50 protein-coding genes (1 of these 50 running past the window's edge) are annotated in these 57,671 nt (G+C 61.5%); 26 read left to right on the forward strand and 24 right to left on the reverse strand.

The annotated features are described in order from the left end of the window. Nucleotides 1–94 precede the first annotated feature (94 nt). Nucleotides 95–310: a hypothetical protein gene (locus CFE428DRAFT_RS05030; RefSeq protein WP_006978368.1), complete on the forward strand. Its 216-nt coding sequence runs from the start codon at nucleotides 95–97 to the stop codon at nucleotides 308–310. Here CFE428DRAFT_RS05030 and dinB read toward each other — a convergent pair. The 3 genes from dinB to CFE428DRAFT_RS36970 form a co-directional block, all read right to left on the reverse strand. After that, nucleotides 307–1,386: a DNA polymerase IV gene (dinB, locus tag CFE428DRAFT_RS05035; RefSeq protein ID WP_006978369.1), complete on the reverse strand. Its 1,080-nt coding sequence runs from the start codon at nucleotides 1,384–1,386 to the stop codon at nucleotides 307–309. The genes CFE428DRAFT_RS05030 and dinB overlap by 4 nt on opposite strands. Before the next feature lie 133 nt (nucleotides 1,387–1,519). Beyond that, nucleotides 1,520–1,762, reverse strand: a complete 243-nt coding sequence (locus tag CFE428DRAFT_RS05040; protein ID WP_006978370.1) for a hypothetical protein — start codon at nucleotides 1,760–1,762, stop codon at nucleotides 1,520–1,522. Then, nucleotides 1,759–1,998, reverse strand: coding sequence for a hypothetical protein (locus tag CFE428DRAFT_RS36970; RefSeq protein WP_006978371.1), 240 nt, complete (start codon nucleotides 1,996–1,998; stop codon nucleotides 1,759–1,761). Before CFE428DRAFT_RS36970 ends, CFE428DRAFT_RS05040 begins: the two co-directional genes overlap by 4 nt. Before the next feature lie 319 nt (nucleotides 1,999–2,317). Here CFE428DRAFT_RS36970 and CFE428DRAFT_RS05050 point away from each other — a divergent pair, with 319 nt between their 5' ends. Together CFE428DRAFT_RS05050 and CFE428DRAFT_RS05055 are read left to right on the forward strand one after the other, a co-directional pair. Next, nucleotides 2,318–3,025, forward strand: a complete 708-nt coding sequence (locus CFE428DRAFT_RS05050) for a hypothetical protein (protein ID WP_006978372.1) — start codon at nucleotides 2,318–2,320, stop codon at nucleotides 3,023–3,025. 135 nt (nucleotides 3,026–3,160) lie between these two features. Then, the gene (locus CFE428DRAFT_RS05055) at nucleotides 3,161–4,015 is read left to right on the forward strand and encodes an alpha/beta hydrolase (protein ID WP_006978373.1); all 855 of its coding nucleotides are present in this window, start codon (nucleotides 3,161–3,163) and stop codon (nucleotides 4,013–4,015) included. Between the two features lie 6 nt (nucleotides 4,016–4,021). Here CFE428DRAFT_RS05055 and CFE428DRAFT_RS05060 read toward each other — a convergent pair whose 3' ends face one another. Further along, entirely contained in the window at nucleotides 4,022–4,807 is a 786-nt protein-coding gene (locus CFE428DRAFT_RS05060; RefSeq protein ID WP_006978374.1) for a glycoside hydrolase family 25 protein, read from the reverse strand. A 93-nt stretch (nucleotides 4,808–4,900) separates the two neighbouring features. Beyond that, entirely contained in the window at nucleotides 4,901–5,419 is a 519-nt protein-coding gene (locus CFE428DRAFT_RS05065; RefSeq protein WP_202797353.1) for a cupin domain-containing protein, read from the reverse strand. A gap of 153 nt (nucleotides 5,420–5,572) precedes the next feature. Between CFE428DRAFT_RS05065 and CFE428DRAFT_RS05070 the strand changes: the two genes are divergently transcribed. The 5 genes from CFE428DRAFT_RS05070 to CFE428DRAFT_RS33000 all read left to right on the forward strand — a co-directional run bounded on the left by CFE428DRAFT_RS05070 (nucleotide 5,573) and on the right by CFE428DRAFT_RS33000 (nucleotide 16,917). Beyond that, entirely contained in the window at nucleotides 5,573–8,281 is a 2,709-nt protein-coding gene (locus tag CFE428DRAFT_RS05070) for a PSD1 and planctomycete cytochrome C domain-containing protein (RefSeq protein ID WP_006978376.1), read from the forward strand. 100 nt (nucleotides 8,282–8,381) lie between these two features. Beyond that, nucleotides 8,382–9,830, forward strand: coding sequence for a DUF1501 domain-containing protein (locus tag CFE428DRAFT_RS05075; RefSeq protein ID WP_006978377.1), 1,449 nt, complete (start codon nucleotides 8,382–8,384; stop codon nucleotides 9,828–9,830). A gap of 351 nt (nucleotides 9,831–10,181) precedes the next feature. Further along, nucleotides 10,182–11,276, forward strand: coding sequence for a sialidase family protein (locus tag CFE428DRAFT_RS05080; protein ID WP_202797354.1), 1,095 nt, complete (start codon nucleotides 10,182–10,184; stop codon nucleotides 11,274–11,276). Between the two features lie 176 nt (nucleotides 11,277–11,452). Next, the gene (locus CFE428DRAFT_RS05085) at nucleotides 11,453–13,237 is read left to right on the forward strand and encodes an amidohydrolase (protein WP_006978379.1); all 1,785 of its coding nucleotides are present in this window, start codon (nucleotides 11,453–11,455) and stop codon (nucleotides 13,235–13,237) included. A 185-nt stretch (nucleotides 13,238–13,422) separates the two neighbouring features. Further along, nucleotides 13,423–16,917 (forward strand): DUF1553 domain-containing protein, encoded by a 3,495-nt coding sequence (locus tag CFE428DRAFT_RS33000; RefSeq protein ID WP_049975546.1) that lies wholly within the window; start codon nucleotides 13,423–13,425, stop codon nucleotides 16,915–16,917. 165 nt (nucleotides 16,918–17,082) lie between these two features. On the opposite strand, the gene CFE428DRAFT_RS05095 is transcribed toward CFE428DRAFT_RS33000, so the two are convergent. The 5 genes from CFE428DRAFT_RS05095 to CFE428DRAFT_RS38735 all read right to left on the reverse strand — a co-directional run bounded on the left by CFE428DRAFT_RS05095 (nucleotide 17,083) and on the right by CFE428DRAFT_RS38735 (nucleotide 22,414). Next, complete coding sequence (locus CFE428DRAFT_RS05095; RefSeq protein WP_202797356.1) at nucleotides 17,083–18,408, reverse strand: glucoamylase family protein; 1,326 nt, start codon at nucleotides 18,406–18,408, stop codon at nucleotides 17,083–17,085. Nucleotides 18,409–18,661: 253 nt separating this feature from the next. Continuing rightward, a complete protein-coding gene (locus CFE428DRAFT_RS05100) occupies nucleotides 18,662–19,951 on the reverse strand; it encodes a sulfatase-like hydrolase/transferase (RefSeq protein ID WP_157447422.1) in 1,290 nt (429 codons plus the stop codon). A gap of 63 nt (nucleotides 19,952–20,014) precedes the next feature. Beyond that, nucleotides 20,015–21,034, reverse strand: a complete 1,020-nt coding sequence (locus tag CFE428DRAFT_RS05105; RefSeq protein ID WP_006978383.1) for a sensor histidine kinase — start codon at nucleotides 21,032–21,034, stop codon at nucleotides 20,015–20,017. 172 nt (nucleotides 21,035–21,206) lie between these two features. Then, a complete protein-coding gene (locus CFE428DRAFT_RS05110) occupies nucleotides 21,207–22,079 on the reverse strand; it encodes a hypothetical protein (RefSeq protein ID WP_006978384.1) in 873 nt (290 codons plus the stop codon). Beyond that, the gene (locus CFE428DRAFT_RS38735; protein ID WP_006978385.1) at nucleotides 22,076–22,414 is read right to left on the reverse strand and encodes a hypothetical protein; all 339 of its coding nucleotides are present in this window, start codon (nucleotides 22,412–22,414) and stop codon (nucleotides 22,076–22,078) included. Before CFE428DRAFT_RS38735 ends, CFE428DRAFT_RS05110 begins: the two co-directional genes overlap by 4 nt. Before the next feature lie 121 nt (nucleotides 22,415–22,535). Here CFE428DRAFT_RS38735 and CFE428DRAFT_RS05115 point away from each other — a divergent pair, with 121 nt between their 5' ends. The 3 genes from CFE428DRAFT_RS05115 (at nucleotide 22,536) to CFE428DRAFT_RS05125 (ending at nucleotide 28,024) form a co-directional block, all read left to right on the forward strand. After that, a complete protein-coding gene (locus CFE428DRAFT_RS05115; protein WP_042724394.1) occupies nucleotides 22,536–23,474 on the forward strand; it encodes a bifunctional helix-turn-helix transcriptional regulator/GNAT family N-acetyltransferase in 939 nt (312 codons plus the stop codon). Between the two features lie 158 nt (nucleotides 23,475–23,632). Continuing rightward, complete coding sequence (locus tag CFE428DRAFT_RS05120) at nucleotides 23,633–26,767, forward strand: efflux RND transporter permease subunit (protein ID WP_006978387.1); 3,135 nt, start codon at nucleotides 23,633–23,635, stop codon at nucleotides 26,765–26,767. A gap of 36 nt (nucleotides 26,768–26,803) precedes the next feature. Continuing rightward, on the forward strand, nucleotides 26,804–28,024 hold the full coding sequence (locus CFE428DRAFT_RS05125) for an efflux RND transporter periplasmic adaptor subunit (RefSeq protein ID WP_157447423.1): 1,221 nt from the start codon (nucleotides 26,804–26,806) through the stop codon (nucleotides 28,022–28,024). 3 nt (nucleotides 28,025–28,027) lie between these two features. Here CFE428DRAFT_RS05125 and CFE428DRAFT_RS05130 read toward each other — a convergent pair whose 3' ends face one another. Both CFE428DRAFT_RS05130 and CFE428DRAFT_RS05135 read right to left on the reverse strand, forming a co-directional pair. Further along, entirely contained in the window at nucleotides 28,028–29,332 is a 1,305-nt protein-coding gene (locus tag CFE428DRAFT_RS05130; RefSeq protein ID WP_006978389.1) for an SGNH/GDSL hydrolase family protein, read from the reverse strand. A gap of 59 nt (nucleotides 29,333–29,391) precedes the next feature. Then, nucleotides 29,392–29,742, reverse strand: a complete 351-nt coding sequence (locus CFE428DRAFT_RS05135; protein ID WP_157447424.1) for a hypothetical protein — start codon at nucleotides 29,740–29,742, stop codon at nucleotides 29,392–29,394. Nucleotides 29,743–30,111: 369 nt separating this feature from the next. Between CFE428DRAFT_RS05135 and CFE428DRAFT_RS05140 the strand changes: the two genes are divergently transcribed. From CFE428DRAFT_RS05140 to CFE428DRAFT_RS05175, 8 genes are all read left to right on the forward strand, one after another. Continuing rightward, on the forward strand, nucleotides 30,112–31,266 hold the full coding sequence (locus CFE428DRAFT_RS05140) for a DUF1501 domain-containing protein (protein WP_202797357.1): 1,155 nt from the start codon (nucleotides 30,112–30,114) through the stop codon (nucleotides 31,264–31,266). Nucleotides 31,267–31,275: 9 nt separating this feature from the next. Then, nucleotides 31,276–32,829 carry a PPC domain-containing protein gene (locus CFE428DRAFT_RS05145; RefSeq protein WP_006978393.1) on the forward strand — a complete coding sequence of 518 codons (1,554 nt, stop codon included), beginning with the start codon at nucleotides 31,276–31,278 and terminating at the stop codon, nucleotides 32,827–32,829. Then, the gene (locus CFE428DRAFT_RS05150; RefSeq protein WP_006978394.1) at nucleotides 32,826–33,749 is read left to right on the forward strand and encodes an SMP-30/gluconolactonase/LRE family protein; all 924 of its coding nucleotides are present in this window, start codon (nucleotides 32,826–32,828) and stop codon (nucleotides 33,747–33,749) included. The genes CFE428DRAFT_RS05145 and CFE428DRAFT_RS05150 overlap by 4 nt, the downstream gene beginning before the upstream one ends. Before the next feature lie 107 nt (nucleotides 33,750–33,856). Next, a complete protein-coding gene (locus CFE428DRAFT_RS05155) occupies nucleotides 33,857–35,194 on the forward strand; it encodes an aspartate aminotransferase family protein (protein WP_006978395.1) in 1,338 nt (445 codons plus the stop codon). Next, a complete protein-coding gene (locus CFE428DRAFT_RS05160) occupies nucleotides 35,191–36,663 on the forward strand; it encodes a M81 family metallopeptidase (protein ID WP_006978396.1) in 1,473 nt (490 codons plus the stop codon). Before CFE428DRAFT_RS05155 ends, CFE428DRAFT_RS05160 begins: the two co-directional genes overlap by 4 nt. Further along, nucleotides 36,660–37,052 carry a RidA family protein gene (locus CFE428DRAFT_RS05165; RefSeq protein ID WP_006978397.1) on the forward strand — a complete coding sequence of 131 codons (393 nt, stop codon included), beginning with the start codon at nucleotides 36,660–36,662 and terminating at the stop codon, nucleotides 37,050–37,052. The genes CFE428DRAFT_RS05160 and CFE428DRAFT_RS05165 overlap by 4 nt, the downstream gene beginning before the upstream one ends. Nucleotides 37,053–37,194: 142 nt before the next feature. Then, nucleotides 37,195–38,298: a dipeptidase gene (locus CFE428DRAFT_RS05170; protein WP_006978398.1), complete on the forward strand. Its 1,104-nt coding sequence runs from the start codon at nucleotides 37,195–37,197 to the stop codon at nucleotides 38,296–38,298. Continuing rightward, entirely contained in the window at nucleotides 38,295–39,608 is a 1,314-nt protein-coding gene (locus CFE428DRAFT_RS05175; RefSeq protein WP_006978399.1) for an MFS transporter, read from the forward strand. Before CFE428DRAFT_RS05170 ends, CFE428DRAFT_RS05175 begins: the two co-directional genes overlap by 4 nt. A 188-nt stretch (nucleotides 39,609–39,796) precedes the next feature. On the opposite strand, the gene CFE428DRAFT_RS05180 is transcribed toward CFE428DRAFT_RS05175, so the two are convergent. Then, nucleotides 39,797–41,134, reverse strand: coding sequence for an SBBP repeat-containing protein (locus CFE428DRAFT_RS05180; RefSeq protein WP_042724395.1), 1,338 nt, complete (start codon nucleotides 41,132–41,134; stop codon nucleotides 39,797–39,799). 165 nt (nucleotides 41,135–41,299) lie between these two features. On the opposite strand from CFE428DRAFT_RS05180, the gene CFE428DRAFT_RS05185 reads away from it, so the two are divergent. Both CFE428DRAFT_RS05185 and CFE428DRAFT_RS05190 read left to right on the forward strand, forming a co-directional pair. Next, the gene (locus tag CFE428DRAFT_RS05185) at nucleotides 41,300–41,527 is read left to right on the forward strand and encodes a hypothetical protein (protein WP_006978401.1); all 228 of its coding nucleotides are present in this window, start codon (nucleotides 41,300–41,302) and stop codon (nucleotides 41,525–41,527) included. 108 nt (nucleotides 41,528–41,635) lie between these two features. After that, nucleotides 41,636–42,007: a hypothetical protein gene (locus CFE428DRAFT_RS05190; RefSeq protein ID WP_006978402.1), complete on the forward strand. Its 372-nt coding sequence runs from the start codon at nucleotides 41,636–41,638 to the stop codon at nucleotides 42,005–42,007. Between the two features lie 18 nt (nucleotides 42,008–42,025). Here the strand turns inward: CFE428DRAFT_RS05190 and CFE428DRAFT_RS05195 are convergent, their stop codons facing one another. The 4 genes from CFE428DRAFT_RS05195 to CFE428DRAFT_RS05210 all read right to left on the reverse strand — a co-directional run bounded on the left by CFE428DRAFT_RS05195 (nucleotide 42,026) and on the right by CFE428DRAFT_RS05210 (nucleotide 46,409). Continuing rightward, entirely contained in the window at nucleotides 42,026–42,523 is a 498-nt protein-coding gene (locus CFE428DRAFT_RS05195; protein ID WP_006978403.1) for a SufE family protein, read from the reverse strand. 4 nt (nucleotides 42,524–42,527) lie between these two features. Continuing rightward, nucleotides 42,528–43,394 (reverse strand): sulfurtransferase, encoded by an 867-nt coding sequence (locus CFE428DRAFT_RS05200; protein ID WP_006978404.1) that lies wholly within the window; start codon nucleotides 43,392–43,394, stop codon nucleotides 42,528–42,530. Between the two features lie 69 nt (nucleotides 43,395–43,463). After that, complete coding sequence (gene pyrF, locus CFE428DRAFT_RS05205) at nucleotides 43,464–44,195, reverse strand: orotidine-5'-phosphate decarboxylase (RefSeq protein WP_006978405.1); 732 nt, start codon at nucleotides 44,193–44,195, stop codon at nucleotides 43,464–43,466. Between the two features lie 36 nt (nucleotides 44,196–44,231). Further along, complete coding sequence (locus tag CFE428DRAFT_RS05210; protein WP_006978406.1) at nucleotides 44,232–46,409, reverse strand: tetratricopeptide repeat protein; 2,178 nt, start codon at nucleotides 46,407–46,409, stop codon at nucleotides 44,232–44,234. A 151-nt stretch (nucleotides 46,410–46,560) separates the two neighbouring features. On the opposite strand from CFE428DRAFT_RS05210, the gene CFE428DRAFT_RS05215 reads away from it, so the two are divergent. Continuing rightward, complete coding sequence (locus tag CFE428DRAFT_RS05215) at nucleotides 46,561–46,980, forward strand: DUF4442 domain-containing protein (RefSeq protein ID WP_006978407.1); 420 nt, start codon at nucleotides 46,561–46,563, stop codon at nucleotides 46,978–46,980. On the opposite strand, the gene CFE428DRAFT_RS05220 is transcribed toward CFE428DRAFT_RS05215, so the two are convergent. Continuing rightward, nucleotides 46,977–48,650 carry an AAA family ATPase gene (locus CFE428DRAFT_RS05220; protein ID WP_042724478.1) on the reverse strand — a complete coding sequence of 558 codons (1,674 nt, stop codon included), beginning with the start codon at nucleotides 48,648–48,650 and terminating at the stop codon, nucleotides 46,977–46,979. The two genes, CFE428DRAFT_RS05215 and CFE428DRAFT_RS05220, sit on opposite strands and share 4 nt — an antisense overlap. Before the next feature lie 306 nt (nucleotides 48,651–48,956). Further along, nucleotides 48,957–49,589: a hypothetical protein gene (locus tag CFE428DRAFT_RS38400; RefSeq protein WP_006978409.1), complete on the reverse strand. Its 633-nt coding sequence runs from the start codon at nucleotides 49,587–49,589 to the stop codon at nucleotides 48,957–48,959. A 133-nt stretch (nucleotides 49,590–49,722) separates the two neighbouring features. Between CFE428DRAFT_RS38400 and CFE428DRAFT_RS05230 the strand changes: the two genes are divergently transcribed. Continuing rightward, nucleotides 49,723–52,095 carry a carbon starvation CstA family protein gene (locus CFE428DRAFT_RS05230; RefSeq protein ID WP_006978410.1) on the forward strand — a complete coding sequence of 791 codons (2,373 nt, stop codon included), beginning with the start codon at nucleotides 49,723–49,725 and terminating at the stop codon, nucleotides 52,093–52,095. Nucleotides 52,096–52,300: 205 nt separating this feature from the next. After that, a complete protein-coding gene (locus tag CFE428DRAFT_RS05235) occupies nucleotides 52,301–52,636 on the forward strand; it encodes a hypothetical protein (protein WP_006978411.1) in 336 nt (111 codons plus the stop codon). A gap of 49 nt (nucleotides 52,637–52,685) precedes the next feature. On the opposite strand, the gene CFE428DRAFT_RS05240 is transcribed toward CFE428DRAFT_RS05235, so the two are convergent. The 5 genes from CFE428DRAFT_RS05240 to CFE428DRAFT_RS36980 form a co-directional block, all read right to left on the reverse strand. Further along, nucleotides 52,686–53,573 (reverse strand): DUF4142 domain-containing protein, encoded by an 888-nt coding sequence (locus CFE428DRAFT_RS05240; RefSeq protein ID WP_006978412.1) that lies wholly within the window; start codon nucleotides 53,571–53,573, stop codon nucleotides 52,686–52,688. Nucleotides 53,574–53,579: 6 nt separating this feature from the next. After that, the gene (locus tag CFE428DRAFT_RS38740) at nucleotides 53,580–53,966 is read right to left on the reverse strand and encodes an Asp-tRNA(Asn)/Glu-tRNA(Gln) amidotransferase subunit GatB (protein WP_083804983.1); all 387 of its coding nucleotides are present in this window, start codon (nucleotides 53,964–53,966) and stop codon (nucleotides 53,580–53,582) included. Further along, entirely contained in the window at nucleotides 53,885–55,039 is a 1,155-nt protein-coding gene (gene gatB, locus CFE428DRAFT_RS05250) for an Asp-tRNA(Asn)/Glu-tRNA(Gln) amidotransferase subunit GatB (RefSeq protein ID WP_006978414.1), read from the reverse strand. Before gatB ends, CFE428DRAFT_RS38740 begins: the two co-directional genes overlap by 82 nt. A 225-nt stretch (nucleotides 55,040–55,264) precedes the next feature. Next, entirely contained in the window at nucleotides 55,265–56,263 is a 999-nt protein-coding gene (locus tag CFE428DRAFT_RS05255; protein WP_042724396.1) for a CvpA family protein, read from the reverse strand. A gap of 161 nt (nucleotides 56,264–56,424) precedes the next feature. Further along, nucleotides 56,425–56,619, reverse strand: a complete 195-nt coding sequence (locus CFE428DRAFT_RS36980) for a hypothetical protein (protein WP_006978416.1) — start codon at nucleotides 56,617–56,619, stop codon at nucleotides 56,425–56,427. A 263-nt stretch (nucleotides 56,620–56,882) separates the two neighbouring features. On the opposite strand from CFE428DRAFT_RS36980, the gene CFE428DRAFT_RS36985 reads away from it, so the two are divergent. Next, nucleotides 56,883–57,059, forward strand: a complete 177-nt coding sequence (locus tag CFE428DRAFT_RS36985) for a hypothetical protein (protein ID WP_006978417.1) — start codon at nucleotides 56,883–56,885, stop codon at nucleotides 57,057–57,059. Between the two features lie 358 nt (nucleotides 57,060–57,417). Beyond that, nucleotides 57,418–57,671, forward strand: the start of a protein-coding gene (locus CFE428DRAFT_RS05260) for a phosphoenolpyruvate hydrolase family protein (protein ID WP_006978418.1). 622 nt of this gene lie beyond the right edge of the window; only the first 254 of its 876 coding nucleotides appear in the window; it begins with the start codon at nucleotides 57,418–57,420; its stop codon lies off the right edge, out of view.

The raw sequence follows: 57,671 nt of genomic DNA on the forward strand, positions 1-57,671 counted from the left end.
CTGAAAATACTGGAAAATCAACCTTGCAACATACGTGAAACAACGTATCTAAAATACCACATTTTCCATAGATCATCTTTTATCGCTGAAAAATATGACCTCCCGTTTCCTCCTCCACTCGAACTTTCATTCCTCCTTTAGCCTCACCAGAGAGGGCCGGAATTGGCGCCGCCAATTTAATGATTTAAAAGCCGCTCTCGACTACGCCGCCGGCATGACGAGCACGGAAGCTCCCCTGGTCGTTTACAACGAATACGGCCGCGTCATCATCGAAAGCTTCATCAAGCCCAACGTGGTTTGGCGGGATTAAATCGGCAGCCACAGTTGATGCCTCGTCGGCGGGACCAACGTCGACACCCCTATCCCGATGAGCCGCAGCGGGCTCTTCACCAAATGGTCGCGGGCGAGAAGGAATTGCGCCAGGCGATAGATCTCCCGTGCGCTGACCACCGGATCTTCCAGACGCAACTGCCGGGTCAAGGTCGTAAAGTCGCTGTAGCGCACTTTCACCTGCACGGTTAGCGCGCCCATCTCGTGTTTCGCCAGGCTGTGAGCCACATCGGTGGCGAGTTCTTTCAAGGCCTCGCGCAGGGTCGGCCGATCGTCCGTGTCCTCGAGAAAAGTGTTCTCCGCGCTGATGCTCTTTCGTTCGTCGCTGGTATCCACCGGCCGCTCATCATCCCCCATCGCCCGCGCCTTCAAGCTCTCGGCAAACGAGCCGACCACACCGCTGAGATCGCCCGATGCCGCCTGCAGATCGCCGATCACCTTGAACCCGTGGGTCTCCAGCGCCTCCGCGGTCACCGGCCCGACGCCATGAATGGACCGCACGGAAAGAGGTTTGAGAAAGGCCACCTTTTCCCTCTCGCGGATGAGCGTGAGCCCATCGGGCTTTTGAAAATCGCTGCCCAGCTTGGCCAGAAATTTATTCGAGGCGACACCGATGCTCGCCGTGAGACTGCGCTCATGGGCAATCCGGCGCTTGATCTCCTGGGCCACCGGCACTGCCGCCTCCAGCGCGGTATCCGGGTCGGTGTGATCCTGAAACAACGCACTGAGATCGAGGTACGCCTCGTCGACTGACACCTTCTCGATCACTGAGGTCACGCCGCGCAGGATTTCCATGATCGCTCCAGACTCCGCACGGTAGACATCCATCCGCGGACGCACAAAGATTCCGTGCGGACACAGCTTGCCCGCGGTCCGCGAAGGCATCGCCGAGCGAACCTTGAACTTCCGCGCCTCATAACTGGCCGCGCATACCACCCCGCGTTGGGTCGGCGGCGAACCGACGATGAGCGGCTTTCCCCGATATTCCGGATGATCGCGCTGCTCCACCGACGCGTAGAAGGCGTCCATATCGACGTGGAAGATAACGCGAGGCATGCGGGTCAAAGCGCGCTTAGCGTCGCATAAGGGGTTTTAGTGCCAAGAGCCAAGTAACAAGAGCCAAGTGCCCACTGCCCAACGCAGATTGTGGCGCCACTTGGCTCTCGTTACTTGGCTCTTGGCACTTCCCCTACCTCCCAGCCCACGCCCGCCACGTGAGTTCTCCAGCCAGAAATAGCGGCGCGAACATGAGCCAAAACTGCCACTGCCAGGGGGCGAAGCCCGTGTCGCAGCTCAGCCACAAGCCACCCGCGCCGTACCCCACCGTCGCCAGCAATTCAATTTTGAGCCGGCGATATTGCCGGGAATGCTTCTCGGACTGCGCCGCGAGGAGCGAAAAGATCATCGGTCGGTATTCGGTAATCGTTTTCATGCGGCTTGCAGTTCGGTGGCTCGGGCGACACCCATTTTCAGGGTCTCGACGGTTTTTCCCTCGGGGTCGAGGATCCGGACCTCGGCGTCCAGGCCCTGACCGATCTGGACGGCGGCAATCACGGCTTCAATCAAACGCTGCACGTGCAGCGGATCACGGATGATACCCTCACATTCCAATTCAAAGCCTTTCTCCAGTGAGAGCGGGCGAATCAAAAACACGAACGGCGGATTCATGTGTTCAAACGAACACTTTTCTACAAAGAGCGCAAGTCTTCTTTTCTCGAATCGGCCTTTTCCTCTGTAAATTGACTTGGGGTGGCATGGTTCTGCCCTTTCCACACGAATTACTCGAAATTGAGAAATCCAGCCCGGGCGTGGCATCTGGATCCGGCGCCTTTTCGTTTTTTTGACCCGCCACTCTCAGAAATCAAATTTCATAACACGTTGCTGCACAGCTACCTTCGTCACACACCAAGAGAAAATACAGTACTTCCCTAAACGACAAAGAACGCAGGCTGCTTAGGCACTGTTGAGACTTTTCTCAACCTTGCCTATGACTATCACCAATCCTCGAACCACCAATAACCACCGTTCCACCGCCCTTCTGACCCTCGTCGCCAGCTGCCTGATGCTCCTGGTCGGCAGCACCAGGAGCGCCGCCGAAAATCCTTGGATGTCGTCCTCGCTCGGTTGGGGTTCTTCGTCCTCTTTTGGCGTTTCCTCGCGTGGTTGGTCTTCGTGGGAGAACACTCATGGTGGCACGTTTGGCGGTCATTCTTCTTCTTCCTTCGAGGCCCCGCATGACCACCATGAAAGCTTTGAACGCGCCCCGCTCGAGGCGACGCGCGATACGGACATCGATCCCGCCTTGGTCCGTGCCGGCAGCATCGCCGAACAGCGCGCCCGTCCGCATTCCACCATGCTCTGCTGGCGCTATGTGAAGGAAGCACTGGTCGCTTCCGGCAGCGTGAGCAGCTATCCGCAGAGCGCCTACGCGAAGCAGGCTGGTGAAGAACTCGTCCACAGCTTCGGCTTCGTCCGCCTGCCGGTCCGCAGCCCGGAACGCGCCCCGGTCGGTTCCGTGCTCGTCTACGGCGGCCCTGGTGCCGGTCACGTCGAGATCCGCACTGCCCGTGGTTTCGTCAGCGATTTCCGCAGCAGCCGCCCGGTCAATATGCCCTTCATCGGTGCCTACACTCGCATGGAGAAGCATCACGGGCAGACGGCGCAGATCGCTCTCGCGGATAATTCGCACTCCTAAGCCGGTTTCAGTTCGGTTTCATCATCAAGTAGTCTCGCGTGGCCGGGTTCATCGAACCCGGCCACGTTCGTTTTGGCACGCGACCTTTGAAGTCCAGCCTTGTTCCCCCGCGCGCTCCACGCCAATCATCGGCGCGTGAAACTTCTCTCCCCCGCCCTCGCTTTTCTGTTCTTCGCCGCGTCTGGTTTTGCCGCCGAGCCCACCGTCCTGAAACTCTGGCCGGAAGGCGTTCCGGGGCAAATCACGGTCAAGCCCGCCGACCCGAACCAAAAGCCCAATCCCAACGTCGTCACCAACATCACCGACCCGACAATCACCGTCTATCGGCCGGAAAAGCCGAATGGCACCGCGGTGGTGGTCGCGCCCGGCGGCGGGTTCCGTTTTCTCTCCATCAAGCACGAAGGCACGCAGGTGTGCGAATGGCTCAACTCCATCGGCGTGACCGCCGCGCTGCTCGCCTATCGCACCCCGACGAACGAGGAAGCCTCGCCTTATGAAAAGCCGGTTCAGGATGCCCAGCGCGCCATCGGTCTGCTGCGCCATCATGCGAGTGAATGGGGCATCACCCGCGTCGGTCTGCTCGGCTTTTCCGCCGGCGGCAATCTCACCGGCCACGAGGCCTTCGACCGCACGGACCGCACCTATCCGCAGAAGCCGGAATACGATACCGACGCCAAACCCGATTTCATCGTCATGATCTACGGCGGCGGCTTTCTCGACAAAGACGACAAGACCAAATTCCGCCCTGGCTTCAGCGTGCCCCAGGACGCGCCGCCGGCTTTCTTCCTCGTCGCCCATGACGACAAGACCAATCCCATCGAGGCCACGATGCTCTACCTCGCCTACAAGCAGCAGAACCTCCCCGCCGAGCTGCACATCTTCACCCACGGTGGCCATGGCTTCGGCATGCGCAAGGATGGTCACCCCATCAACGAATGGCCCGCCCGCTGCGCCGACTGGATGCAGGCGATGGGGTATCTGGGGAAATAGGAATCTCTACTCCTTCGCGACGAGTTCCTTCTCCGGCATCCAGGCGTGTTCCGCCCAGAAACGCCGCAGCGAGGAATTGTCTCCGCTGAAGATCGTCCGCTCGACCTTGCGCATGCTGAGGAAGCTCGTGGGGTAACTCCGGCGGGGCAGTCCGCAGACGCCATCGCCGGTGTATTGCCACAGCGTCCAGCGATCCCACACCGCGGTGGAAGCCGGCTGCTTGTGATAGTTGGCAATCCACAGCCAGCATTTCTTCAGGGTCTCGCGCGAGTTGGAGCTGATCGACGGATCACCGAAGACCTTCTTCAGCCAGTTCTCGTTGGAATACAGCCCCGGATAAATCCCCGTCCGCTCGTGCACGCGTTCGATGAACCGCACGGCCTGCTCGACGTTCATATTGCCGCCCGGGTAGTGCGTATTCTGCTCGGCATCCAGGACCAGCAACACGCCCGAGGGCTGGGAGGCACTGTGGCCCGTCACCCACTTTGCGCCGACGAAACTGATGAAATGATCGGCCTGTTTCCGCCCATCGGTGCCATTGCCGAAATGATACGCCCCCCACAGCAAGCCGGCGCGCATGGCCTCGGCCTGGCGGTAGGCATACTTGGCGTCGTCTTCGTAGGCGGGATAGGTAGCTTCGTGAATGATCGCTTCCAGTCCACCCCGCTGCATCCCCGAGAAATCGGAGGTTCGTTCGTCGTAATGGGACAGGCTCAAAATACTGTTCGCCGCATGGGCGGTCAGCGTTAAGGCCAACAAGAGGAGGGCGCTCCCTACGTATCTTCGGCTCATTGGCGGCCTATAAGAGCAGCTTGCAAGCCGAAAATCAAGAATCAATTCACCAAGCTTTCACGTACTCACCACTTTCTGATTTCGGAGCTCCCTTCACTCCTCGCCATCGTAGTAGTCCTGTGACTCCATCGAGCGCAGAAGCCGGCGTTCCGGTGAGCGGACCGCCCATTTCTGACTGTCGGGGTAGTGCACAGATTCCCCGACCGGATTGTCCGCGATCACGTAGATCACCAGATCCTCGCTGCCGTTATTGGTGAGCTGATGCGGCTCGCCCGGTTTGAATACAAAGGCATCCCCCGCTTCGATCGGCGTGGTCCCGTCCTGATGCCGCACGGTCCCCTTCCCGGAAATGACATGGTAGAACTCCCACTGCGCGGCATGCGAGTGGTAAGGGTAGGGCGTCATCCCCGGCTTGAGTCGCAGGATCTCCACATCGAAGGGATGTCGCTCATTCAGGTCCATGGACAGCGGCTTCCGCCCGAGAGCCACGGAAACCTCCTTGCTGATCCCGGCAAATTTCCCCTTGGGTGACGACCAGGGGTCGTCCGGCATCGCATTGGTATTCACCTTTTGCATGAACACGAGAAAAGCACGAAAAGGCAGCGTGCTCAAAACCTTCCGCCACGAAGAACAAGCCGGCAGCACCCCGCTAAATCTATTTCAGTTAAACAACATTAACACAATCCCATCATCCCAGCCAACTCCGCCCGGCATTTAACGTTTCTAAGGAACCGCTTTTCTCCGAGGTTATGCGGAAGAATCCACGTGACTCGTCGACCCCCTCTCGCACTTTCATTCACCCTGGCCGTAGCCCTCGCGGCGCCGGCCTTTCTGCGTGCCGATGACCGTCCGCTCACCTTTGAGCACGACATCCGTCCCATCCTGAAGGCCCACTGCGTCCAGTGCCATGGCGAAGAGGAAAAGCCGAAGGGCGGCGTCGACCTGCGCTTGCGGCATTTCATGGATAAGCTGACCGAGGATGGCGACCACGTGCTGGTGGTCGGCAAGCCGGAGGACAGCGAAATCGTCCGCGTCGTCCGCGAAGGCGAAATGCCGAAGAAAGGCAAGAAGCTCACCGCAGCCGAATTGGCCACCCTCGAACGCTGGATCACCCAAGGCGCCAGGACGGCCAAGGCCGAACCCGAGACGCTTCCACCCGGGCCCTACATCACCGACGACGACCGCCAGTTCTGGTCGTTCCAGCCTATCGCCCACCCGGCCGTGCCGAAGCTCGAAAACGCCGGCCGCGTGCGCAATCCCATCGACGCCTTCGTTCTCGCCAAACTGCGCGAACAGAAGCTCGATTTCGCCCCCGATGCCGACAAGCGCACGCTCCTCCGCCGCGTGACGCTCGACCTCACCGGCCTCCCGCCCACGCCCGCGGAAGTCGAAGCCTTCGTCGCCGACACCACGCCGGACGCCTACGAAAAAGTCGTCGACCGCCTGCTCGCCTCGTCCGCCTACGGCGAACACTGGGCGCGCCACTGGCTCGACATCGCCGGCTATGCCGACTCGAACGGCTTCTCCGAGGCCGACTCCGCGCGTCCGAATGCCTGGCGCTATCGCGACTACGTCATCCGCTCGCTCAACGAAGACAAACCGTGGAGCGATTTCATCGTCGAGCAAATCGCCGGCGACGAACTGGCCGGCGCCACGCAGGGCGATTACCAGCAAGCCGTCCTCGACCCGAAGAAACGCGACGAACTGACCGCCACCGCCTTCCTCCGCATGGCGCCCGACGGCACCGGCGACACCGTCGATGACATCAAGCTCGCGCGCAATCAGGTCATCGCCGAGGAAATGCAGGTCGTCGCCTCTTCGCTGCTCGGTCTCACGGTCGGCTGCGCGCAATGCCACGACCACCGTTTCGATCCCATTCCGCAGACGGATTACTACCGCATGCGCGCCATCTTCGAACCCGCTTTCGACTGGCAGGCGTGGCGAACCCCGGCGCAGCGCCAGTGCTCCCTCTACACTCCCGAAGAACGCGCCAAGGCCGACGAAATCGAGAAGCAGGCCAAGGTCATCGACGCCGAGGCCAAGGCGATGGACAAAAAGTTCCTCGACGAGATTTTCGAGAAGGAAATCGTCAAGCTCCCCGAGGCCGATCGCGAACCCTATCGGGCCGCCCGCGCCACGGTGGAAAAGAGCCGCACGCCCGAGCAAAAAGCGCTCATCAAAAAATACCCGTCGGCCCTCGCGCTCTATTCGCTCAATCTCTACGATCCGAAGCTCTCCAAGCAGGTCGCCGACAAGCAGGCCGAGGCCACGAAACTCCGCGCCACCAAGCCGAAGGAAGGCATGATCATGGCGCTCACGGAAGTGAAAGGCCATGTGCCCGACACGCACCTCTTCCATCGCGGCGATCACGATCAACCGAAACAGATCGTGCAACCCGGGCTCCTCACCGTGCTCGCTGACCCGCAGGTCAGGCCCTTCAAACCGGCGGAAGTGGCCTCCGGCTCCAGCGGTCGCCGCCTCGCCTACGCGCGCTGGCTGGTCGGCGGCCAGCATCCTCTCGTCGCCCGCGTGCTCGTGAATCGTTTCTGGCTCGGCCACTTCGGCCGCGGCATCGTCAATACGCCCGGCGAATTCGGCGCCCTCGGCGAACGGCCGACGCATCCCGAATTGCTCGACTGGCTGGCCACCGAATTCATGAACAGCGGCTGGAAGCTCAAGCAATTGCAGCGGCTCATGGTGCTCAGCACCACTTACCGGCAGTCGTCCGACAACGAAGCCTCGCTGAAGATCGATGCCGACGATCGTTTCTACGGCCGTTTCAAGATGCAGCGTCTCGAGGCGGAGACTTTGCGCGATTCGATGCTCGCCACCGCGGGCAAGCTCAACCGCGAGTCCTTCGGCGAACCGGTGGGGATCGCGCGCGATCCCGGCGGACGCATCGTCGTCGGACAGGAACAGCTCAACACCAACCGCGACGTCATCAAGGTCGTGAGCCGCGGAGCGGAAGATTTCCGCCGCTCCATTTATATCCAGGTGCGCCGCAAAACCCCGCTCACCGTGCTCGATACCTTCGACGAGCCGACGATGTCGCCCAACTGCGAGGCGCGCAGTTCCACCACCGTCGCCCCGCAATCGCTCCTGCTGATGAACGACAATTTCGTCCTCAGCACTGCTCACGATCTCGCTGCGCGCCTGCGCCAGGAAGTGCCCGGCGACGCCCGCGCGCAGATCACGAAAGCTTGGGAGATCCTCTACGGAAGCGCCCCGCAGGAAAACGATGTCCTCCGCAGTCTTGCCTACCTCGCCGAGCAAACCGAATCCCTGCGCGTTTACGACACCGCCCATCCGACACCCGCGACACCGCCACCGAACACCGCGCAACTCAAAGGCGCGACCACGGTGAAGACCGCCGCCCCGGCCACGCCGCCCGCCCCACCCGACCCGGAACTCGAAGCTCTCGCCAGCCTCTGCCAGGTCCTCTACAGCTCCAACCGCTTCCTCTACATCGAATAGCCCGGATCCGGCCGATAGGACCGACAAGTCCGGACTGATTACTAATCACTCATTACTAGCCCTGGGTACTCAGCACTAAGCACTAGTTACTTTCCCCGCCATGCTCCCGAATCACCTCTGCTCCCGCCGCCACTTCCTGCATGCCAACGGCTTCGGCCTCGGCTCACTCGCGCTTGCCTGGCTGTTGAAGCAGGACGGCCTGCTCGCCGCGCCGGAGAAGCCGAATGTCGACGGCCCGATTCACTACGACCTGTTGCCGAAGACGCCGAACTTCGAGCCGCAAGCCAAGGCCATGATCTGCCTCTTCATGATGGGCGGCCCGTCGCAGATGGATCTCTTCGATCCGAAGCCGATGCTGCAAAAGTATGACGGCCAGAAATTCCCCGGTGAAATCAAATACGACAATCTCGCCCAGGCTTCTTCCAAGGTTCTCGGTTCGCCGTGGAAATTCTCGAAGCACGGGCAGTGCGGCATGGAGCTGAGCGAGTTGCTCCCTTATCTCTCCGAAGTCGTCGACGACATCACGCTCATCCGCTCCATGCAATCCGGCGTGAGCAATCACGCGCAAGGCCTCTACGCCATTAACAATGGCCGCATCAGCGCCGGCCGGCCGACCGTCGGCTCGTGGCTTACCTATGGACTTGGCAGCGAGACGCAGGAACTGCCCGCCTACATGGTGCTCGCGCATCCGGGCGGACTGCCCACTTTCCAGGGCGAACACTTCACCAACGGCTGGCTGCCCGCGCTATATCAAGGCACGCTCATTCGCCCCACCGAACCGCACATTCTCAACCTCGACCCACCGGCCGAACTCGCCGGCAAGGCGCAGGATCGCCAGCTCGACCTGCTCAAGTCGCTCAACGAAGAGCATCTCGCCCAGCACCCCGGCGAACTCGATCTCGAAGCCCGCATCTCCAGCTACCAACTCGCCGCGCGCATGCAAACCGCGGCCAAGGAAGCGCTCGATATCTCCAGCGAACCCGACTACATCAAGAAGCTCTACGGCGTCGACAAGAACGAGACCAAGGATTACGCGACGCGCTGCATCATCGCGCGTCGGCTCATCGAACGCGGGGTGCGCTACGTGCAGGTCTTGAATTCCGGCCAGAGCTGGGATCAGCACAGCTCGCTCATCTCGGCGCTGCCGAAGAATTGCGCGGCCGTCGATCAGCCCAGCGCCGCACTCGTCACCGATCTCAAGCAACGCGGATTGCTCGACAGCACGGTCGTGCAATGGGGCGGCGAAATGGGCCGCCTGCCGGTCTTGCAAAACGACGCCGGACGCGACAAATGGGGCCGCGACCACAACACCTTCGGCTTCACCCATTGGGTCGCCGGCGGCGGCTTCAAGGGCGGCTACGTCCATGGCGAAACGGACGAATGGAGCCACCACGCGGTGAAGGACATCGTCCATCACTACGACTGGCACGCCACGCTGCTGCACAACTTCGGTCTCGACTACCAAAAGCTCGTCTACAAGCGCAACGGCACCAACGCCTCGCTCGTCGACGGTCAGGAAGCGCGCATCGTCAAAGAGCTGCTCGCGTAACGCGCCCGAAAGATGTGCGATGACCCCTATCCCGGAGGGATACCGGACCGTAGTCGGGGGTTGAGCGAGTCTGCGAGCGACACCCCCGGAAACCGTCCTCCCAAAAGGTGCACCCCGGAGATGGTGCCGGAATTTCTCGCTGCGGGTAGATTCCACCACCCCTTTGGGGTGGAATCGGTGAAGGATGATTGTCCGGGGGTGTCGCTCGCCAAACTCGCTTTACCCCCGGCTACGGTCCTTCATCCCTTCGGGATAGCCTGCCGCATGACCACAAAGATCCCCCTCGTTCCCAAGCGCCAGCGCCCGGCATCCATACGGTTCAGGATGACATTGTGTCGCGCGGTTTTGCTATTGCTCAGCCTCGTCGCCACCGCACCCCTTTCGCGCGCCGAAGAGAACACCGTCGTCCTCAACATCGAGCCAACCAAGGAGCATCCGCGCAACTCGGAAGGCTCCTTCGTCCGTCTCAAGTCCGGCCGCATCCTTTTCTACTACTCTCAATTCTACGGCGGGGCCGAGGATGGCAGCGCCGCCCGTATCGCCGCCATTCATTCGGATGACAGCGGCAGAACATGGAGCGCTCCCGAGGTCGTGCTCGAAAACACCGCGGGCAACAACGTGATGAGCGTCACGCTGCTGCGCCTTGCCAGCGGCAGGCTCGCCTTCTTCTACATTCTCAAGAACAGCTGGCTCGACGCACGGCCTTATGTCCGTTTCTCCACCGACGAAGCGGCCACGTGGTCCGAGCCGAAGCTTGTCGTCGCCGCACCGGGTTATTTTGTGCTCAACAATGACCGCGTGGTGCAGCTTTCCAGCGGACGCCTCGTCGCCCCGGTCGCCTTTCACCGCTCGCGCCTCGACGACCCGCATAGTGCCAAATCCTTCGACGGGCGGGCCATCGATCTCTGGTACTATTCCGATGACGAAGGACAGACCTGGCAGCAATCGTGGAGCTGGTGGGGCATTCCAGTAAACAGCAACAGCGGCCTGCAGGAACCCGGCGTCGTGGAGCTTGCCGATGGCCAACTCTTCAGTTGGGCGCGCACCGACCAGGGCGTGCAATACGGCTTCAGCTCCGCCGATCACGGTAAAGACTGGACCGCCCCCGCACCGACGGAACTGAAATCGCCCACCTCGCCCGCGAGCATCAAGCGCCTGCCCGATTCCTCCAACCTGCTCGCCATCTACAACGATCACTCCGGACGTTTCCCCTTCCCGCCCAAGCGCCGTGCGCCGCTGGTTGCCGCCATTTCCACCGACAATGGCCTGACGTGGCCCAAGGCGAAGCTCATCGAGGAAGATCTCAATGGTTGGTACTGTTACACCGCCATGTATTTCGTCGACGACGCCGTGCTGCTCGCCTACTGCGCTGGCGACGACAAAGTCGGCGGCCTCAACCGCCTGCGCATCCGCCGCATCACCCTCGATTGGCTGCCAACGAAATGAAGACGGCCCAACCCATTCTTTGCCGCCTCGTTCCCAAGCTCCAGCTTGGGAATGCCAATGTCTGCGAAGCTCCAGCTTCGAGTGACGCCTGGCACGAAGCTGGAGCTTCGAAGACAAGTGCGTTCCCAAGCCGGAGCTTGGGAACGAGGGCCGGCTCGGGAATGAGGGTCTCTTTGATGAGAGTGATTGAAGTGGGACGCGCCGGAGCGCGTCCCTCCGTGGCACAACGCGGCCGCGCCCGCCTCCTCGCCTGCGCCCTCGCTGCCGCGACACTTCTCTCCACCCACGCCGCGGAAACTCCCGACCTCATCGTTCACCACGGCAAGATCGTCTCCGTCGACGACCACTTCTCCATCCAGGAAGCCATGGCACTCCGCGATGGCAAAATCCTCGCGCTCGGCAAGGACGCCGACATCCTCGCGACCAAGGACGACCACACACGCGTGATCGATCTCGACGGCAAGACCGTCCTCCCCGGCCTCATCGACTCGCACATGCACCCCACGGGTGCCTCGATGACCGAGTTCGAAAATCCCATCCCGGATTTCGAAACCATCCAGGACGTACTCGATTACGTGAAGGCCCGCGCCCAGGCGCTCCCCGAGGGCGAATGGATCGTCCTCAGCCAGGTCTTCATCACCCGCCTGCGCGAGCAGCGTTACCCGACGCGCGCGGAACTCGATCAGGCCGCGCCGAAAAATCCCGTGCTCTATCGCACCGGTCCGGATGCCTCCCTCAACTCCCTCGCCCTTTCGCTCAGCGGCATCGATCGCAATTTCAAGATCACCGACGGCGGCGCGGGCTTTGCCGAGATGGATCCGAAAACCGGCGAGCCGACCGGCATCCTCCGCAATGCCACCCGCTTCGTGCGGGTGAAACCCGTCGAGACCGTTCCTTCGCAGGCCGACCGGCTGAAGCGTCTCGCCGAGCTGTTTCACGATTACAATTCCGTCGGCCTGACCAGCATCATCGATCGCGACTCCAGCGCCAGCGCAGTCAGCCTCTACACGGCTTTGCGCGACCGCGGCGACCTGCACCTGCGCATCGGCATTTCCTACGGCGTCAGTTCCATCGGTCCTATCGAAACCGTGGAGAAACGCATTCGCGCCGTGGCCGCGCATCCGCTTTTCAAGGACAAGACCGGTCCGGTGCGCATCATCGGCACGAAGGTCTATCTCGACGGCGGCATGCTCACCGGCAGCGCCTACATGCAAAAGCCGTGGGGCCTCAGCAAAATCTATTCGATTACCGATCCGAACTATCGTGGCGTCCTCTTCATTCCGCCGGAACGACTCGTCCCAATGGTGCGCACGGCGGTCGAAAACGGGCTGCAATTCACCGCTCACTCCGTCGGCGACGGTGCGGTGCAAACGCTGCTCGACGCCTACGAAACGGTCTCGCACGAAATGCCCATCCGGCAGACGCGCCCCTGCATAACACACGCGAATTTTCAAAGCCGCGCCGCGATCGATCAAGCCGCGCGCCTGGGCGTGGTCATGGACCTCCAGCCCGCCTGGCTCTATCTCGACACCCGCACGCTCTCCACGCAATTCGGCAATGAGCGGCTCCGCTGGTTTCAGCCGCTGCACAGCCTCTTCGCCGCGGGAGTGATTGTCGGCGGCGGTTCCGATCACATGCAGAAAATTGGTTCACTGCGCTCCGTGAATCCTTACAATCCCTTCCTCGGCATGGGCACGGCCATCACCCGCAAGGCCAAGTGGTACGAGGGCCAGTTGCACCCCGAGGAAGCGCTGACGCGCGAAGAGGCCATCCGCTTCTACACGCGCAACAACGCCTACCTGCTTTTCAACGAGCAAAACGTCGGCTCACTCGAACCCGGCAAACGCGGGGATTTCGTCGTGCTTGACCGGGACATCCTCACTTGTCCGGTGGAGGAGATTCGCGACATTCAAGTCAACGCGACCTGGCTCGACGGCAAACCCATTTACGCCCGGCCATGAAAATTCATCCTCAGTTTGGAACCATTGTCTGCGCAGCTTTGCGGCGTCGCCGCAAAGAGTGTGGCAGCGGCATCCTGTCATCCACCGACCAGCGGCAGGATGCCGCTGCCACTCTGCCCCCGCTCGAAGCAGGAGCTTCGCAGACAAGTGCGTTCCCAAGCTGGAGCTTGGGAACGAGGATCTGTTTGTCCGCCGTTCGATTACTGGCCTGCGCACTCGCCACGACAGCGCTCACCGTCAACGCCGCGGAGCCACCAGCCTCCGTGACCCCGGACGCCATGCGTCTGCTCAAGAGCAACTGCTTCTCCTGCCACAACGATCAAAAGAAAAAGGGCGGTCTGGTGATGACCTCGCGCGATTCGCTGATCAAAGGCGGCGACAACGGCCCCACCCTCGATCTCAAGACCCCGGACAAGAGCGCCCTCCTCGATGCTCTCGCCGCGGACGCTGATCCGCACATGCCGCCGAAGAAACAACTCTCCGCGCCGCAAATCGATCTCCTGAAACAATGGATTCGTGATGGTGCGAAGTGGGATGCCTCCGCGCTCGTGCGGCAGCCCTCCACGCCGCGCGCGGTCACCGTGGCGGCGCCGCCGGCGTCGTATCATCCCATTCTCGCGCTGGCACTGTCGCCGGATTCCACACGCCTCGCCGTCGGCTGCGGCGGCGACGTGGTCCTCTACGATGTCTCCGGCACCAAGCTCGATGTTGTTTCTCGCGCGAATGCGCAGCCCGATCCCGTTCAATCCATCGCGTGGAGCGCGGACGGCAAACATCTGGCCACGGGAGCATTTCGCCGCGTGGTGATCTGGAATGTCGAATCGCTGGCCAAGGAGCACGAGATCACCGACGGCCTCACCGATCGCATCGCCGCGCTGCGCTTTCTGCCCGATGGCAACCAACTCGTGATCGCCGATGGCCGGGCCGACGAACTCGGCACGGTGCGGCTCGCCGAGGTCGCCACGGGCAAGATCACCGTTTCGTGGAATGCGCACGCCGATACGATCTTCGATCTCGCGGTGAGCAAGGATGGCAAACTCCTCGCCACGGCCGGCGGCGACAAGCTGGTGAAACTCTGGGACCTCGAGACGCACAAGGAGCTCGCCAAACTCGAAGGCCACACCGCACAGGTCCTCTCGCTCGCTTTCAACGCCGATGACACGCAACTCGCCTCCGGTGGCGCGGATTTTCAACTCAAGGTCTGGGACGTAAAAACCCACGAGCGGCTCATGTCGCTCGGCACGCACACCACCCCGGTCGATGGCGTGGCCTGGGCGCCCAGCATTCCCGCGCTCGTCGCGGTGACGGCGGATGGCACGGTGGAACGCTTCACCGAGCTCAAGGCCAACGCCGGCGCGGTGAGCACGGAAGTCCTGGCGAAGGAACAGAAATATTCCGCGGCGGAAACCATGCTGCACTGCGTGGCGACGACACCGAATGGCGAACGCATTTTCGCCGGTGCCCACGATGGACAACTCTTCGCCTACGGCAAGGATGGCAAGCTCGCGCAAAAACTCGCGGTCGATGCGCCCTCCACCGATTCTTCAGCCACAGCGAACGCGCCTCTCAGTTTCGTCCGCGACGTCCTACCCGTCCTCAGCAAGGCGGGTTGCAACGCCGGCTCCTGCCACGCCAAGCCCGATGGCCAGAATGGCTTCAAGCTCACCGTCTTCTCCTTCGATCCCAAGGCGGATTATCGCAATGTGACGCAGGATTCGCGTGGCCGCCGCATCTTCCCCGCCGCGCCCGGCGAGAGTCTGTTATTGCTCAAGGCGACCGACACCATCCCGCATGAGGGCGGCGAGCGGTTCACGAAAGACTCCAGCGCGTATCACACCATCGAGCAATGGATTCGCAGCGGCATGGCCTTCCGCGCCGAGGGCGAGCCGACCCTGCAGCGTCTCGCCGCGGAGCCCGCCACGCATCTCTATCACAAGGGCGACGCGCAACAGTTGCACGTCAAAGCGCACTACTCCGATGGCTCGACTCGCGACGTCACCGCGCTGGCCAGCTTTTCCTCGAATGACAAGGACATCGCGCGTGTCACCGACGATGGCGCGGTGGCGATCGGCAAGATGAGTGGCCAGGGCGTGGTCGTGGCCCGTTTCATGGGGCTGGTCGGCGATTCGCAGATCGAAGTGGCCGCGGATCACCTCCTGCCGGAGAGCCAGTATGCGAACCTGCCGGCAAACAATTTCATCGACGAACTCGCCTACGCGCAATTCAAGCGCCTCGGGCTGTTCCCCTCCGAGCCGTGCAGCGATGCGGAGTTTCTGCGCCGCGCCTCGCTCGACACCATCGGCGCGCTGCCGACCGCTGAAGAGGCCCGCGCGTTCCTGGAAGACACCGCACCCGACAAACGCGACAAGCTCATCGATCGCCTGCTCTCGAATCCCTTTTACGCGGATTATTGGGCGAACAAATGGGCGGATCTGCTGCGGCCGAACTCCGACCGCGTGGGCATCAAGAGCACCTACATTCTCGATCAATGGCTGCGCGAATGTTTCCGCGACAACATGCCTTACGATCAATTCGTGCGCGCCATCGTCACGACGGAGGGCAACACGCATCGCTACGGCCCGGCGGTGATCTATCGCGACCGACGGGAGCCCGTGGATGCGACGACGATGTTCAGCGAGCTCTTCCTCGGGGTGCGGCTCGACTGCGCGAAGTGTCATCATCATCCCAACGAAAAATGGGGACAGGACGATTTCTATCACATGGCGGCGTTCTTCGGCTCGATCCGGCATGAAGGCGCGGGCATCTCCGCGCCGATCTCAGCGGGCAACGAAACGTTCTATTTCGCACCGGGCAATACGGTGAAGCATCCGGTCACTGGCGAGGTCATGGAACCACGACCGCCGGATGGCGAGGGATTCAAGGTCGCAGAGAATCAGAATCCGCGCGAGGCGCTGGCCGATTGGATGACCGATCCGAAGAATCCCTTCTTCGCCAGGGCGGTCGCCAATCGCATCTGGGCCGCCTTCTTCGGCAAAGGCATCGTCGATCCGGTCGATGACTTCCGCATTTCCAATCCGCCCTCGAATGCCGCGCTGCTCGATGCGCTCGGCCAGGAAGTCATTCGGCAGAAGTTCAATCTCAAGGAACTCATGCGGACGATCATGCGCTCGCATCTCTACCAACTGAGTTCGGTGCCGAACGAATACAACAAGGCCGATACACGCAATTACTCGCGCGCTTATCGCCGCCGGATGCAGGCAGAGACACTCGCCGACGCACTGGCCGACATCACCGGTGTGCCCACCGAATATGCCGGCATGCCGCCCGGCAGCCGCGCCATGCAGACCTGGAGTTTCAAGATCGATTCGCCGACCATGGATGCCTTCAGCCGGCCGAACTCGAGCACGGATTGCCCGTGTGAACGCGATTCGAAGCCGAGCATCGTGCAAGCGCTGCATCTCATGAACTCGCGCTTGCTGCAGGAGAAGCTCGACAGCACCGCCTCTACGGCGCGCGTGCAACGCCTCGCCACGAGCCAGCTCACGCCCGCGGAGATCGTCAACGATCTCTACCTCGCCTGCTACTCGCGCTTTCCGACCGAAGACGAATCGAAGGTGGCCACCGGCGCCTTCACCGCCGAAGGCGCCCAGCGCCGCGGCGCCACCGAAGACGTGCTTTGGTCGCTGCTGAACTCCGCGGAGTTTGTGTTCAATCACTGACGCGGCGACGCAGCAGAACCCTGGGAGGGGCGACTTTCCAGTCGCCCTGCGTCGCGTAGCGACGCCCAAAAGAGAGGCGCTTCGCGCATCGGCTTTTCGTTCGGCGACTGGAAAGTCGCCGCTCCCAGGATGCGATCTACGTCGGCACGATAGCGAAACCGCCGCTCACCGAGTAGTCGCTGCCGCAACCGTCCGCACAAACCCCGCCACTTTCATCGCCTGGGCGATCTCCGGATTCGCCATGAACGTGTGCCAGACAAAACCGGTGCGATAATTCTCCGCCATGACCAACGTAATGCCGACGTCGATGCCCAGCACGTTTGCGCCCACCCATCCGCTCTGCGGATTGAAGGCGTCGACGAACCCATACTTCAGATAGATCTTCGAGCCGTATTCCTGCTGCATCCGGCGCAGATCGGAGATGCAATCCTGCGGTGCAAAAGGAATCGAGCCGCCGGCGGCGCACGGCACCACCGTGCCATCGATGCGTTGGTCGAAGCCGACGCGGTTGCCGACCGGCGGGCCGCCCCAGTCCATGTAACCCTTCTGGCTTTCCGAGGCGGTGATGCCCCACAGCTTCTCATACGCCGGGAAGCGATCCTTCAGGCTCTCGCAGAATTTTTCGTGGGCCAGCGTGGCCGCTTTCGAGTTCGCCCAGTAGTCGGTGAAGGCGTCTTTCTGGTCGCGAAAATCGATCCAGGCGTGCGGATACTGGTGAATGAAGAGCGGCGGATACTGGTAGTAGGTGAAGCCCTGATAGTGCGTGAGCGCCGGTTCGCGTTTGATTGCCTTCCACGCGTCCGCGCCCACGCCGTGCGTCGGCGAGGACATGGCCATGAGATACATCGCGAGGTGTTCGCTGAAGCCATCCCAGCGGTGCTCGAGGAAACCGCTTTCCGGCTTCCAGCCCATGTTCAACGTCTCGCCCCCATTTTGCATCCACTGCCAGTCGGCCTGTTCGTAGAGCTTGGTCGCGAGCTGCTCCACTTCGGTGCCGTGGAAATATTGGCGCACCGTGAGCACGCCGGAAAGCAAGAGCCAGGTGTCGATGGACGACAACTCGGAGTTCCAGGCACGCTGCCCGGTCTTCATGTCCACGAAATGGAAATAGAACCCGTGTTCGCTGGGCACTTTCTCGGCGAAAAAGCGCAGAGTGGTGAGAACGCGATCGTAGGCGGCCGCGCGGTTGATCCAGCCATGCTGCGCCCCGATGCAAAGGGCGGTGAGCCCGAAACCGACCGAGCCGATGCTGGCGATTTTGCCCGGGCCGCTGCCATCGGCCTTGGCGCGATCCGGAACCAATCCGTTCGCCGGATTCGCCGTCTCCCAAAAGAAGAGGAAAGACCGGTGCTCGAGATCCTCGAGAAAATCGTCGTCCTTGGCGAAATCCAGGCCGCCGGGTTGGGCAACGAGCCCGGCCGGCTGCGCAGTGATCGCCGGCAGGACATTGGCCGCGTGGGCAGAAGAAATCGCCGCTGCGGCGCCGGCCAAAACGGCCGCGAAAGCGCGCCAGCCATGCCATGTTTTATTCTGCGGGCGCACTGGAGAAATCATCCGCAGTGATTTACAGCGGCATCGGCCGAAATCAAAGGGAATGACCGTAGAGCTGCGCAGTTTTCTTTCCTAAGAGACTGTGAAAGAAATCGGCAGTGCGGTTTTAGGCCCGCGAATCACACAGATGACGCGAATGAAAATACTCCATTCGTGTCATCCGCGTGATTCGCGGGCACCTTTTTCCCACGCTTCACTCACCCTTTGCTTCCATCTTCTCGCCCCTGGCATCCTGTTTGCCGGCGGAGGGGCTGAGCTCCTGGAGCACAGCGGCGAGGCGACCCCGCGCGGCCGTGCTCGCCTCGGTGTCGGTTGGCACCGTCACCATTTTCTCCGCAAAGGGCGCATCGCTCATATCGAAGAGCGCTCCCGTCTCGGTCATCTTCCAGCCCGGCTCGCGCACAAACCAGTGCTTGCCGAGCTGCACGTAGGCATACGCGCGTGGCTGGCCCGGCTGTCCGCGCAATTGCGCTGCCAGGCTCACGCCATCGATTTTCACGCCTTTCGGCAGCGGCGCGCCGCCGAGTTCCGCGAAGGTCGGCAGTTGATCCGCGAAGCTTACGATGTCCTGGCTCACCTTCCCCGCGGGCGTCACGCCGGGCCAGTTGGCGATATACGGCACGCGCGATCCGCCTTCGAGCATCGTGCCCTTGAAGCCATCGAGCATCCGCCCGTGGACCGGCGAAGGATAGCCACGCGCCGTCCCATTGTCGCCGGAGAAAATGACCAGCGTCTTTTCGCGCAGGCCGAGCTTTTCCAGTGCCGCCACGACCTCGCCCACCTGCTTGTCCATGTAGGCGATGTTGTCGTCGTAACAACCCGGCCCGTCCAGCTTCCCAGGTGAGGAATCCGGCGTATGCAGCGTGGGCTTATGCACGAAGTGCATCGCGTAGTAGAGGAAGAACGGCTCATCCTTGTGCCGGGTGATAAAGTCGATGCTGAACGCCTGGATGATGTCCGGATTGTAAGACCCGGGCGCGCTGATGATTTGCCCGTTCTTCTCGTAGCTGTCCTTCCAATAGTAGCCGCCGGCCAGCGGATCGGTGCAGTATTCATCGAAGCCCCAATCGTGCGGCGTCTCGCCAACCTGCCGCCATTTCCCCGATTGCCCCGTCGCGTAGCCGGCCTGCTTCAGGACCTTCGCGATGGACCACTCATTCGCCGACCGGGCACCCGGCCCATTTCTCCGCCACGAGCCATTCGTCAGGCCGCCGGTGCGAAATGCATAGCGCCCGGTCATGAGCAAACAACGCGACGGCCCACACAAGGGCGCGGCGTAGCACGTCTCAAAGCGGGTGCCTGAAGCGGCGAGCTGGTCGATGTGCGGAGTCTTATGTCGATCGGCGCCATAGCAGCTCACGCCGTCGATGCCCAGGTCATCGGCGAGGATGAAGACGATATTCGGCTTGGTCTCCGCGGAGCGCAGCGGCGACGCGAAAATGAACAAGGCAGCCAGCAGGAGTGCAGAAAGAAGAGCTTTCACATCCATCTAACCGCACTTCGCGGCCAAATTCGGACAACGGATTTGCCCGAATTTCCCGGATGCTCAGTTGACGCTCGTCGTCAGTGCCGGCAGCAAGCAGCGCACGGTCGTTCCGCCGGCGGGCTTGCTTTCCATCTTGATCTCCGCGCCGATCAGCTTGGCCCGGTAGCGCATCGTCCTCCAGCCCATGCCATCCGGCCGGGCCTGGATTGCCGATCCGCAGCCGTCGTCCATCACGCTGATGGTGAGATGCTGTTGATCGCGCCGCAACCGCACCGAGACATGCGTCGCATTGGCATGCCGCATGGCATTGCTCAGTGCCTCCTGTGTGATGCGATACAGGTGCAGCGCAACCTCGGAGTCCTTCACCACAAATTCGTCGTCGCTCTCGAAGCCAATCTTCCCCTGGCAAAGCGTATTGGTCATCATGACCAATTCGCGCAGCGCAAGCCCGAGCCCGTCGCCCTGAATCGTTACCGGATAGATGCCGCGAGCGAGGTTGCGCGCCTCGAGCGTCGCCGCGGAAAGCCGCTTTTGAATTTCCCCCGCCAACTTCACCTGCGGCGATCCCTCTGTTTCCAGGTCCATCTTCAGGCACTGGGCGGCGCAATCCAGCGCGGCCAGGGTTTGGCAGACACCATCGTGCAAATCCTGGCCGATGCGCATCTGCTCCCGTTCGCCCGCGCTCAAGATCTCGCGCTCCAGTTCCTGCGCATGCTCCAGCGCTTCAACGCGACGCCGCGTTTCTTCCCGAAAGTTTTGGATGGAAATGCCGCAGGCCGCCGCGATGAGCAATCCTCCCATCCGGTTGACTCCCGACCAGGCGTATGCCCCCGCACCACGATGCTCGACGGTATCAAAATTGGCCAGCCAACCAACGACCGCCGCAACGATGGCAAAGGTGATGCCGACGCGGCGGGGAAAATTCAAGGCAACGAGAAACACGGGCACCGCGTAGAAAATGAACCAGCTAAACTGCCACGGCGTAATGATATCGATCACCGCCACCAAGGCCAGGGCGGAGATCGCCTCGGCCATCATCCAGGACTTGGGTTGTTTACCGAATGAATCGATAAGGTTCATGCGTGAGGATCGATTCGAATTTCTGCTCAATGGGAATAGGGGCAAGAGGTTTGGTCGTCGAGAGGGAAATCAGCGGGGCTACGTATCGCCGACCGGACCCCGGCCGCAGCCTCTTTCAACCCAGTCGTCGTCATTTCGACAGGGCGTTATTTCAACTATTTATATGCCTTGACTATGTCGCCAACCGGTTAGGCCGACTCCACTTAATCCGTGCCAGTTGCAGCTCGCCGCGGTTACCGGCTTTCGGACACCACGAACCATCCGTCACCCATGACTCCGTTTCGCTGACGCTATTCACGCCGAAGTTACCCATCATCGGCACCAGGTCGCCGGCATTCACCCCATCACCAATGAGGGGGAGCACGACGCGCTCTGTGGCGCGGATGAGACGCAGTGTTTTCGGATCCACCTGCGCCACCCACATCGGCGCGCGCCAGCGCATCACCTTGAGATTGGTGGCATCGCGACGGGTATAGACGAGGAAGAGCGCGTCGGAATGCGTGAGCCAGTGCTGTTGCGTGGTGGACATGATGAGCGGCGCGCCATCGTCCCAAGCCCAAGCCTGCTGAGGCTCGTAGTGAAGCCCGTCATCGCTCACCGCGACATAGCCATGGTTATCCTCGGCGCGGATCGTAAGATAAAAGCGCTTTTGAAAATAGGTCACCGAAGGTTCGAGCAAGCCGCGACCTACGGAGTTCGTCAGCTCGGGTCCGATCTCCTTCACGAGCAGTTGCCTGCCATCGAACGAGCAGCGCACACCGCACACCGCGCGCGGCTTGTTCTTCACGCCGAAGGTGAAACTCATCATCACCTCGCCGTTCGGCATCATCACGCGCTGCCCGCAATTATTCGAATACATCTGGCTGCCGCGCGGATCGTCCCACTCCAGCTTCTGCCGCGATCCCCAGGCGCCATCCTTCCACACGGCATACATCGGCCAGCGCGGCGGTTGGTCGCCTTTGAAACCGGGCTTTTTGTTGTTGTAAAAAACGTTCTGACCGAGCGCAAGGACGCTGCCCGTTTGCGCATGATAGGAAGGCGTCACATCACAGACCGCTTCGCTCCCTCGCCTTCCGGTTCCCAGCCCAGCGGCGGCACCGGCAGGAATTCACTCCATGTCTTGCCCAGATCGTCGGAAGTCGTCCAGTGCAACGGCCCGAAGTAATCGGAGCCCGTGATGGCCTGTAGCGTCATGAACGCCCTCTTGCCGACCATGCAGGCGCGTGGGTGAAACCACGCACCACCCTTCACTTCCGGCGCGGACAAAACAACCTTTTCGATCAACTCGATCAGCGGGCCTTCGGCCGCACGCGCCTGGGTGGCATGGCCGGCCAGCGCCAGGCCGGTGACTTCGAGAAAACGACGACGGGAGATATTCATGATGCTTGGGGGATCATTCCGTGCGGCGAACGCACCGCGGCATCTCACCGCAGGACGTGGAGCCTCACAAGCGCGAACCTTGCGCAAAGAATAGTTGACTAAATCAACTATTCGTTTGATTATGGCAACCATGCGCCCCATCGAACAGCGCGCGGATTCGGTCCGCGAATTCAATCGCTTCTACATGAGCCGCATCGGTGTGCTCGGAGATGTCTTTCTCGACACCGAGTATTCCGCCAGCGAGGTGCGCCTCCTTTATGAACTCGCCTATCGCGACCGTCCCACCGCCAGCAAGATCGGTGAAGCCCTCGGCCTCGATCCCGCTTACGTGAGCCGCACCCTGCGCAAGTTCGAGAAGCGCGGCTTCATCACCACCGTGCCCGGTGCCGATCGTCGTTGCCGCCTGCTGATGCTGACTCCAGCCGGACGCAAAGCCTTCGCCCCACTGGAAAAGAAGGCCCGCGGCGCGATCGTCGACATCCTCGAACCCCTCTCCACCGCGGATCAAAACCGCGTCGCCGAATCCATGCTCGCTCTGCGAGTGCTGCTCGGCGATCCCAGCATCGCTTCGAAACAGCAAGGTCTGTATCTCATCCGGCCACCGCGTCCAGGGGATCTCGGCTGGATCGTGCACCGCCACGGCGTGCTTTATGCCGAGGAATTCGGCTACGGCGCCTGTTTTGAGGGACAGGTCGCCAGCGTGGTGTCCGACTTCATCCGCCATCAGCAATTCGAGCGCGAGCGTTGCTGGGTCGCCGAGCGCGACGGCGAAATCATCGGCTCGATCTTTCTCATCGCGCAGAGCAAGACCGTGGCGCAACTCCGACTCCTGCTCGTGGAACCCACGGCTCGCGGCATGGGACTCGGCCGCCGGCTGGTCGACGAAACGATCCGTTTCGCTCGCGTCGCCGGGTATCAGCGCATCCGCCTCTGGACGCAGACCGAGCTCAAGGCTGCCCGTAAACTTTATCAGTCCGCCGGTTTCCAAATCATCGGCGAAGAAGCACACGAGGGCTTCGGAAAAAAAATGCAGGCCGAAGTGTGGGAGCTAAAATTATGAGCCTTCCCACAACGAACCCGGTCGCTTTTCACTTCCGTTTGTCACGAAAAACCGCTGGCCGGAATAATACGTGTCCGTATTTTCTCCGTCCGCCTTACCCTTCCACCCGTTTCGGACGCTTTTCCTCTTTTCCGCAGCCCATCAACCTTCTGTCCTAAATGTGGATCGTCAGACTTGCCCTTAACCGGCCCTACACCTTCATCGTCCTCGCGCTGCTGATTTTCATCATCAGCCCGGTGATGATCAGCCGGACGCCGACGGACATTTTCCCGAGCATCGACATCCCGGTGATCTCGGTCGCCTGGCAGTATGCCGGCCTCAACTCCGAAGAACTCGAGGGCCGCCTCACCACCGCTTACGAAAAGGCGCTAACCGCGCTGGTCGATAACATCCAGCACATCGAATCGACGACCTACAGCGGCACAGTCGTCGTGAAGATCTTCCTTCAGCCCACCGCCAGCCTCGATACGGCGAATGCCCAGGTCGGCGCGGCCTCCGAGTTCATGTTACGCTCCCTGCCGCCAGGGACACTGCCACCGGAAATCAACAACTTCAGCGCCTCCAGCGTGCCCGTGCTGCAAATCGGCCTCTCCGGTTCGGGACTTTCCGAGCAGCAGTTGAACGACGCTTCGCAGCGCGATGTGCGCCCGCAGCTCATTACCGTTCCCGGCGCGGTGGTCCCGAATCCTTACGGCGGCAAGCAGCGCCAGATCATGGTCAACATGGACCAGAAGCTCATGCAGGAGAAGGGCGTCTCGGCCACCGACGTGCTCAACGCGGTGAATGCGCAAAACGTCGTTGTCCCCTCCGGCACGGTGAAGATCGGCACGCGCGAGTACGACGTTCGCCCGAACGCCGCCGTGCGAAGTCTCCAGGAGATCAGCGACATTCCCATCAAGCAGGTCGGCAATACGACGATCTTCGTCCGCGACGTCGCGGTGGTCAGCGACGGCTTTGCCGTGCAGACAAATATCGTGCGACAGGATGGCCATCGCAGCGTGCTCGTGGCCGTCGTGAAGAACGGACATGCCTCGACCCTCGATGTGGTCCAGGGCGTGAAAAACATGCTCCCGCGCATCGCGGCCATTGTGCCGCCGGAGTTGAAAATGACGCTGCTCTCCGACCAATCCATCTTCGTCCGCGGCGCCATCGGCTCGGTGATCCGCGAGGCGGTCATTGCCGCGGCCCTCACCGGACTCATGATCCTGCTCTTCCTCGGCAGCTGGCGCAGCACGGTCATCATTGCCACGTCCATTCCCCTTTCCATTCTTACCTCGGTCATCGTCCTCAGCTTGTTGCACGAGACGATCAATATCATGACCCTCGGCGGCCTCGCCCTCGCGGTGGGTATTCTCGTCGATGACGCCACCGTGGAAGTGGAGAACATCCATCGCAATCTCGCCATGGGCAAACCGTTGACCCAGGCGATTCTCGATGGCGCGCAACAGATCGCCGTGCCGGCCTTTGTGGCCACGCTCTGCATCTGCATCGTTTTCCTGCCCATGTTCATGCTCGGCGGCGTGGCGCGCTATCTCTTCGTGCCGTTGGCCGAAGCGGTGATCTTTGCGATGCTCGCCTCCTACATCCTCTCCCGCACGCTCGTCCCGACGCTGGCGATGTATCTGCTCAAGGCGCACGAACACGATGAACCGGGTAAGGGATTTCTGGGCCGCATGCAGCTCCTTTTCGAACACGGTTTCGAGCGCATACGCCGCTTCTACTGCTCCATCCTGAATTACCTCGTTGGTATCCGCCACGTCTTCGTGCCGATCTTTCTCACCGTTTGCGTCAGCTTCGGTCTGCTCATCCCGTGGCTCGGGCAGGACTTCTTTCCCAGCGCCGATAGCGGCGAAATCCTCTTGCACATGCGCGGCAGCACCGGCCTGCGCATCGAGGAAACCGCCCGGCTGTGCGACCTCGTGGAAGGCACGATCCGCAAGGTCATCCCCAAGGAGGAACTGGCCAGCATCCTCGATAACATCGGCATGCCGTACAGCCCGATGAATACGATGCACATGACCTCCGGCGCAATCGGGCCCAGCGACGCGGACATCCTCATCTCGCTGCATCACGATCATCATCCCACGGCCGACTATCTGCGCATTCTGCGCAAGCGGCTCGCCCAGGATTATCCCGGCACGACCTTCTACGCGCTGCCCGCGGATATCGTGACCCAAATCTTGAACTTCGGCATTCCCGCGCCCATGGACATCCAGCTCGAATGTTCCGATGGCCAAATCCCGGAGACTCATGCCATCGCCACGAAGATGCTGGCCGACCTGCGCAAGATTCCCGGCCTTGTCGACCTGCGCGTGCAGCAACCCATGGATTTTCCGACGCTCGATATCGCGGTCAATCGTGCCAAAGCCCTGCAGAGCGGCTTCACGCAGCACAACATCGCCAATGTGGTGCTCAATACCTTGAGCGGCAGCATGCAAGTCACGCCCATGTTCTTCCTCAACCAACAGAACGGCGTAAACTACAACCTCGTAGCCCAGGTGCCGCAATATCGGATGCAATCGCTCGGCGATTTGGAGAATATGCCGATCCTTTCCAACCACGGTTCGGAAATCCTTGGCGACCTCGCCACCATCCACCGGGCGCAGGAAATGCAGATCATTTCGCAATACAACATCCGTCCGGTGATCGATATCTACGGCACGGTGCAGGATCGCGACCTCGGCGCCGTGAGCCGGGAAGTGCAGAAGATCGTGGACCAGACCCGCAAGGAACTGCCGCGCGGAACGTTCATCACCCTGCGCGGCCAGGTAAAGACGATGCACGATTCCTATGTCGGCCTGCTGGCCGGTCTGGCCTTCGCCATTCTGCTGCTCTACATGCTCATCGTCATCAATTTTCAATCCTGGCTCGACCCGCTGATCATCATCACCGCCCTGCCAGCGGCGCTGGCCGGCATCATTCTCGCCCTGCTCTTCACCCACACCACGATCAGCGTTCCCGCGCTCATGGGCGCCATCATGTGCATGGGCGTGGCGACCGCAAATAGCATCCTCGTTATCTCCTTTGCCAAGGAGCGCTTCATCGAGACGGGCGATGCCGTGGCCGCCGCTCTCGAAGCCGGCGCCACCCGCTTCCGGCCGGTGATCATGACCGCCCTCGCGATGATGATCGGCATGGTGCCGATGGCCCTCGGTCTCGGTGAAGGCGGCGAACAAAATGCGCCGCTCGGCCGCGCCGTCATTGGCGGCCTGCTCTGTGCGACTATCGCCACCCTCATTTTCGTGCCTGCAGTTTTTAGTCTTCTTTATCGCCGTAACTCGGTGCCTGCCTGATAATCCTTTATGTCTCAGCTTGCTGACGTCACCCCGATGCCTCCACGTGAGAACCCTCACTCGCCGTCATCTTCACAGCCACCGCCGCTTCCTCCGGAAGGCGGCAGGTCTTCGCTCGTCCTGGGCGTATTGATCGTCGCCGCGATCCTGGCCGCGGCCATCGGCTACTCGGTCCTCTCGCGCATGAAGGCAGAAGCGTCGCTGAAAAAAACCACGCTCGCCGAGGCCACGCCCACCTTCAATATCGTGCATCCATCCCCGGTGGTTTCGTCGGGCGAGATCACGCTGCCCGGCAGCGCGCAGGCCTATATGGATACCGCGATCTATGCGCGGACGAACGGTTATCTGAAGAGCTTCAAGGTCGACATCGGCGCCCATGTAAAGCAGGGCGACCTGCTCGCCGAAATCGAAACACCCGAAGTCGACCAGCAGCTCGAGCAAGCCCGCGCCGATCTCAAAAATGCCCAGGCCAATCTGAGCCTAGCCCAACTCACCGACGCCCGCTCGGAGGATCTTTTCAAAAAGAAGACCATCTCGCCGCAGGAACGCGACCAGGCCAGGACCGATCTCGCCGCCAAGCGCGCCCTCGTCGACTCTGGCGAGGCTAATGTGCGACGACTGGAGCAGCTCAGGGCCTTTGAAAAAGTGGTGGCGCCATTCGATGGCGTGGTCACCGCGCGCAGCACCGACGTCGGCGCGCTCATCCAGGCGAGTTCGACCGGCGGCGCGAAGGAACTCTTCCACCTTGCCGACAATCACATCCTGCGCGTTTATTTCTCCGTGCCCGAGATTTACGCCTCGAGCGTGAAGCACAATGAGGAAGTCGCCATCGCGTTCGATGCGTTTCCCGGCGAAAAATTCACCGGCAAGTTGATCCGCGATTCGGCCTCGCTCGATCCGCTCTCCCATACGCTCAACGTGGAAGCGGACGTGGAGAATCCGGCCGGCCGGCTCCTCCCTGGCGGTTACGCCACGGTACATCTAAATATCCCCGGGACACCGGGCGCCGTCACGATTCCGGCCAATACGCTGCTTTTCCGCTCGGAAGGCCCGCGCGTCGGGGTGATCCGCGACGGACACGTGGCGCTCGTTCCCATCGAGATCGGCCACGATTTCGGCAACACCCTCGAAGTCCTCTCGGGCCTCAAAGCCGAAGACGCCGTGGTCCTCGACCCGCCGGATTCCCTGACCGACGGCGAGACCGCGCGTGGCCAGGAAGCACCACCGAAGACCGCAGCCACGCCGGCGAAGAAGTAGCTCCTACTTCACCAAATCCCCCAGCAGCAAAATCGCCCCGGGGTAAATCGCCGTGCCGTCATAGCGCTCCGGCTTATCGATCTTGTTGTTCCTCTCGGCGAGGATCTTCGCTTTGTCCGGTTGGTCGGGATGAATCTCGATCTTCACCGTATGCACGGTATCAGGCAGATCGGAACCGATGACCAACGTCGCCAGGCGAGGATACGTGCAATAGGAATCGAAGCGCGGCACGATCTTCGCCGGCTTGTCGTCCAGCGTCACGATCACCTGCCCGCAGTCCGGCCCCACGAGATCGTAGATTGCCGCGCGCGTGCCCTTGAACTTGAACGTGATCGTCTCCCCCGGCTTGCTCGCGCGGTGCAGATCACGCAGGCGGGTAAAACTCTTCGCCATCGAATCCTTCGCCGGATCGAGCTTGGTGAAGCCCGCGGAAAGCGTCGCCTCGCTGATCGGAATCAGCTTCGCATTCTCGTAATTGTCCGCGACCAGCGGCGCGCCCAATTCATGTGGCGCCGGCTTGGTCGACGCCGCATCGATCGGCCCCAGCGAACGCACGATCGCCTGGAGATAAAGCTCATGGCCGGTCTCCGGATACGGATGCACACTGTCCGCCGAGAAGACGAATTTATCGCCGAGCGCCGCCTTCTCCGCCTCGGTCTTCGGCAGCGGCGCTTTCCACACCAGCTTGCCTTCCTTCGCCAGCTTCGTGACCTCCATGCCCATGTGGATCGACGGGATATTGTAGTGCTCCGCGACTTTCTCCATGACGCTGGCCGAACGCTGATACTTGCCCTCCAGCATTGGCGCGACGGCCGCCTCGGTGAGCGTGTAGACGAAGCAGATGTCGCAATCCGGCGCCGCCTTCCACGTCTGCCGCACGATTCCCTCCATGCAGCGCGTGATCTGTTCCCGAGCGAAGCGCCCACCATCATTCGTCGCGAATTCGACGAACATCAGGTCCGGCTTTTTTTCCAGCACATCCTGCTGCAACCGGAAGACCCCGAGGTCCGATCCCGTGCCCCCGATCGCCGCATTGATCTCGCTGAACTTCGCGCTCGGATACGTCTTTTGGAAATACGCCAGCGTCTTCGGCCGCCAACCCGCCTGCGCGGTAATGCTGCCACCGAAGTAAGCGATCTTGATTTCCGCTCCGGGCGTCTGCGCTTTTTTCAGGAAATTCGGCAGCCCACCGCGTGCATGCACCTCCTCCGCGGGCGCGAGCGGGTAATCGCTTTTTTGCGCCTGCGCGACCGAGACCAGCGCGAGGAGACAGAGCAGAAGGGGAACGAAACGAAGACGAAGGGACATTCGCTGACACTACGGCGGCGCCGAAGAAGACAGCAACGGATTTTCCCGCGTTGCTCCGCCTACCTGCCCGATGCCTTCGCGTCCGCGGGAATCGCCGAGAAATCCCCCTGCACCGTCTTCGGAGCATTCTCCTTGGCGTCCCAATAAAACGTAATGAGCTGGCCACTCTTTTTCTCGCGGACGGTATAGCGCTTGTGCTCATCGTCCGCCGCCACCATCTCGAACCGGTCCCCACCTAATTGCACCATGCCATCCGCCAGGGCGCGAGTCGGGTTCGTCTTGGACTGTTCGGCCAGCTTCTCGAACTTCGGGCGGGCTTCCGCGATCCATTTTTTAATCGTCGGCCCGAAAAGAATCGCGCCCCCCACCCCGACCACGACGACGATGACGATCAAAGAGGTGCACCCCATCGCGAGCCAGCCCAGGGGGCCCATGCCTTTTTTCTGAGATGCTGGGGAATTTGCCATGGCGCGGAAGCTAGGCGGGCGGCCCGGGCAGGCGCAAGCGCCGAACGCTGCGGCAGCCCCCTGAAATCAGTAAAAATTCCTCTCTAGCAAATCCCTGGGAACCCGGTTTACTCAGAAACGTCAACATGTCCCCCATTCGCCACAACTGCGCTGGAGTCTCCCGCCGCGATTTTCTACAGATCGGCCTCGGTGGCACTTTAGGCCTCGGCCTATGCGACCTCTTACGCGCTCGCGCGGCGGCAGCGCCCACCACCCCGGCGGCGAAAAATGTCAATTGCATCATGATCTGGATGGATGGCGGGCCGTCGCATTATGAGACGTTCGACCCCCAAGCCCGGATGCCCCGGCGGAAATTCGCGGCACTTTCGGCACCGTGCCCGACCTGCGTGCCCGGGGGTGCATTTCAGCGAGACCCATTCCCGAACCTCGCCCAAGTCTTTCGATAAATTCACCCGCCCATCCGCTCGATCTGCCACAAGGATCCGAACCACGGCGGCGGGCAATCATTACATGATGACCGGCGCGCCCACGCCGGTGCCGGTGGGCTGCGGCGCTTTCGTGACGTTTCATCCTTCCTTCGGCTCGATGGTTTCCTATGACCGCGGGGTGCGCAGCGGTCTGCCCGCCTATATGGCGATGCCGAGCAATACCCGCTCCGGCGGCCCGAATTTCCTCGGCGGCCAACATGCGCCTTTCGTCATCGGCGGCGATCCGAATGCCAAGGGCTTCCAAGTGCGCGACGTGGTCGTGCCGGCGGAAATCACCGAAGGCCATGCGCACACGCGCCGCGATTTGCGCACCGCGCTCGACCGCATGCAACGCTTCAACGACCAGCTCGTGGACGATCCCGCGGTGGTCTTCGACAAATTCTATCAGCAGGGCTTCGACCTCGTCTCGTCTTCCAAGGCCCAGGCCGCGTTCGACATCAGCCGCGAAGACGACAAGGTGCGCGATCGTTATGGTCGCAACGATGTCGGCCAGCGCATGCTCCTCGCCCGTCGGCTCGTGGAGGTCGGCGTCTCGTGGGTCACGGTAAATTATGGCGGCTGGGACGATCACAAGAAACTCTTTGAGACCTACAAGGGCAACCGCCTCAAAACTTTCGATCAAGGGCTCTCGGCACTGCTCAACGATCTGAGCGAACGCGGGCTCATGGAGAACACCATGGTGATTGCTCTCGGCGAATTTGGCCGCACTCCGAAAGTTAATAAGGACGCGGGGCGCGACCATTGGCCCTTTGCCATGTCGGTGCTCATGGCCGGCGCGGGCATTCCCGGTGGACAGATCGTCGGCGCGACGGATGCGAAGGGCTACCATGCCTCGGAGAACGTGTATCGTCCGGAGGATTTTGCCGCGTCGCTCTACACCAAGATGGGCATCGATCCGAACATGACCCTCCAGTCGGGCAGCGGACGGCCGGTGCAGTTGGTGAACGAAGGCCATTTGATCAAGGAACTCTTCGTCTAAGCGAATCGCGTGTGGCGAGCAGCCGGCATTTTCCTCGCGGTCCTTGGCGCGGCCTCCGCCGCTGAACCGACGCTCACGCACCTGTATCCCGCCGCGGGACAGCAGGGTACCACGGTCACCGTCACTCCTGTCGCCAAAGCCACGCCGTGGCCGCCGCAGGTCTGGGTGGATGCACCGGGGATCACGTTTGCACCCTCGAAGACGAAAGGGAAATTCGACGTCGAGATCGCCAAGGATGCCGCGCCTGGCCCCCATCTGGTGCGCTTTTACAACGAGAGTGGCGCGTCGCAGCCTCGGTTCTTCATCGTCTCCACGGAGCCGGAGCTCCTGGAAAAAGAACCGAACGACGAATTCAAAGCGCCGCAGAAGATCGACGCGCTCCCCGCGACCATCAGTGGACGGCTCGATAAATCCGGCGATGTCGATTCCTTCGGCATCACGCTGAAGAAGGGCGATACGCTCACTGCCTGGGTCGAGGCTTATGTGCTCGCTTCCACCTTCGATGGCATGCTTCGCGTCGTCGATGAAAACGGCGATGAACTGACCTTCGATCACGATGGTCGCACGCTCGATCCTTATCTCACCTGGAAGGCGCCACGCGACGGCACCTTCGTCGTGCAACTCATGGGCTTCGCCTACCCGGCGAATGCGAGTGTGCAGCTCACCGGTGGCGAAGGCTGTATCTACCGGCTTCATCTTACCACCGCGCCGCAACCGCTGATCAGTTTTCCACCACATCATCCTGACGAGGGCGCGGAAGTCGCCGAGCAGGAACCGAATGATTCCATCGACAAAGCGCAGGCCGTGACGCTCCCCTGCTCGATCTCCGGCTGCATCAACCAGGCGGGCGACGAAGATCGCTTCGCCTTCACTGTCGAGAAAGGCAAGATCTATAGCATTGAGGCCATCGGCGGGCGGGCCGGTTCGCCTCTCGACGCGTGGCTCAAGATCGAGAACAAAGACGGCAAGCAACTCACCCGCGCGGATGACACCGTCGGCGGGCGCGATCCTCATCTCACCTGGACCGCTCCGAGCAACGGTGCCTTTTACGCGGCGATCGGCGATATCACGCATCACGGCGGCCCGCGCTTTCTCTATCAGCTTCATATTGGCGAAGCCATGCCCATCGTCGCAGGGACGGTCGCCAGTCATGAATGCGTTCTCGCTGCTGGGAAGACGGGCGAGATCAAGGCGACGATCAAGCCGGCCAATGGTTTCAAGGCGAAGCTCCATCTCGCCGCGAAGAATTTGCCCGCTGGCGTTACCGCGCCAGAGGTCGATGTCCCGGAGAAAGGCGGCGATGTCACCTTGAAACTCAACGCCGAAGCCGATGCGGCCGCGGCCGGTCAACCCATTCAACTCGTCCTGCGCGAAGCCGACTCCGGCGCGGAACATCCGGTGAGCTATTCGATGATCACGACCGGGGAGAACAATGGCGTCCCGCAGGGCTATACCGAACTCGTCATCAACTCGACGGATCAACTCTGGCTCACCGTGACGGCCGCGGCGGCCAAGCCCGATGCGCCGAAACCGGATCCGGCCAGCGCGACTTCCCCCAAATGAACTGGCGCCGCTTCACTCTCACGCTGTTCGCGCCTCTCCTCTGCCTTTGCAGTCGCGCGGAGGATCAACCGCTCTTCGTCGCCACACCGCTCACCAATCCCGGCGCATTCACCCACGGTATCGAAGGGCCGGCCTGCGACGCCGCGGGAAATATCTACTTCGTCAATGGTCCTTGGGAGCAGACCATCCAAAAGGTGACCCCACAGGGCGACAACGAAGTCTTCGTCACCTTGCCCGGAAAGAGCATCGGCAATGGCATCCGCTTCGGCCGCGACGGCACGATGTACGTCGCCGATTACACCGAGCACAATATTCTGACGGTCGACATGCGGACGCGCGCGGTGAAGCTCTTCGCGCACGAGGAGCGGATGAATCAGCCCAACGACCTCGCCATCGCGCCCGACGGCACGCTCTACGCCAGCGATCCCAATTGGGACAACGGCGACGGCCAGCTCTGGAGCATCGACCGCCATGGCCATGTCCGGCAGCTCGCGGAAAAAGTGGGCACGACCAACGGCATCGAAGTCAGCCCCGACGGACACACGCTTTACGTCAACGAAAGCGTCCAACTCTGCGTGTGGGCCTTCACGATCGCGCCCGACGGTTCGCTCACCGGTAAGCGACTGCTCAAAAAGTTCGATGACTTCAGTCTCGACGGCATGCGCTGCGACGTGGACGGCAACCTCTACGTCACGCGTCAACTCAAGGGCACCATCGTCAAGCTCTCGCCCACCGGTGAAGTACTGAAGGAATTCAGCGCCCTCGGCGCGAAGCCCAGTAACGTCTGCTTCGGCGGTCCCGACGGACGCACCCTCTACATCACCGAAGTCGAGCACCAACGCCTCGTCCAGGCCCGCGTGGACCGCCCCGGCCTGGAGTGGCAACGCTGGCAGGAGGCTGCGGCAAATCGATCACCATGAAACTGCAAGTAATCAGTAATCAGTAGTCAGTAATCAGTGATAAGTATGTGCAGACTAATTACTGAATACTGATCACTGATTACTGATTACTCACCCTCCCTTCCCCCATGACCGACCGTTTCGCCAAATCCCGCAGCCTCTTCGAGCGTGCTCAAAACAGCATCGCCGGTGGCATCAATAGTGGCATCCGCAAGATGGAACAGCCCGTGCCGCTCTACTTCGCCCGCGGTTCGGGATCCCGCCTGTGGGATGTCGACGGCAACGAATGCATCGACTTCCAGACCGGCCAGGGCGCGCTCCTCTTCGGCCACGCGCCGGAGGGAATGGCGGAAGCCATCTCGGCGCAGGTCCGGCTCGGTACGCACTGGGCCGCGCAATCGGAACTCGAGATCGACGTCGCCGAACGTCTCCAGGCGATGATCCCCAGCGTGGAGCGCGTCCGCTTCAACAATTCCGCCACCGAGGTCGTCCTGAGCGCGCTGCGCCTGGCGCGTGGACTCACCGGCAAACCGCTCGTCTTGAAATTCGAAGGCCACTACCACGGCTGGTCGGATGAAGGCCTCGTCGGCTTCGCGCCGCCGCCGGACAAATGGGGCACTGAGGAAGAACCGACGCGCCTGCATCCCAGCAAGGGCGTCATCCCCGAGGTGCTCGATCAATTCGTCGTCGCGCGCTGGAACGACCCTGAGCATCTGCGCCGCCGCGTGGATCAATATCGCGGCCGGATCGCGGCGATCATCTTCGAACCGGCGCTCTGCAACACGAGTTGCATCGAGCCGGCGCCCGGCCTGCTCAGCACCATCCGCGAACTGTGCGATCGCGAGGGCGCACTCATGATCGCCGATGAGACGATCACCGGCTTTCGTTTCGGTCCTTCCGGCGCGCAAGGCTATTACGATTTTTCGCCCGATCTCACCATCTTCGGCAAGGCCATCGGTGGCGGTGTGCCCTTTGCCGCCCTTGGCGGCCGGACGAGAATTTTCGAACCGATCATCCGCGGCGAGGTCGTCCACGCCGGCACGCTCAATGCCAATCCGCTTTGCCTGTCCGCCAGCCGTTGGTGCCTCGACCAGATCCTCGCCCTCGGCAAAGAACATCCCACCGGCCTGCAGTGCCTGGGCAACAAGCTCATGGAAGGCCTCGAAAGGCTGGCCCACGAATATGCCATCCCGCTGCATCCGCAAGGTCCGGGCCTGGTCTTTCACACCGCCATGCTCAAGCCCGGAGCCGCACCCGGCCCCATCCGCGATTATCGCGATTGTGTGCAGCGCCACGATGCCCCGCGCTGGGCGCACCTCCGCCGTTGCCTGCTCGAACACGGCGTGCGCGCCATCGAGCGCGGCCTGTGGTTCATGAATCTCACGCTCACCGAAGCCGACATCGAGACCACGCTCACCCGCGCCACCGCCGCTTTCGCGCAGCACGCGGCCGAATGGAAAGCATGAACCGCCCGCGCGTCCTTTTCGCCGGGCTCTTTCACGAGACGCATACCTTTCTCGAAGGCACCACGGCGCTACACGATTTCCAAGTCTTCCGCGGCGCCGATCTGCTGCGCTGCACCGGCGACAGCTCACCCCTCGGCGGTGCCCTCGAATCGGCCAAGGCCTTCGGCTGGGAAGTCGTACCCACCGTCGATTTCCGAGCGTCGCCGAGCGCGATCGTCGAAGACACCGTCATCGAGGATTTCTGGCGCGATCTCACCGCGCGCATCCCCCCGCAGATCGACGCCGTGTACCTCGTCCTGCATGGTGCCATGGTCTCGCAGTCATTTCCCGACGTCGAAGGCGAGATCCTCGCCCGGCTGCGACAGCGCGTCGGCGAGGTCCCCATCTTTGGCGTCTTCGACCTGCATGCGAATTTCACGCAACGCATGGCCGAGCTCTCAAGCTGTCTCGTCGCGTACCGCCAAAATCCGCACACCGATGGACGCGCCGCCGCGAAGATCGCCGCCGATCTCCTCCAGCGCTCGCTAAAAACCCAGCAATTCCCGCGCACTTACTGGCAACATCCACCGCTGGTCTGGCCACCGACCGGCACCGGCACCGCCGATGAGCCGATGCGCGCGCTCGAAGCGGTCGCCCGGCAACTCGAATCGCAGAACGCCGATTTTTGGACCGTGAACGTCATCGCCGGGTTCGCTTTCGCCGATACGCCGGACACCGGAGTCAGCTTCACCGTCTGCACCACCGGCCCCGAGACGCCCGTCCGCGCGGCCCTGCAAGAACTCTGCGACTTGGCGGCGAAATTGAAAGACCGAGGCAATGTCGTCGATCCCCCGATCGAGGACGCCCTGGCGACGCTGAAAACACAGCCGGACGGGCTGACCGTCCTCGTCGAACCGTCGGACAATATCGGCGGCGGCGCCCCGGGAGATGGTACGGGCCTCCTGCGCGCGCTGATCGACCATGGCGTCTCGAACGCGGCCATCGCCATCAACGATCCCGACGCCGTGAGACAACTCACGAAGCGGCCTGTACACAAACCCATTACCTTGGACATCGGCGGCAAAGGCAGCCGCCTGGATGCAGGACCGCTCCCGTTGGAAATCGGCCTGCTCTGGACGAGCGACGGCAAATTCGAACTGGAGGACAAGCAAAGTCATCTCGCTTCGATGGCCGGCGACCGGTTCGACATGGGCCCGTGCGCCGTCGTGCGGCATCGAGACATCACCATCCTGCTCACCAGTCGCAAGACCCCGCCCTTCGATCTCGGCCAATGGCGCAGCCAGGGCATTGATCCGGCGAAGCTGTCCGTCATTGTGGTCAAAGCCGCCGTCGCTCACCGGCGCGCCTACGATCCCATCGCCGCGCGCATGATCTGGGTCGACACGCCTGGCCCGTGCACGAGCAATCTCCGCTCGCTCCCTTACCGCAACATCCACCGTCCCATCTTTCCACTCGATTCCCACTCATGACCCATCCCGACGTCTCCTATCCGCGCAACGCTGACACGCCCACCTCGCATCTCCCCTTCAGCCCGAGCGTCCGCTTCGGCGATCTCATCTTCATCTCCGGCCAGGCTTCGGTCGATGCCGAGGGCAAGATCGTTAGCGACACCTTCGAGGGCGAATTTCGCCGCTCGATCGAAAACGTGCGCAAGGTCCTCGCCGCCGCCGGCAGCGATCTCGCTCACGTCATCCAGACCCGCAACTATGTGCGCGACGCCGCCGACGTGCCGCTCTACAACCAACTCTATCGCGAGTATTTCACCGAGCCCTACCCCACTCGCACCACCATCACCAACTGCCTCCCACCCACGCTGCGTTATGAAATCGAAGTCGTCGCGGTGAAGCGACCGGCTTAAAGGCAGAACATCCAACATCGAACACCCAACACCCAACATCCAATTACCCTCCTTCTAACCGCTCCACGCTCGCCATCGGCTTCTGTCATTGGAAGTTGGGTGTTGGATGTTGGACGTTGAATGTTTCCTTCCTTTCCCTCTCATGCACCCTCCCCGTCTCATCTTCGACTGCCATCTTGACATCTCGATGAACGCGATGGAATTCAATCGCGACCAGCGCTGGTCGCTGGAAAAACTCCGGCGCTGCGAACTCGGCGGAGGGCCCCTGCCCGTGGATGCCGAGCGCCATCGCTCGCGCAATACCGTGTGTTTTCCCGAGCTGCGCCGCGGACGCTTCGGCGTCATCGTCGCCACGCAGATCGCGCGCTACTCGCCGCGCTTCCACAATCTTCCCGGCTGGCGCAGTCCGGAACAAGCGTGGGCGCACACCCAGGGGCAGCTCGCCTACTACCGCACCATGGAAGCGTGCGGCGAAATGGTGCAACTCCGCACCTGGCCCGAGGTCGAGGCGCACGCGAATAAATGGAAGGATGCCACGGACGAAGAAGCGGAGAAACTGCCCATTGGTTATCTGCTCAGCCTCGAGGGCGCGGACTCGATCCTGAGCTGGAAACATCTCGAGAAATCGCGCGCGGATGGACTCATCGCGCTCGGCCCAGTTCATTACGGGCCCGGTATCTACGGGCACGGCACGGATGACGAAGGTCCGCTGCCACCGATCGGTCATGAATTGCTCAAGGAAATGGAACGCCTCGGTATCATTCTCGATGTCACCCATCTCTGCGACGAAAGTTTCTGGGACGCCCTCGCGCATTACCAGGGGCCGCTCTGGGCCAGCCATCACAATTGCCGCGCGCTGGCCAATTGGAACCGCCAGCTCGCCGACGATCAGATCAAGGCCCTCATCGAGCGCGGCGCAGTCATCGGCATGGCCTTCGACGCGATCATGATGGTCCACAACTGGGCCCACAAACGCTCCAGGCCGGAAGACTTCGGATTGAAGATCGAAAAGATCTGCGAGCACATCGATCACATCTGCCAGATCGCCGGCAATGCCCACCACGTGGGCATCGGCACCGATCTCGATGGCGGCTTCGGTACGGAGCAAACGCCCATGGATCTCAACAGCATCGCTGATCTCGTAAAGATCGGGCCGCTGCTCGCCGCCCGCGGCTACCCGCAGACCGATATCGACGGCATCTTCCACGGCAATTTCTTCCGCTTCCTCCGCGAGCATTTGCAATGAGCGAGACACCGAGTGGCGCAACTCACGTTCGTTATGCGCTGCTCGGGGTGGCGACGGCGAACGCGTTCCTGCTCTATCTCGATCGCATTTGCATGACCACGGTCGTGCATTCGCCCTCGTTCCTGCGCGAGCTACACCTCAGCGAAGCGGATGTGGGCAACGTACTCTCGTCGTTCTTCTTTGCCTACGCACTCGGCCAGCTTCCCGCCGGTTGGCTGGCGGATCGTTTTGGACCGCGACGCATGCTCGTCGCTTACATTGTCCTGTGGTCGGCTTGCACGGCGCTGACCGGCCTGGCGACCAGCATCGCGGCGATCGTCATCGTGCGGTTGGCCTGTGGTTTATCCGAGGCCGGGGCGTATCCCGCGAGTGCGCGGGTCATCTCCCGCTGGTTTCCGTTCGGCCATCGAGCGAGGGCCAATTCCTTCGTCGCCTTCGGCGGCCGGCTCGGTCTGGCGCTCGCCCCGTGGCTTACTGTGGAGGTCATCGCCCGGCTCAATGGCTGGCGGCCGGTGCTGTGGATTTACGGCGGCATCGGTCTGACCCTCGCCGCGGCAACCTTTTTCACCTTTCGCGACGAACCCGCACTGCATCCCTGGACCAATGAGGCCGAGCGCGAACTCATCCGCAGCAGCGGCCCGCCGCCGTCAAAACCCGATTACCGTTTTCCGTGGCTGGAACTTCTCTGCCACCGCGGGCTGTGGTTGCTCAGTCTCGGTGCCATCGGCCTGAACTTCGGCTGGGCGCTGCTCGTCACCTGGCTGCCGAAGTATCTGCAAAGTGTGCGCGGCCTGGATGAGGAGGACGCCAACTTCTCAGTCACGATCGTGCTGGCCTGCGGAGTAGCCGGCGTGCTTTTTGGCGGCTGGTGGTGCGATGCGCTTAGCCGCTGGTTCGGGTCGCGCTGGGGACGACGATTGCCCATCATCATCGGTGGGCTCATCGGCACCGCGGCCTATCTCGTCTGTCCTTCGCTGCACTCGGCGCGTGGCGTCATCATCGCCTGTGGACTCGTGGCCTTCGCTACCGACAGCGCGAATCCCGCGATCTGGACACTCAGCCAGGACATTGGCCGCGGCCACGTCGCGGCCACACTCGCCTGGAGCAATATGTGGGGCAATCTCGGCGCCTCGGCAGTGGCCAAGACAATTCCGCTGGCGCTGGCCAGCACAATGCATCGCGCCGATTGGAGCGAAGTCTTCTGGATGTGTGCGGCGAGTTTCCTCATTTTCGCCGGCTGCGCGCTTTTCATCGATAGCACGAAGCCGCTGGCGAACCCGTTCGCGCCGCGCGAAGAACGTGCGCTGTAGCGGCGCCGTCCCGGCGATACATGGAGAGATGCGCCGTTGCAACAGGCTCAAGGCCCCGAGCTTGTCGAAGGGCTCCTGCGCGTTCCCACTCTTCCCGGGCGGAGGCGGAGGAAATATTGGGGAGCACGCGCGAGCGTGTCCCTCCGTCGTTCCCCGCAGCGACTAGTCGCTTCGCTACCTGCGAACACTCACTTCCCCAGCTTCAGCAGCATGATGTCGTTGCTGCCCTTGCTCGTCAGTTTCGTTGAGCCGTAGGTCGTCTCGCCGTCAAATGCACCGGAAAGGAAAATGTTCCCCGCTTTGTCGCGAACGATGCAATAGCCCAAATTTCCCCGCGTTCCGCCGTCCGCGCGCAACCAGCGCAGGGCGCCGTTTTCATCGAACTTGGCGGCATAAATGTCGCGCACGCCCTTGGCCGTCATCATGGTGTCCCCCATCGTCACCGTGAATTGGAATTCGCCGGTCACATAGCTGTTCCCCGCCTCATCCGCCGCCACGCACAGCGCGTAGTTTACGCCCTTGCCATTGCCCGTGCGCACCCAACGGAATTTGCCGTCGCGATCCAGCTTCGCGGCGAAGAGATCGTATTCCTTTCCATTCGCCGGGTCTTTTCCGGTCGCCTGGAATTTCTGCCCACCGATCGCCAGCGTGTCCTTGAACATCCCACACACGCTCACCCCACCGTGCCCATCGAGAGCGACTGAAGTGAAAGCGGCGTTGGAAGAGCCATCGCCGCCGAAAGTCCACAACGCCTTGCCATTCGTGTCGTACTTCACTGCGTAGACGTCGCGGCCGCCTTTACCCGTCAGCGTGAGATCGCCAAACGTCTCCACCCCGGACGCGCCGCCCACCACTACCGCATTCCCCTCCGTATCCACGGCGAGGTGTTCGCCTGCGCTGCTACCGACACCGCCCGCCACCCGCAGCCACGCGAGCTCCCCGCTCGTCTTGAGCTTCGCCAGGAAGGCATGACCGCTCTTGCTGTTCTTCGTCGAGACGCCCATGAATTCGCAATCGCCGACCATCGCGCCCGTGAAGTAGCAATTGCCCGCCTTGTCCACACCGATGCCGTGGCCGTAGTCGTAGCCCGCGCCGCCACCGGATTTCAACCACTGGATCTTTCCGGAGGCATCGTACTTGGCCACGAAAAGATCGTAGTCCCCACCGCGGTTCTCGAAGGCCAGCCCGTCGAACGTCGCATCCGTACTTAGACAATGACCAGTCACGAAGACATTGCCTTGCGCATCCACCGCCACACCATATCCGCGGTCGGTCTTACTCCCGCCGCCGGTGCGCGCCCACAGGCACTTTCCTGCGGGCGAATATTTCGCCACAAAGAAGTCGAGGTCTCCTTTGCTCTCGACCGTGAAATCGCCAAACGTCCCGGTCTTCGAGAACTCGCCCGTCATGTAGATATTCCCCTCGGCGTCCGTGGTCAGGCCGCGCGTCTTGTCCGCACCGACGCTTCCCGCTTGCTGGGCCCAAACAAAGTCCGGCGCTTTTTCCGGTAATTCGGCGGCTGACAAACCGCGCTCAATGGTGGAAACAAATAGGAATGCGAAGGCTACGCGAAGGGAAACAAGGGGGTTCACGCAGGACAAAACCCGCTAGCGGATCATCGCTTAGGTTAAGTTCAACAAAGACTTGCAGGGGCAAAATACGTAGGCATAATACGTGCTATAACTTTCAGAATGACTGAGCTCACTGTAATTCTAGCCATCCTGTCAGTCCTCGGCCATGCCCTCGCCATTTTCTGGCCGCGCAAGCCATTGAAGGAGCGCCTGGATGAAAACGGCTTCCCCATTCTCTGGTGCAATAACGACGAGAAGCAGAAGAACGTTGCCTGCGTGTGGGACGACGTCACCGAGCATCCTGTCGTCGCGGCTCATGGCGACGTGGCGCACCGTCGCAGCGCCTGACTGGCATTTTCTCCGTTGACCGTTCGTTTTCCGCTTTTAAAAGCGGCAGTCTTTCGGCAATAGGGTGCATTCATGAGCGCGTCGCCGCGCGAATCTCATTCAAACCCTATGAAATATCTTCCCCTCCTCTTCGCCGTCGTCATTGGTTGCACCGCCGTCCCCGTCACCACTTTTGCCAAGGACAGGAGGGACGATTGGGGCGACTACTCCAAGCACGTGAAGGAAGATGTAAAGGCGCTGGAGGATCACTACGACCAAGTGAAGGCTCGCGTGAAAGATCAGGCCCAGGGCGACCGCCGCCTATGGTCTGGTCTGCACGACATCAAATCGAACATCGACGGCATCGTCGACGACCAAAAGAGTGGCCGTTACGAGGGCCTGCGCTCCCGCGTCCAGCAGGCCAACGACGATCTGAGTCGCCTGCAGGCTCAGATGGAGCACAATAACAACCGCCGCGGCGGTTACTATCGGCGCGACTAAGGCCGGATCGAACCCGTCTTACGCCTCGGCCGCCCGCTGGCGATTGAGCAGCACCTTGCACGCGCTCTTGATGCGCGTGAGGATGTAATAGACTGTCTGCGAACGGATGCGGACGAGGTGGCCGCCGACGATCTTCGGAACGAAGTCCGCCGGCAGTTCCAGAATCTCGGGAATCTGCAAGCCATCGAGCCCCTTGCAGAGGATCGAGGTCATCGCCTTGGTCAGCGTCTGCACCTGCGGCCCGAGCGTGATCCGGAAGTGCGCCCGCTTCTCCGCGTCCAGGCGCAGGAACACGCCTACCGTATCCGTACACTCTTCATCCTTGCGCACGTCCTCGAGGTCGAAGGTCTCGCCCTCTTTCGGTTCATGCTTTTTCGCCTGCTCGGAATACGCGATGAGATTCTCCCGCTTTTCCTCCTCCGGCAACGTCTCGAAGAGATGGATGATCGAGGCCAGCTTGCCCGGATAATGCGATTCGGGCGAATCCTCGGTCGGTTCGTGACTGCCTGAGCTCATGGAGTTAGTTGCTCCGCTCGATGGGGGCGCGCACCTTGTTGCCCCACTCCGTCCAGGAGCCGTCGTAGTTGCGCACCTTCTCGTAGCCGAGCAGATAGGTGAGCACAAACCACGTGTGGCTGCTGCGTTCGCCGATCCGGCAATACGCGACGATGTCCTCGCCGGGATGCAGGTTGCAGCCTTCGGTGTAAATCTTGCGCAGTTCGTCGGCTGACTTGAAGGTCGCGTCCTCCTTCGCCGCTGTCTTCCACGGCACGCTCTTCGCACCGGGAATGTGGCCGCCGCGCAGCACGCCTTCCTGCGGATACTCCGGCATGTGCGTGACCTCGCCCTTGAACTCGCCCGGCGAGCGCACGTCGATGAGCGGCTTCTTCTCCTGGCTCTGCGCGAGGGCGTCTTCGTAAAACGCGCGGATCTCCTTGTCGAGACGCTTCGCCGGCACGGGATAATTCGTCGCCGGATACTTCGGCTTTTCCTTGGTCAAAGACTTGTCTTCCTTCACCCACTTATCGCGGCCGCCGTCCAGGATCTTCACCTTGGTGTGGCCGAAAAGGCGGAACGCCCACAGGGCATAGCACGACCACCAATTCGACTTGTCGCCGTAGAAAATGACCGTCGTGTCGGGTCCAATGCCATTTTTCGAGCACAGCTCGGCAAACGCCTCCGGCGAGATGTAGTCGCGGACCAGCGCATCTTGCAGATCCTGGCGCCAGTCGATATGCACCGCGCCGGGAATGTGTCCGGTATCATAAAGCAACACGTCCTCGTTGCTCTCGACGATACGCGTGTTCGGCTCGTTCAAGTGCGCAGCCAACCAATCGGTGCTCACTAGCGCCTCGGGGTGGGCATATTGGGATGTAGAATCGCTCATAGGTCTATCAAAACTAGTGGCAACCCGGCGTCATGCTCAAGCGGGTTTGCTGTCATACTCTGCCTGGCCTCAAGCTCCAAACACCCGCGCGATCTCCTGCTGCATCCCTTCCGCGGCGGCCTTGGGATCGGGAGCATTACGGATGGGACGCCCGACCACGATATAATCCGCACCGGCGCGGAAAGCCTGCTCCACGGTCATCGTGCGCTTCTGGTCGTCGCTGCCTTTCTCCGATTCTGCACGAATGCCCGGGGTAATGAGGATCGGCTGATCGCCCAGTTCGCGACGCAACCGGGTCGCTTCCTGTCCAGAGGCAATGAGTCCATCGATTCCGGATTCGATCGCTACACGCGCCCGCTGCAACACGAGGTCCTCCACCGCTCCGCTCCAGCCCATCTCCCGGACCTCGTTTTCATCCACGCTGGTAAGCACCGTTACGGCCAGCAGGCGCAACGAGCCTTTCACCGGCACTACCGCACGATAAACGCCGCTGGTCCCATGCAGCGTGCAAAAATCCGCGCCGTGACGGACAAGATTCGCCATCGCCCCTTTCACCGTCGCCGGCACGTCGGAAAATTTCAGGTCCGCGAAGACCTTCTTCCCCCGCGCCTTCAATTCCGCGAGCAGCGTGAAGTATTCGCCGCTCATGCAGAACTCGAGGCCGATCTTGTAAAACGTCACGACATCGCCCAGGCGGTCGACCCAGGCCCGCGCCTCGGCCAGGGTGGGCACATCGAGAGCGAAGATCAGGCGGTCGCGCGGATCGATCGGTTTCTTGGAAAGCAGGGAATCGGTGGACATGTCGATCGGTCTTTTTCGGTCAATCCCGCTCCAGGCTCAACGCCGAACTTCACCCTCGCACCATTCCCGCCACATCGCACGAAAGGCGTTTTCGATGCCGCGAGCGAATCGCGCTCCATCCATCAGGACCGAGGCCTCCATGCGCGGGCGCAACGTCTTCCGCAGTTCCGCGAGGCGGGGGACATCTCCTGCCAATCCGGCGGCGATCTTCACATACTCCTCCTCCGAAAAGGCCACCAACTCCCGCAACCCGAGATTCGACAACTGGCTTAATCCACCGCGCGAGACGACCGCCTCCCCCGCCCGGCTCACCACGGGCACCCCCATCCACAGCGCGTCGAGGCTGGTCGTGTGTCCATTATAGGGAAAGGGATCCAGCATCACGTCCACACGATGGTATCGCTCCAGGTATTCCCGCCGCGGACCTTCCGCGACAAACTCGATCCGTTGCTCTCGCACGCCTTCCGCGCGCATGATCTCCAACACCCGCTCGCGATGACTCCCCGGAGGGCTGAGCAACAGGAGACGCGAGTCCGCCACCGCCGCCAGCACCCGTGCCCAGAGCTTGAGCAGGGGCTCGTTGATCTTGGTGTAGTTGTTCAAGCTCGCAAACGTCACCCGGCCCGTTTCCGCCGCCGGCAATGCGTTCACCGGCACCTCCATCCCACAAGGATCGTAACACCAAAAGCTGTCGATCAAATAGACGCGCTCCCACGATCCTGCGTTCTTTTCCACGCCACCCTCGAGATATGCATCGCTGATCCGGCAACGAATCGCGTCCACCCCGGCGCTTCCCGGGTAACCGGCAAAACTCACCTGCACCGGCGCCGGTTCGCGCGCGAAGACCGGCAAACGATTCCCCGCCGTGTGCAGCGCGAGATCGACGAGGATGTCCACTTCGTCCTGCCGGATCATCTCCGCCACGCGCTCGTCCGATTCGCGGGAGATCTCACGCCATTGGTCCGCGAGGCCGCGGAACTCCGCCGTTCGTTCGTCGGGATGAAGGACCTCGGAATAGCAAATGACTTCAAAGTCCTCGTGATTCCGATTTCGGAACAACGGCAGCAAGTTTCTCCCCAGGGTGTGATCGCGCAAATCCGGCGACACATAGCCGATGCGTAACCGTCGGCCGCCATTCCGATCGTTCGCATGGGCCCGCACGGACGGCGTCACCGGGTCGCTGAACCGGCGGTTCCAGCGACGATGCTCCTCGGCGATCTCGTGCGCACCCACCCCGGGCAGATAGTGCAGCAACGAAATCAGGTTGCTGAATACGCCCGCACTGGCACCCGGACATTCCGCCGCGCGACGAAAAGCGGCCAGCGCCTCGTCACCACGCCCCTGCGCTTTGCAGGCATTACCGAGATTGTTGTGTGCCTCCATGTAATCCGGCCGGAGCTCGATGGCACGGTGGTAGGCCGCCCGCGCTTCATCCAATCGGCCGGCACCGCGCAAGGCATTGCCCAAATTGTAATGCGCCTCCACATAGTCCGACTGCAAGGCGAGCGCCTGACGCAGCGCCGCCATGGCCGCGTCCCAATCCCCTCGATCGACCAGCGCCGCTCCGAGATTGTGATGAGCTTGCGCAAACTGCGGATCGATCTCGATGGCCCGCCGATACGCCGCGATCGCTTCATCCAGCTTCTCTTGCTGAGTCAACACGACCCCGAGATCGAACCACGAATCCGCGGCATCCGGCCGGCGCCGCAAGACCAGCCGATAATGCGCGTTTGCTTCATCAAGGCGCCCCTGCTCCGCCAGGCACGCCGCTAGATTGCGATGCGCGTCCAGGTGATCGGGCAGCAAGTGGATGCCTTGGCGAAGCGCTTCGATCGCCTCCCCGATCTGCCCGTTCTGCCGGAGTGCCAGGCCCAAATTGGCATAGGCCGCGCCGAATTGAGGATTGTGCCGCAGCGCAGCTCGATACGCTTCGATGGCCTCAGCGAATCGCCCCAGCGCCCGGTACGCTTCGCCCAAATTGGACCAGGCCGAAGCACTCACCAATCCCAGTTCGAGCGCCCGGCGAATCCAATTCACCGCCTCGCTCTCCCGCTCGCATTGATGGGCAATGACCCCGAGCAAATGATGCACCTCCGCATGATTCGGATCGACCGTGAGAATCTGCCGGTAAATTCCTTCCGCCTCCCGCAACTGTCCTGCTTCATGATGCTGGATGGCCAGCTTAAGCGCTTGAGGAATCGTCACTGGGGGCATGTTGCTGCGGCCCGTTGTCGGCGATTCACCGCGACCGCTCAACGCAGAACTTCCGTCGTGACCGCCAATCCTCCTTTGACACCCGCCGAGCCGCCTGCTCCCTTCCAGCGATGGTCCATCGACCGGTGCCAACCGTCCACTTCAACGAGAAATGACCAGCGTCACCGAACTTCCCTTCAATCGCTTCGTCGGCCTTCAAAGCGCTGCGGCGCAACCGCAACTCCTGCAGCTACCGGCCAGTCCTAGTTACCTCAATCACCTCGGCACCGTCCACGCCAGCGCCCTGCTGGCGCTTGCCGAAGCATCCAGCGGCGAATTTCTCCTCCGCCATTTTGGCGGCAGCGACAGCCTCGTCCCGGTAGTCCGCCACATTGATGCCAAATTTCGCAAGCCGGCCAACGGCGCGGTTACATCCATTGCGAGCGCGACACCGGAAGCGCTTGCCGAACTGGAAACCGCTCTCGCCGCCAAAGGCCGAGGTCTCCTGGCCATCGCCGTGGAACTCCACGATGAGTCCGGCACACATGTCTTGAGCGCCACCATCGAGTGGTTCCTCCAGCGACGCCGCTAAACAATCGCGCTCGGCTTTGGCTTGGAGGATTTCTCGCCCGCGCGGAAGGGCGCGACTTTGACCACGTTTTCAGGATCGTGGTCGATCAGTTGCAGCCAGTCCTCGGTGAGATCGCCCGGCGGGAAGATATCGTTCTCGAGATATTCGGCATCGAGCGAGGCGCGCAGGTCGTCGAGGCTGATGCCTTCTTCCTGCCCGCTGGCGATAGCCCGCTTGATGGCCAGGCCCTTCGCCCGCTCGACGATGCTCGCGATGATCGCCCCGCTGACGAGGTCGCCGCGGAAAAGCGTCTCCTTCTTGCCCGAGCGCAGCGTGATGCTGAGGAACCGATTCTCATCGCGATGGCCGAATTGCAGGTCGATGATCTTGTCGATCAACAGATCGACCGCTTCCGGAACGCCGCCCGCTTCGCGCACCAGCGCGGGATCGTACGGGAGATTCGGCGCGAGATAGATGTGATAGATCTCGCGGGCGCCTTCGCGCGTCGGCCGGGCGACCTTGATTTTGCGGTCGATGCGACCGGGACGCAGGATCGCCGGGTCGATGAGATCGGCGCGGTTGCTGGCCAGGATGATCACCACCTCGGCGAGCGATTCGATGCCGTCCATCTCCGTGCAGAACATGGGCACGAGCGTGGAGAGAATGTTCGAGTAGCGCGAGGCCCGCCGCGTTCCCAGAATGCTCTCCGCTTCATCGATGAAGAGAAAAGGCAGATAACCCTCGCGGCGCTTTTCACGCGCGGTAGCGAAGATCTCGCGCACGATGCGTTCGCTTTCGCCGACCCACATGTTGAGGATCTCCGGCCCCTTGATGTGCATGAAGTATTCACGCATCTCCTCGCCGGTCTGCTGCTTGAGCTGTTGGGTGAGATTGTAAGCCGTGGCCTTGCCGATGAGCGTCTTGCCGCAACCCGGCGGGCCATGCAGCAGAAAACCTTTCGGCGTGGAATGCTGGAACCGCTTGAACAAATCGGGATGCAGCAGCGGCAATTCGATGGCATCGCGGATCGCTTCCAACGCTTCCTTTTGACCGCCCACTTTTTCCCACGGCAATTCGGGCACGCTATCCAGATAGTATTCATCGCTGTGCGGCCGGGCGAGCACCTCGATGGCGATTTTGTAATTCGGATCGGTGCGCACTTCGTCGCCCGCCTTGAGCTTTTCCTTGAGCAGCAAGTCGCCCCGCTGGAGGACCAGCGATTGCACCCCATGCTCCGTGCCCACGCGAAGACGATCGGGTCCGAGGACTTCGCTGATCTTCACGACCGGGCCGCTGCGATCAAAACCGAGATCGCCGACGATGACGTAAGCTTCATTCACGAGCACCCGCGTCCCGCGACGCAGCGACTCGATCGGCACGCGCGGGTCGACGTTGCAATAGTAGTCGCTGCCGCCCACCACGATCTGCGCCGTTTCGCGGTTCGGCGCTCCGAGAAAGGTGCCGATGCGATTGGCCGGCGACGTGACCTTCTTGATGATCGCGTCCATTTTCTCGATCGCCTGGCGCGCGTCGGCCATCGTGTCCTGCAATTCACCAATTTCGACCCGGAGGTCGATGAGTTCGCCACGCACGACATCACCCGGCGGAATGGAGGAGATGATGCGGTCGAGACGTTCCAGCGGAGAAAGCGCTTCTCCATGCGGGCTGAAGTCGAATGATTCTTCGTCCATCGTTGAGAGTTTTTCGATTATACTGCTGCACACGCCGTGCCGCAAATCGCCTGTGCAATTTCGCGCCGTTTTCTTCAGGTGCGTCGTGTGGAATAGAAAACGCGCTTGTAGGGCGGCGATCTTCGCCCCCACGCGTGGACACATGGTCCGCGTGCGGCCGGACGGCGGTCAGGATGGCCGCCCGACAACTCGCGCTCTCTGCCAGTGGGCTAACCGGCGGTTCCCAATCCGTCAACCACCGCAAAAAAGCGGGCGCGGCCGAAGCCGCGCCCGCTGGAAATGCACCACCGAGATGGTGGAGAAGTCTTACTTCTTCTTGGTCTTCAGGGCCTTTTCCAGGGATTCGGACGAGGTATAAATGTTGCGAATACTCGGATTGTAGTTCGACGCAAAGGTCTTCAAATCGGCATCCTGGCTCGTCTTGCCGACCTGCTCGGTTTCATGGTCGAGGCGCTTGCTCTCCTTCAGCATTTCGCCCACCCAGTCGAGCAGAGGCTTGTTTTCAAATCCCTTTATCGGCGGCTTGGCAAAAGCCTTGGTCGCCCGCTCCACGTCGTTCTTGTCGTTGCCCACCAGTTCCGTCGGCAACTTCAGTCCATGGGCTTCCACGATCTTGTTCAGCGCTCCCTGGGCCGCGGTCATGTCCTTCACCGTCGTGTCCCGGAGGCGATTCTGCGCCGCCTGAGTCTGGTCGGTGGACGCCGGGAGAGTCTTCGCCATCTGGATCAGAAACATGAAGGCGTTGATGGCATTCCGCACATACTTCTCATCCTCCGCGGCGAGCGGTTTCGGCTTTTCGGCGGGAGCAGCAGCCGTGGCGGCTGCAGCCGGCGCGGCCGCGGGTGCGGGCGCTTGGGCAAACGCACTGGCACCGAGGAGCGCGCAGACGGCGGCGGCGGAAAGAGAATGAGAGACGATCGGGAGGAACGTGGATTTCATAGATGAGGGCACAATATGCAGCAGGATCGCTTGCTACGAGCAAGCTGGATTCGTCCTTGCCAGCCAGTTCCGTGCCTTTTTTCAACGCGGCCCTTTCATCCGGAGACGAAGTCGGCTAGAGGTTTCCTCCCCTGTGAAGAAAATCGTCTCCCTCCTCGTCTGGCTCGCCGTCGCCCTCCTCGGAGCTTTCGGTTATTGGACCATCGCCACGCAACGCCACGAACCGGTGAATTCCGGCTTCATCCTCATCGCCGCGCTCTGCTCTTACGCCATCGGCTACCGTTTCTATTCCAAATGGATCGCGGCCAAAGTCCTCGCGCTCGATGACCGCCGGGCCACACCCTGCGAGGTGCATGAGGACGGCAAGGATTTCGTGAAGACAAACAAGTGGATTGTCTTCGGCCATCATTTTGCGGCGATCAGCGGACCGGGACCGCTCGTCGGTCCGGTGCTGGCGGCGCAGTTCGGCTTTCTGCCCGGCACTTTGTGGATCGTCATCGGCGTCGTCCTCGGCGGCGCGGTGCAGGATTTCATCATTCTCTTTGCTTCCATGCGCCGCGACGGACGTTCGCTGGGGCAAATGATAAGGGAGGAACTGAACTCGGTAGTGGGCTTCTTCGGTGTGGTCGCCATCCTCGCGATCATGATCATCTTGCTGGCCGTGCTCGCGCTGGTTGTGGTCAAAGCGCTCGCCGAATCGCCCTGGGGCATTTTCACCGTTGGTGCGACGATTCCCATCGCCATGTTCATGGGCATTTATCTGCGCGGCGTGCGCGTGGGCAAAGTACTGGAGGTTTCGGTGATCGGCGTGGTGCTGTTGCTGCTCGCCGTCTGGGGCGGCCAGCTCGTGCACACCAGCCCGACTCTGCATCAGGCCTTTCTCGTCAAGGCCGAGCCGCTCGCCTGGGCAATCATCATTTACGGTTTCTTCGCCAGCGTGCTGCCGGTATGGCTGCTCCTCGCGCCGCGCGATTACCTCAGCACGTTCATGAAGCTGGGCACGATCGGTTCGCTGGCCATCGGCACCCTGCTCGTGCTGCCCACGATGCACATGCCGGCGATCACCAAATTCGTCGATGGTTCGGGCCCGGTCATTGGCGGCAAGCTGTTCCCGTTCTGTTTCATCACCATCGCCTGTGGCGCGATCAGCGGCTTTCACACGCTCATCTCCAGCGGCATCACGCCGAAGATCATCACGCGTGAAAGCTACTCGCGACCGGTTGGCTATGGCGCAATGTGCCTCGAATCGTTGGTCGCCATCATGGCGATGATCGCCGCGTGCACGCTCGATCCGGGCGTGTATCTCGCGATGAATATGCCGGGCAAGGATCCCGTAGCGGCGCAGGCGGCAGTCACCGCCTCGGGACTGACGCAGTTCACGCCGTCGACCACCCAAGCCGGTTACGTCGAGACTCCGGTGAGCATTTCGCCCGAGACGATGAAGAGCCTCGCGGCGGAGATGAAGGAGGACTCGCTCTATGGCCGCACCGGCGGCGCGGCAACCCTCGCCGTGGGCATGGCGGTGATCTTCGGCAAGCTCACCAACGGGCGCTGGCTGGATCTCTGGTATCACTTCGCCATCATGTTCGAGGCGTTGTTCATCCTCACCACGCTCGACGCCGGCACGCGGGTCGGCCGCTATTTGCTGCAGGATGCGTTCAAGAAGCTCATTCCTTCGTTCGGCGATACCCGCAGCACGGGCGCCGGCCTTATCGCCAGCGCCCTCATCGTCGCCTCGTGGGGCTTTTTTCTCATCATGGGCGTGCGCGATCCCGATGGCGGCGTGCGCGCGCTGTGGCCGATCTTCGGTATTTCCAATCAACTCCTGGCCAGCATCGCGCTCTGTTTTGCGACCACGGTGCTCATTAAAATGCAGCTTCAGCGCGGCAACTCCCCTGCCTTTGCCTTCGTCACGCTGGTGCCGCTGGCCTGGTTGCTGGCGGTGACCATCGACGCCAGCGTCATCAAGGTGTGGGATGCGAATCCGAAAGTTGGGTTCATCGCCGGAGCCCATGCGGCTGAGGCGAAACTGGCCACCCTAGAAACGCAACTCGCGACGCAAATCCAGGCCGGAGACAAGACGGCTGCCGATGCTACCCAGGCCGTGATCAAGACGACGCAGACCGCGCACTTCAATGCGGTCGTCGATGCGTGGGTTACTGCCACCTTCCTCGTGCTCGTCGCGCTCATTGTGCTGCTCAGCATTTACGAATGGCTGCGTTTGCTCACCCGCAGCAAGGCGTCCATCCTCAGCGAAATGGAGCCGGTCTACCTGCCTGCGGGCTCGGTCATGGAATCGAATCCCCTGCCCGCGTTCAGCATCGCAGTGCTCGGGTTCACGCTGCTCAAGGAACTCTCCGGCGAAGCGGCCATTGATCGCGCGGAAATCTGCGCCTGCGCCCAGGCCGAGGCCTCCGGCCAGGTGCAACCCGCGAAGTACCGCCGGCAAAATGCCTTCCTCACCGCGACGGAACACCGCTATCGCGGGGTGAATCGCTGCTGCTAGGGTCGCAATTCCGGGCCACGTTCTCGGGATAGCGTCCGCAAGCTGTTCCGGGCGATTTCGCAGCCCATGAAGCATCTCGTTCCATTAGCACTTCGCTTTCGTTTTGACGGGTCATGGCTGGGCGCGATAGCGGATATCTGCGGCTACCATTTGGTGTTTCACGCTCAGTCAATTTCCGAAGGAAAACGCTGCCTCTCTTCACGGAATGGCTGTCGATAACTTCGGACGTTGGCACAATGGCGCTATCCTCTCCCTCTTTCTCATCCCTTGGGCTGCGTGGCTGGTAATTACTATTTTGCATTGCCCGCGTTTAGGGGGCCAATCCACCGAATGCCTGTTCTGGTATGCTTTCGCGTTATGGGCGTTGGTGGAGGCGATCTTGTTTACGTTCGTTCTATTTTGCAGCGCATGGCCCCTGTTGCCCTACTACATCACTCCGTTGGAAGAGGCGCACCCGGTGCGTGCTTACCTGCCGCAATTGATCCTCGCCATGATCGGACTTCTCGCGATCGGAGCAACCATCGCGCGTTTGAGGAAATGAGGAGCCGTAGTTCTTGAGTTAGGATTCGAACCTACCGTCAAAAACGCCGCTACTTTGCGGCCGGCGTGGCCGGCAATTGCGGCGGGACGATCGGTGGCAAAATCGGCGGAGGCGTGCTCCCTCCCGGCGGCGTGGCAATCGGCAGGCCCACCGTCTTCGGACTGCTCAGTGTGTCTTTGCCTTCCGGTTTTGCGGAAGCTTTGACCGTCGGCTCGGACGCGGATTTCTCCCTCTCCGCCGGCGCATCTTTTTCAGTGGGTATCGATTCTGAAGACTCCGGCGCGACCGTCGGCGGCGCGCTCCCATGCCGGAAAAGCTGGTTCGCCGCCTTCGCGCCGGCGCCGGTCATTTTCTCCACGAGATGCCGCTTCTCCTCGGCCAGCGGGATCATCTGCGCGGCGAAGGTCTTGATCTGGATGTCACTCGAATGGGTCGCCTCCTGATACGCCCCGAGCGCCTCATTACTCGCCGCCACCACGCGATCCATCGCCGCCTTGTCGAGGTTCGATCCGGAAAGCTTGGCAATCTCCTCGCCGGCCTTTTTCTGCTCCGCCGTCGGCGCCAGCGAAAGGCTCCAGCCTTTCTGCGAGGCGAGCTTGGCGATGTGCATATTTTCCTCGGCCTGCGCGGCATTGAGCGCGTCCGCGAGCCTTTTGATCACATCGGAACTCGCGCTCTTTTTCAGCAGGTCGACGAAGTAAGCCTCTTCGCGCCCGGCATCCGACACTTTCGTAAAAAACTCCAGGTCGCGCCCGCTCATCTCGCTGCTGATGAGCTTGTTGGAATTGCTGTCCGTGGAATCCGGCGCCGGCACGACGAGCATCGGCGAAGTCGGGGGCAGCGTGCTCGGCTCCGCCGGCTTCTTCTTTTTCGCGGCGAGACCGGGCGTGGCCAGCGCGAGACTCAGGAGAAGAGCGGCGGACAGCGAATGTTTCATGGGGGATTATTCAGCGAGCTTCCGGGCGAGAATCTCGCCGACAAGCTGCGGGTTCGCCTTGCCTTGCGAGAGTTTCATCACCTGTCCCTTGATAGAATTGATGGCCTGCGCTTTACCAGCCTTGTATTCGGCCACGGCCTTGGCGCTGGCGGCGATGGCCTGGTCGCAGAGCGCCTCGATGGCGCCGGTATCGCTCACCTGCTCGAGACCTTTTTCCTTCACGATCGCGCCCGCCGTCTGGCCCGTGGCAAACATCTCGGCGAACACTTCCTTGCCCTGCTTGCTGTTGATCTTGCCCTCGTCGATGAGGTTCACGAGTTCATCCAGCGAATGCGCGGAGATCGGGCAATCGACGATCGTCTTTTCCGCCGCCGCAAGGGCGCCTGAGCAAATCGTTGATGATCCAGTTGGCCACGTTCTTTGGCTTGCGCGCGCTCTTTCGCCGCGGCGTCGAAATAATCTGCGAGGGCGCGTTCGCTGGCCAGCACACTGGCGTCGTAGGCGGTCACGCCGAAATCGCGCACGAAACGGTCGCGCTTTTCGCCGGGCAATTCGGGCCGCTTGGTCCGCACTTCATCCATGAAAACGCGGGTGTCCACCGGCAGCAGGTCGGGGTCGGGGAAATAGCGGTAGTCGTGCGACGATTCCTTCACGCGCATCTGGAAAGTCCGCCCCGCATCATCGTCCCAACGGCGGGTCGATTGAATGAGTTGCTCGCCCTTCTGCACGGCCTCGATCTGCCGCTCGATCTCGTAGGCCAGCGCGCGGCGCACGGCGCTGATCGAGTTCATGTTCTTGATCTCGATCTTCGTGCCGAGCTCGCTCGTCCCCTCGGGCCGCACGCTCACGTTGCAATCGCACCGGAGCTGCCCCTTCTCCATGTCGGCGTCACTTACCCCGCCATAGACGAGGATCTGCTGCAGGCTCGTGAGATAGGCGAATGCTTCCTCCGGCGAATCGATTTCCGGCTCGCTGACGATTTCCATGAGCGGCGTGCCCGCGCGGTTGAAATCGATGCCCGAATTCTGTTCGAAGTGCTGCGACTTCGCCACGTCTTCCTCGAGGTGAATGCGCGTGAGCTGCACCTTCTTGCCCGGATTCACGATGCTCTTCTGCGCGTCCTTCGGGTAATCGAAATCCTCCAGCGGCACGGCGCCACCGAGGCAGATCGGCTGGTCGAATTGCGTGATCTGGTAGTTCTTCGGCATGTCCGGGTAGAAGTAGTTCTTCCGGTCGAATTTGCAGATGTCCGGCACCCGGCACCCGAGCATGAGCCCAGTCAGCGCGCTCATTTTCAAGGCGTCCACATTCATCACCGGCAGCGCGCCGGGATAGCCGAGGCAGACAGGACAAGTGTGCGAATTGGGCCCGGCGCCATATTCCACCGGGCAGGTGCAAAACATCTTGCTGCGCGTCTTGAGCTGCACGTGGACTTCGAGGCCGATGGTAGGGATGTAACGGGGCATCTAGGGAAAGGATGAAAACGGAAGGATGAAGGATACAGAACGTTCTGTCAGCATCGGCGTGCTGGAGAAAGGCAGAACATCCAACATCCAACGCCCAACGCCCAACGCCCAACATCCAATGGCGCAAGCGACTGTCGCAAACGCTTTCCTTGATTGGATGTTCGATGTTGGGCGTTGGATGTTGGATGTTCTGCTTTTTCCCCGTTGGATGTTCCGCCTTGGCCCCTATTGCGCCCGCCCCGGCTGCCGCATTTCCGCGGTATCCTGCTCCGGCCTCCGGATCGCGTAATCCAGCGCTTTTTCGAATTCGAACTTCCGCATCAGCTCCGCGATTTCCGCGTCGTTCGCGGCGGCGATAATCCGCGGATTCCGGACCAGCGCGAAATAGTTCCTTTCCGCGACCTCACGCGCGATCTCGGGGTCATTCTGCAGCGCAGCGATCTTCGGATTCGCGAGCAACGGCTTTACCCCCGGGCAGGACAGGAAACGATCCACGCTTTTTTCGTCGGAGACCATCACACCGAGCTTCCGCAGGACGCCGTAGAGCGTCCCGGGAATCGGGTCCACCTGCTGCACTACCACTCCGGTGGGACCTTCCTCCAGTGACTCCTTCATGTGGGCCAGGGTGCGAATCATCGCGCTCGGCTGCTGCGGCTGCGGCGTCGGTGTGGCGGCGGCCTTTCCCGCGGCCGCGATGTGCCGTGGATGGTAGGCCACGGAAAGTTGCGTCTCCGCCACGCTGCCGAGCAGACGAATGGCCAGCACGGTAATCCAGACGAGGAAAAGCCCGTAGAGTCCGCCGCAGATGGCGCCCGAAGCCCCATAGCCGAGACGGAGCAGCCCGGGCTTTTGTTGCGAGGTTTTGGTGAAAGCGATCATCCCCAGCAGCGTGATGCAGCAGTAAATCACAAACCCCATCGCCACCGCGCCCAACACCGACAGCGCCCGCTCGGGCAGATCGATAAACCGATGAAGCAGCGGCCCCAGTCTCCCTCCGCCGAAGTAGCCGATGAGGTAGGCCGCGGCCAGCGCGAGGATATTCATCACCTGCCGGAAAAGGCCCATTCGCCAGCCGTGCCAGGACGTGAACGCCACCAGCAGCACCGCGCTGATCAGAAATGTCGCCTGATAAGAGTCGATCCGATACATCACCGCCCAAAGGATGTGAAAGAAACCGATGGGCAGAAGGAACCGGCGTCGATCATAGCTGAAGAAGGGTAACACAGTCCGAATGCGCGGGCAAACCTCACGGTTTGCAGGCAAAGGTTTCGGCGCGGATCCTGTTGATCCGCACCGGTTTGCCTCTGTCCTTGAAATCGCCTTCGGCGGACGGGATGGCCGCCTTATGCGCCCGTAAGGTTTTCCCTTAGAAACCGCTCACTGCGTCACAGCGGCCGCTTGAATGCCTCTTTGCCGTGCGCGTCGTAGACGGTCAGGACGGCGGATTCCTCCCCTACTCGCTGCCGCACGTAGGTCATGGCCGTAAGGATATCCGCGAATTCGGACAACGTGTTGTCCTCCCCTTCCTTGATCACACATTTTCCACCCGATCCGATATGCAGAGAAAACTCACGCGGCATGTCATTAGTTACACAGGCCGTTTGATGATCGGCCAGCTTTTTAACGCTGCGTGCAGACCTTGCCGCAGGTGCTTTCGTCACCGCGATGGCAGCGGCGTTTTGAAGTAAACAGTAAGACAACATCCCCTTCCAACGGGTTCAAAAGTTTGGCGTCCCTCCGCATTCTGGGGAAAACGCCCCATCCCAAATCTCCGGTTTGCTACGCGCCGGCAACTGGACAAGGAGAGGATTCTTCTTAAACCATTTGGAGAAACCTGACTCCAATGGCAGAACCATCCGAGGCTCCCAACATTGATCCGAAACTGGATATCGAGAAGGCGGCCCAGCGTGCCCTGCTCCAGGCGGGTGAGATTCAGAGGGTGAAACGAAAGCTCCGCGAACTCTGCGAGCGCGCGGCGAAAATGGTGCCGCCAGAGATCGAGGAACGCCCTGCAGAGTAGTCATTTTCTCGAGGGTCTATTCGGTGTTTGGCGCGTGATCGCGGTTCCTGCTGGGAGGGGCGATCTCCAGTTCGCCCTGCGTCGCGGAGCGACGCCCCAAAAAAATCGGGCGCTACGCGCGTTGGATTCGGTCGGCGACGGGGAAGTCGCCGCTCCCAGTGTCGCTCCGCGATGGTCGCCGTTTGGCGTGCATTGGTCTCAGCTCGGGCGTGCTCCCCTCGCCTGCAAACCACCATCGACTATCAAAAAAGCACAAAGGCTTTTCGCGGGTGGGAAGGCGCGCTTTGCTGGGTGTTGTGTTCTCTTCTTCTTACTAAGAACTGAGCACTCAGCACTTAATTCCCTACTCACCACGCATATGCCCAACCCCTGGACTGGAAAAGGTAACCCTTACACGCGGCAGGAAGTTCGCGATCGTCTGCAAGCGGCACTCGGGCGCGGAGAGCCGATCATTGCGGCTGGCGCGGGCACCGGCATCAGCGCGAAATTCATCGAGCGCGGCGGAGCGGATCTCATCATCATTTACAATTCCGGCCGCTTCCGCATGAGCGGTCACGGTTCGACCTGCGGGCTCATGGCCTATGACGACGCGAACCAGGTAGCCATGGACAT

Source organism: Chthoniobacter flavus Ellin428 (assembly GCF_000173075.1).
Lineage (GTDB): Bacteria > Verrucomicrobiota > Verrucomicrobiia > Chthoniobacterales > Chthoniobacteraceae > Chthoniobacter > Chthoniobacter flavus.

Coding starts and splice junctions, on each gene's coding strand:
- CFE428DRAFT_RS05125 (WP_157447423.1), top strand. CDS start 26,804: ATGCCTCCACGTGAGAACCCTCACTCGCCGTCATCTTCACAGCCACCG.
- CFE428DRAFT_RS05200 (WP_006978404.1), bottom strand. CDS start 43,394: ATGAGCGATTCTACATCCCAATATGCCCACCCCGAGGCGCTAGTGAGC.
- CFE428DRAFT_RS05115 (WP_042724394.1), top strand. CDS start 22,536: ATGGCAACCATGCGCCCCATCGAACAGCGCGCGGATTCGGTCCGCGAA.
- CFE428DRAFT_RS05195 (WP_006978403.1), bottom strand. CDS start 42,523: ATGAGCTCAGGCAGTCACGAACCGACCGAGGATTCGCCCGAATCGCAT.
- CFE428DRAFT_RS05085 (WP_006978379.1), top strand. CDS start 11,453: ATGAGAGTGATTGAAGTGGGACGCGCCGGAGCGCGTCCCTCCGTGGCA.
- gatB (WP_006978414.1), bottom strand. CDS start 55,039: ATGCCCCGTTACATCCCTACCATCGGCCTCGAAGTCCACGTGCAGCTC.
- CFE428DRAFT_RS05165 (WP_006978397.1), top strand. CDS start 36,660: ATGACCCATCCCGACGTCTCCTATCCGCGCAACGCTGACACGCCCACC.
- CFE428DRAFT_RS05155 (WP_006978395.1), top strand. CDS start 33,857: ATGACCGACCGTTTCGCCAAATCCCGCAGCCTCTTCGAGCGTGCTCAA.
- CFE428DRAFT_RS05130 (WP_006978389.1), bottom strand. CDS start 29,332: ATGTCCCTTCGTCTTCGTTTCGTTCCCCTTCTGCTCTGTCTCCTCGCG.
- CFE428DRAFT_RS38735 (WP_006978385.1), bottom strand. CDS start 22,414: ATGAATATCTCCCGTCGTCGTTTTCTCGAAGTCACCGGCCTGGCGCTG.
- CFE428DRAFT_RS05060 (WP_006978374.1), bottom strand. CDS start 4,807: ATGAGCCGAAGATACGTAGGGAGCGCCCTCCTCTTGTTGGCCTTAACG.
- CFE428DRAFT_RS05075 (WP_006978377.1), top strand. CDS start 8,382: ATGCTCCCGAATCACCTCTGCTCCCGCCGCCACTTCCTGCATGCCAAC.
- CFE428DRAFT_RS05190 (WP_006978402.1), top strand. CDS start 41,636: ATGAAATATCTTCCCCTCCTCTTCGCCGTCGTCATTGGTTGCACCGCC.
- CFE428DRAFT_RS05135 (WP_157447424.1), bottom strand. CDS start 29,742: ATGGGGTGCACCTCTTTGATCGTCATCGTCGTCGTGGTCGGGGTGGGG.
- CFE428DRAFT_RS05150 (WP_006978394.1), top strand. CDS start 32,826: ATGAACTGGCGCCGCTTCACTCTCACGCTGTTCGCGCCTCTCCTCTGC.
- CFE428DRAFT_RS05210 (WP_006978406.1), bottom strand. CDS start 46,409: ATGCCCCCAGTGACGATTCCTCAAGCGCTTAAGCTGGCCATCCAGCAT.
- CFE428DRAFT_RS05240 (WP_006978412.1), bottom strand. CDS start 53,573: ATGAAACATTCGCTGTCCGCCGCTCTTCTCCTGAGTCTCGCGCTGGCC.
- dinB (WP_006978369.1), bottom strand. CDS start 1,386: ATGCCTCGCGTTATCTTCCACGTCGATATGGACGCCTTCTACGCGTCG.
- CFE428DRAFT_RS05175 (WP_006978399.1), top strand. CDS start 38,295: ATGAGCGAGACACCGAGTGGCGCAACTCACGTTCGTTATGCGCTGCTC.
- CFE428DRAFT_RS05140 (WP_202797357.1), top strand. CDS start 30,112: ATGAGACGTTCGACCCCCAAGCCCGGATGCCCCGGCGGAAATTCGCGG.
- CFE428DRAFT_RS05050 (WP_006978372.1), top strand. CDS start 2,318: ATGACTATCACCAATCCTCGAACCACCAATAACCACCGTTCCACCGCC.
- CFE428DRAFT_RS36980 (WP_006978416.1), bottom strand. CDS start 56,619: ATGCCGCGTGAGTTTTCTCTGCATATCGGATCGGGTGGAAAATGTGTG.
- CFE428DRAFT_RS05120 (WP_006978387.1), top strand. CDS start 23,633: ATGTGGATCGTCAGACTTGCCCTTAACCGGCCCTACACCTTCATCGTC.
- CFE428DRAFT_RS05105 (WP_006978383.1), bottom strand. CDS start 21,034: ATGAACCTTATCGATTCATTCGGTAAACAACCCAAGTCCTGGATGATG.
- CFE428DRAFT_RS05040 (WP_006978370.1), bottom strand. CDS start 1,762: ATGAAAACGATTACCGAATACCGACCGATGATCTTTTCGCTCCTCGCG.
- CFE428DRAFT_RS05185 (WP_006978401.1), top strand. CDS start 41,300: ATGACTGAGCTCACTGTAATTCTAGCCATCCTGTCAGTCCTCGGCCAT.
- CFE428DRAFT_RS05030 (WP_006978368.1), top strand. CDS start 95: ATGACCTCCCGTTTCCTCCTCCACTCGAACTTTCATTCCTCCTTTAGC.
- CFE428DRAFT_RS05235 (WP_006978411.1), top strand. CDS start 52,301: ATGGCTGTCGATAACTTCGGACGTTGGCACAATGGCGCTATCCTCTCC.
- CFE428DRAFT_RS05160 (WP_006978396.1), top strand. CDS start 35,191: ATGAACCGCCCGCGCGTCCTTTTCGCCGGGCTCTTTCACGAGACGCAT.
- CFE428DRAFT_RS05170 (WP_006978398.1), top strand. CDS start 37,195: ATGCACCCTCCCCGTCTCATCTTCGACTGCCATCTTGACATCTCGATG.
- CFE428DRAFT_RS05220 (WP_042724478.1), bottom strand. CDS start 48,650: ATGGACGAAGAATCATTCGACTTCAGCCCGCATGGAGAAGCGCTTTCT.
- pyrF (WP_006978405.1), bottom strand. CDS start 44,195: ATGTCCACCGATTCCCTGCTTTCCAAGAAACCGATCGATCCGCGCGAC.
- CFE428DRAFT_RS36985 (WP_006978417.1), top strand. CDS start 56,883: ATGGCAGAACCATCCGAGGCTCCCAACATTGATCCGAAACTGGATATC.
- CFE428DRAFT_RS36970 (WP_006978371.1), bottom strand. CDS start 1,998: ATGAATCCGCCGTTCGTGTTTTTGATTCGCCCGCTCTCACTGGAGAAA.
- CFE428DRAFT_RS05215 (WP_006978407.1), top strand. CDS start 46,561: ATGACCAGCGTCACCGAACTTCCCTTCAATCGCTTCGTCGGCCTTCAA.
- CFE428DRAFT_RS38400 (WP_006978409.1), bottom strand. CDS start 49,589: ATGAAATCCACGTTCCTCCCGATCGTCTCTCATTCTCTTTCCGCCGCC.